General features: G+C 72.7%; 42 protein-coding genes (1 of these 42 running past the window's edge). 21 read left to right on the top strand and 21 right to left on the bottom strand.

The annotated features are described in order from the left end of the window. Positions 1 to 2,096, bottom strand: partial view of an Hsp70 family protein gene (locus tag BLA60_RS39045; RefSeq protein WP_154814905.1) — the 5' portion only. Its footprint begins 403 nt before the window's first position; only the first 2,096 of its 2,499 coding nucleotides appear in the window; it begins with the start codon at positions 2,094 to 2,096; its stop codon lies beyond the left edge, outside the window. 237 nt (positions 2,097 to 2,333) lie between these two features. On the opposite strand from BLA60_RS39045, the gene BLA60_RS46005 reads away from it, so the two are divergent. From BLA60_RS46005 to BLA60_RS39030, 3 genes are all read left to right on the top strand, one after another. Continuing rightward, on the top strand, positions 2,334 to 3,689 hold the full coding sequence (locus tag BLA60_RS46005; protein ID WP_075138135.1) for a glycosyl hydrolase family 18 protein: 1,356 nt from the start codon (positions 2,334 to 2,336) through the stop codon (positions 3,687 to 3,689). 188 nt (positions 3,690 to 3,877) lie between these two features. Beyond that, positions 3,878 to 5,038, top strand: a complete 1,161-nt coding sequence (locus BLA60_RS39035) for a hypothetical protein (RefSeq protein WP_154814904.1) — start codon at positions 3,878 to 3,880, stop codon at positions 5,036 to 5,038. A gap of 37 nt (positions 5,039 to 5,075) precedes the next feature. After that, entirely contained in the window at positions 5,076 to 5,606 is a 531-nt protein-coding gene (locus BLA60_RS39030; protein WP_075138133.1) for a pyridoxamine 5'-phosphate oxidase family protein, read from the top strand. Here the strand turns inward: BLA60_RS39030 and BLA60_RS39025 are convergent. The 3 genes from BLA60_RS39025 to BLA60_RS39015 all read right to left on the bottom strand — a co-directional run bounded on the left by BLA60_RS39025 (position 5,596) and on the right by BLA60_RS39015 (position 10,787). Beyond that, positions 5,596 to 7,326: an ABC transporter ATP-binding protein gene (locus tag BLA60_RS39025; RefSeq protein WP_075138132.1), complete on the bottom strand. Its 1,731-nt coding sequence runs from the start codon at positions 7,324 to 7,326 to the stop codon at positions 5,596 to 5,598. The two genes, BLA60_RS39030 and BLA60_RS39025, sit on opposite strands and share 11 nt — an antisense overlap. Beyond that, a complete protein-coding gene (locus BLA60_RS39020; protein ID WP_075138131.1) occupies positions 7,323 to 9,872 on the bottom strand; it encodes an ABC transporter ATP-binding protein/permease in 2,550 nt (849 codons plus the stop codon). The genes BLA60_RS39025 and BLA60_RS39020 overlap by 4 nt, the downstream gene beginning before the upstream one ends. A gap of 72 nt (positions 9,873 to 9,944) precedes the next feature. After that, the gene (locus tag BLA60_RS39015) at positions 9,945 to 10,787 is read right to left on the bottom strand and encodes a peptidoglycan-binding protein (RefSeq protein WP_245812470.1); all 843 of its coding nucleotides are present in this window, start codon (positions 10,785 to 10,787) and stop codon (positions 9,945 to 9,947) included. A 662-nt stretch (positions 10,788 to 11,449) separates the two neighbouring features. On the opposite strand from BLA60_RS39015, the gene BLA60_RS39010 reads away from it, so the two are divergent. Then, the gene (locus tag BLA60_RS39010; protein ID WP_162293079.1) at positions 11,450 to 13,582 is read left to right on the top strand and encodes a tetratricopeptide repeat protein; all 2,133 of its coding nucleotides are present in this window, start codon (positions 11,450 to 11,452) and stop codon (positions 13,580 to 13,582) included. On the opposite strand, the gene BLA60_RS39005 is transcribed toward BLA60_RS39010, so the two are convergent. Beyond that, the gene (locus BLA60_RS39005) at positions 13,556 to 14,686 is read right to left on the bottom strand and encodes a ThiF family adenylyltransferase (protein ID WP_075138128.1); all 1,131 of its coding nucleotides are present in this window, start codon (positions 14,684 to 14,686) and stop codon (positions 13,556 to 13,558) included. The two genes, BLA60_RS39010 and BLA60_RS39005, sit on opposite strands and share 27 nt — an antisense overlap. 545 nt (positions 14,687 to 15,231) lie before the next feature. On the opposite strand from BLA60_RS39005, the gene BLA60_RS39000 reads away from it, so the two are divergent. Continuing rightward, on the top strand, positions 15,232 to 18,066 hold the full coding sequence (locus BLA60_RS39000; RefSeq protein WP_154814903.1) for an ATP-binding protein: 2,835 nt from the start codon (positions 15,232 to 15,234) through the stop codon (positions 18,064 to 18,066). Positions 18,067 to 18,157: 91 nt separating this feature from the next. Next, entirely contained in the window at positions 18,158 to 21,454 is a 3,297-nt protein-coding gene (locus BLA60_RS38995) for a S8 family peptidase (protein WP_075138126.1), read from the top strand. On the opposite strand, the gene BLA60_RS38990 is transcribed toward BLA60_RS38995, so the two are convergent. The 3 genes from BLA60_RS38990 to BLA60_RS38980 form a co-directional block, all read right to left on the bottom strand. Continuing rightward, complete coding sequence (locus BLA60_RS38990; RefSeq protein WP_075138125.1) at positions 21,439 to 22,407, bottom strand: Acg family FMN-binding oxidoreductase; 969 nt, start codon at positions 22,405 to 22,407, stop codon at positions 21,439 to 21,441. The genes BLA60_RS38995 and BLA60_RS38990 overlap by 16 nt on opposite strands. Before the next feature lie 940 nt (positions 22,408 to 23,347). Then, positions 23,348 to 23,998 (bottom strand): class I SAM-dependent methyltransferase, encoded by a 651-nt coding sequence (locus tag BLA60_RS38985; RefSeq protein WP_075138124.1) that lies wholly within the window; start codon positions 23,996 to 23,998, stop codon positions 23,348 to 23,350. An 8-nt stretch (positions 23,999 to 24,006) separates the two neighbouring features. After that, positions 24,007 to 24,921 (bottom strand): NADP-dependent oxidoreductase, encoded by a 915-nt coding sequence (locus BLA60_RS38980; protein WP_075138123.1) that lies wholly within the window; start codon positions 24,919 to 24,921, stop codon positions 24,007 to 24,009. A gap of 87 nt (positions 24,922 to 25,008) precedes the next feature. Between BLA60_RS38980 and BLA60_RS38975 the strand changes: the two genes are divergently transcribed. After that, positions 25,009 to 25,947, top strand: a complete 939-nt coding sequence (locus BLA60_RS38975) for an AraC family transcriptional regulator (RefSeq protein ID WP_084736034.1) — start codon at positions 25,009 to 25,011, stop codon at positions 25,945 to 25,947. Here BLA60_RS38975 and BLA60_RS38970 read toward each other — a convergent pair. Then, positions 25,937 to 26,497, bottom strand: a complete 561-nt coding sequence (locus BLA60_RS38970; protein ID WP_075138121.1) for a TetR/AcrR family transcriptional regulator — start codon at positions 26,495 to 26,497, stop codon at positions 25,937 to 25,939. The two genes, BLA60_RS38975 and BLA60_RS38970, sit on opposite strands and share 11 nt — an antisense overlap. 83 nt (positions 26,498 to 26,580) lie before the next feature. Here BLA60_RS38970 and BLA60_RS38965 point away from each other — a divergent pair, with 83 nt between their 5' ends. Next, the gene (locus BLA60_RS38965; protein WP_075138120.1) at positions 26,581 to 27,498 is read left to right on the top strand and encodes an NmrA family NAD(P)-binding protein; all 918 of its coding nucleotides are present in this window, start codon (positions 26,581 to 26,583) and stop codon (positions 27,496 to 27,498) included. On the opposite strand, the gene BLA60_RS38960 is transcribed toward BLA60_RS38965, so the two are convergent. Continuing rightward, on the bottom strand, positions 27,484 to 28,065 hold the full coding sequence (locus BLA60_RS38960) for a TetR/AcrR family transcriptional regulator (protein WP_075138119.1): 582 nt from the start codon (positions 28,063 to 28,065) through the stop codon (positions 27,484 to 27,486). The two genes, BLA60_RS38965 and BLA60_RS38960, sit on opposite strands and share 15 nt — an antisense overlap. Before the next feature lie 72 nt (positions 28,066 to 28,137). Here BLA60_RS38960 and BLA60_RS38955 point away from each other — a divergent pair, with 72 nt between their 5' ends. From BLA60_RS38955 to arfA, 5 genes are all read left to right on the top strand, one after another. Then, on the top strand, positions 28,138 to 29,631 hold the full coding sequence (locus tag BLA60_RS38955; protein ID WP_075138118.1) for an FAD-dependent monooxygenase: 1,494 nt from the start codon (positions 28,138 to 28,140) through the stop codon (positions 29,629 to 29,631). A gap of 99 nt (positions 29,632 to 29,730) precedes the next feature. Beyond that, the gene (locus BLA60_RS38950; RefSeq protein ID WP_075138117.1) at positions 29,731 to 31,053 is read left to right on the top strand and encodes an extracellular solute-binding protein; all 1,323 of its coding nucleotides are present in this window, start codon (positions 29,731 to 29,733) and stop codon (positions 31,051 to 31,053) included. Positions 31,054 to 31,074: 21 nt separating this feature from the next. Further along, positions 31,075 to 31,962 carry a carbohydrate ABC transporter permease gene (locus tag BLA60_RS38945; RefSeq protein ID WP_211289003.1) on the top strand — a complete coding sequence of 296 codons (888 nt, stop codon included), beginning with the start codon at positions 31,075 to 31,077 and terminating at the stop codon, positions 31,960 to 31,962. Between the two features lies 1 nt (position 31,963). Continuing rightward, the gene (locus tag BLA60_RS38940; protein ID WP_075138115.1) at positions 31,964 to 32,797 is read left to right on the top strand and encodes a carbohydrate ABC transporter permease; all 834 of its coding nucleotides are present in this window, start codon (positions 31,964 to 31,966) and stop codon (positions 32,795 to 32,797) included. 3 nt (positions 32,798 to 32,800) lie between these two features. Further along, positions 32,801 to 34,300, top strand: a complete 1,500-nt coding sequence (arfA, locus tag BLA60_RS38935; RefSeq protein ID WP_075138114.1) for an arabinosylfuranosidase ArfA — start codon at positions 32,801 to 32,803, stop codon at positions 34,298 to 34,300. Here the strand turns inward: arfA and BLA60_RS38930 are convergent. Genes BLA60_RS38930 through BLA60_RS38920 form a run of 3 tightly spaced genes read right to left on the bottom strand, consistent with a single transcriptional unit; the run spans position 34,287 to position 37,373 of the window. Then, entirely contained in the window at positions 34,287 to 35,390 is a 1,104-nt protein-coding gene (locus BLA60_RS38930) for an NADAR family protein (RefSeq protein ID WP_075138113.1), read from the bottom strand. The two genes, arfA and BLA60_RS38930, sit on opposite strands and share 14 nt — an antisense overlap. A 27-nt stretch (positions 35,391 to 35,417) precedes the next feature. Then, positions 35,418 to 36,446: a mannonate dehydratase gene (locus BLA60_RS38925; protein WP_084736041.1), complete on the bottom strand. Its 1,029-nt coding sequence runs from the start codon at positions 36,444 to 36,446 to the stop codon at positions 35,418 to 35,420. Between the two features lie 33 nt (positions 36,447 to 36,479). Further along, positions 36,480 to 37,373 carry an EamA family transporter gene (locus BLA60_RS38920; RefSeq protein WP_084736032.1) on the bottom strand — a complete coding sequence of 298 codons (894 nt, stop codon included), beginning with the start codon at positions 37,371 to 37,373 and terminating at the stop codon, positions 36,480 to 36,482. A gap of 83 nt (positions 37,374 to 37,456) precedes the next feature. On the opposite strand from BLA60_RS38920, the gene BLA60_RS38915 reads away from it, so the two are divergent. Then, entirely contained in the window at positions 37,457 to 38,080 is a 624-nt protein-coding gene (locus tag BLA60_RS38915) for a hypothetical protein (RefSeq protein ID WP_075138110.1), read from the top strand. Here BLA60_RS38915 and BLA60_RS38910 read toward each other — a convergent pair. After that, positions 38,058 to 39,080, bottom strand: a complete 1,023-nt coding sequence (locus tag BLA60_RS38910) for a zinc-dependent alcohol dehydrogenase family protein (RefSeq protein WP_075138142.1) — start codon at positions 39,078 to 39,080, stop codon at positions 38,058 to 38,060. The two genes, BLA60_RS38915 and BLA60_RS38910, sit on opposite strands and share 23 nt — an antisense overlap. A 70-nt stretch (positions 39,081 to 39,150) precedes the next feature. Then, positions 39,151 to 41,115, bottom strand: a complete 1,965-nt coding sequence (locus tag BLA60_RS38905; RefSeq protein WP_075138109.1) for a glycine/sarcosine/betaine reductase component B subunit — start codon at positions 41,113 to 41,115, stop codon at positions 39,151 to 39,153. Between the two features lie 64 nt (positions 41,116 to 41,179). On the opposite strand from BLA60_RS38905, the gene BLA60_RS38900 reads away from it, so the two are divergent. Further along, positions 41,180 to 41,689 (top strand): CGNR zinc finger domain-containing protein, encoded by a 510-nt coding sequence (locus BLA60_RS38900; RefSeq protein ID WP_075138108.1) that lies wholly within the window; start codon positions 41,180 to 41,182, stop codon positions 41,687 to 41,689. A gap of 3 nt (positions 41,690 to 41,692) precedes the next feature. Here the strand turns inward: BLA60_RS38900 and BLA60_RS38895 are convergent, their stop codons facing one another. From BLA60_RS38895 to BLA60_RS38880, 4 genes are read right to left on the bottom strand one after another with little or no spacing between them, the layout of a single operon-like run. Then, positions 41,693 to 42,862: an AMP-binding protein gene (locus BLA60_RS38895; protein WP_075138107.1), complete on the bottom strand. Its 1,170-nt coding sequence runs from the start codon at positions 42,860 to 42,862 to the stop codon at positions 41,693 to 41,695. Beyond that, positions 42,859 to 45,078 (bottom strand): lantibiotic dehydratase, encoded by a 2,220-nt coding sequence (locus BLA60_RS38890; protein ID WP_075138106.1) that lies wholly within the window; start codon positions 45,076 to 45,078, stop codon positions 42,859 to 42,861. The genes BLA60_RS38895 and BLA60_RS38890 overlap by 4 nt, the downstream gene beginning before the upstream one ends. A 13-nt stretch (positions 45,079 to 45,091) precedes the next feature. Beyond that, positions 45,092 to 45,706, bottom strand: a complete 615-nt coding sequence (locus BLA60_RS38885) for a helix-turn-helix transcriptional regulator (RefSeq protein ID WP_084736029.1) — start codon at positions 45,704 to 45,706, stop codon at positions 45,092 to 45,094. Positions 45,707 to 45,761: 55 nt separating this feature from the next. After that, positions 45,762 to 46,370 (bottom strand): helix-turn-helix transcriptional regulator, encoded by a 609-nt coding sequence (locus BLA60_RS38880; protein WP_075138105.1) that lies wholly within the window; start codon positions 46,368 to 46,370, stop codon positions 45,762 to 45,764. A 240-nt stretch (positions 46,371 to 46,610) separates the two neighbouring features. Here BLA60_RS38880 and BLA60_RS38875 point away from each other — a divergent pair, with 240 nt between their 5' ends. The 4 genes from BLA60_RS38875 (at position 46,611) to BLA60_RS44040 (ending at position 53,737) form a co-directional block, all read left to right on the top strand. Next, the gene (locus BLA60_RS38875) at positions 46,611 to 49,670 is read left to right on the top strand and encodes a type 2 lanthipeptide synthetase LanM family protein (protein WP_084736027.1); all 3,060 of its coding nucleotides are present in this window, start codon (positions 46,611 to 46,613) and stop codon (positions 49,668 to 49,670) included. Between the two features lie 51 nt (positions 49,671 to 49,721). Beyond that, the gene (locus BLA60_RS38870; protein ID WP_075138104.1) at positions 49,722 to 49,937 is read left to right on the top strand and encodes a hypothetical protein; all 216 of its coding nucleotides are present in this window, start codon (positions 49,722 to 49,724) and stop codon (positions 49,935 to 49,937) included. Between the two features lie 122 nt (positions 49,938 to 50,059). Further along, positions 50,060 to 52,945 carry a helix-turn-helix transcriptional regulator gene (locus BLA60_RS38865; protein WP_075138103.1) on the top strand — a complete coding sequence of 962 codons (2,886 nt, stop codon included), beginning with the start codon at positions 50,060 to 50,062 and terminating at the stop codon, positions 52,943 to 52,945. 195 nt (positions 52,946 to 53,140) lie between these two features. Beyond that, positions 53,141 to 53,737: a hypothetical protein gene (locus BLA60_RS44040; RefSeq protein ID WP_154814902.1), complete on the top strand. Its 597-nt coding sequence runs from the start codon at positions 53,141 to 53,143 to the stop codon at positions 53,735 to 53,737. Here BLA60_RS44040 and BLA60_RS38855 read toward each other — a convergent pair. Then, the gene (locus BLA60_RS38855; protein WP_075138101.1) at positions 53,697 to 54,848 is read right to left on the bottom strand and encodes an NAD(P)/FAD-dependent oxidoreductase; all 1,152 of its coding nucleotides are present in this window, start codon (positions 54,846 to 54,848) and stop codon (positions 53,697 to 53,699) included. The two genes, BLA60_RS44040 and BLA60_RS38855, sit on opposite strands and share 41 nt — an antisense overlap. A gap of 132 nt (positions 54,849 to 54,980) precedes the next feature. On the opposite strand from BLA60_RS38855, the gene sigJ reads away from it, so the two are divergent. Then, complete coding sequence (sigJ, locus tag BLA60_RS38850; RefSeq protein ID WP_075138100.1) at positions 54,981 to 55,883, top strand: RNA polymerase sigma factor SigJ; 903 nt, start codon at positions 54,981 to 54,983, stop codon at positions 55,881 to 55,883. Positions 55,884 to 55,912: 29 nt separating this feature from the next. Then, positions 55,913 to 57,106, top strand: a complete 1,194-nt coding sequence (locus tag BLA60_RS38845) for a cytochrome P450 (protein WP_075138099.1) — start codon at positions 55,913 to 55,915, stop codon at positions 57,104 to 57,106. A gap of 1 nt (position 57,107) precedes the next feature. Here BLA60_RS38845 and BLA60_RS38840 read toward each other — a convergent pair. Continuing rightward, a partial coding sequence (locus BLA60_RS38840; protein WP_154814901.1) for a M56 family metallopeptidase occupies positions 57,108 to 57,671 on the bottom strand: 564 nt, incomplete at its 5' end.

Here is a 57,671-nt window from a genome sequence, read left to right as displayed (position 1 = left end):
CCCTCCATCGCCACGCCGTCCAGGCTGACCGCGCCGGTGTCGAACGAGTCGGTCACCGCGTACAGCCGCTGGAGCGACAGGCCGGTGTAGCAGCCGATCACCAGCTCGTCCTTGCCGGTCTGGCGCATGAACACGTTGTCGATGGTGTTGGACAGCTCCGGGCACCCGTCCAGCTCGGCGCCCAGCTCCCACGTCGGGTGGTCGATGCTCCACGACAGGATCCTCGGCGTGGCGACGTGGTCGCACTGGGACAGGGCGAGGATGGTGTCGCGCTGCACCTGGGCGTGGCCGGTGAGCCGGCAGAGGTGCAGCAGCGGCTCGGCGCCCGACTCGGTCGTCCCCAGCCGTTCACCGGTTCTGGTGTCCACCCAGGTCAGGTCGGTCGGGTGCTCGTCCTGGGAGTTGCTGGCGCCGTAGGCGGCGGTCACCAGGTCGCCGTTGATCGACAGCGACGTGCCGCCGATCTTGCCCAGCCAGCCGGTGTAGTCCTCGTCGACCAGGGAGACCGGCTCGGACCACTGCGCCTCACCGGTCTCGACCGAGATGGTCTGGAGGTGGTGGCAGTTCTCGCCGCCCTCCTCGCCCATCTCGCCGTAGGCGAACGCGCCGACGCCGGCCGGCGTGACGGTGGGGGTCATGTTGCACAGGAAGTTGTTGTCGGGCAGGTCGAAGGACCACAGCTGCTCGCCGGTGGCCGCGTCGAAGGCGATGAAACCCTGCCAGTGGCCCAGCACCACCGAGTCCGGCGCGGCCCACATGCCCTCGAACACGCCGACCTGGTCCATGGTCATCGACCAGTGGTACCCGTTCTGGCCGTTGGGCCCGGCCGGCTCGTCGCCGCCCGACGGGGACGGCGACGCGGTCGTGGACCGCCACGGGGCCAGCACCACGACCGCCACGATCGCCGCGACCAGCGCCACCGCCGCCGCGCCGATCAACGCGGCCCGGCGCGCCCCGGGACGGGCCGGCCCGGGCGCCGCGTACGGCAGGGGACCGGGCGGGACCGGGGGTGCGGGCGGCAGCGAACCAGGGGCCGGCGGCACAGGCGCTCCTCGGGGCGGCTGGACGGGGGCCGGGCCGGCGCACGCACCGAGCGCGGCGGCCGTCTCCGGCTGGCTCGGCACGACCGGTGTCACCCGCAGCCGCTCGGCGATCGTCGCGGCCACCAGCGGGATGCGGCTCGACCCGCCGACCAGGCACACCCCGGCGGCGCCGGTGACCGACCCGAGCAGTTCGACGACCCTGGCCACCTCCGGCTGGAGCAGTGTCTCCAGCTCGGCGCGGGTCACCGGCACCGGACCGAACGGCTCGGGCAGCGCCACCACCGTGCTCGGGTGCTCGGACAGCGCCTCCTTGGCGGCCCGGACCTCGTCCCGTACCGCCAGCGCGGCCCGCCGGTCCTCCGACGACCCGGGGGTGACCAGCCGCTCCCACGCCGGCTGGTCCCGGTCCCCGACCTGCCGGCCGAGGTGGTCGAGCAGGGCCTGGTCGATCTCCAGACCGCCCAGGCCGGGCGGGCCCGGTTCGGCCAGCACGGGCCCGGGGCCGGCCACGGCGATCTCCACCCGGCCCGCCCCCAGGTCGACGACCGCCAGCGGCTGACCGGTCCCCGGCGCGACGTGCGCCACCACCGCCGCCGGCGCGGCCACCAGCTGGATGGTCCCGCTGACACCGGCCAGCCGGGCCGCCTCCAGCAGTACCGCGCACCGCGCGGTGTCCCACCGGGCGGGGTGGGTCAGCCGGACCTGGTCGGGCGGAGCACCGCCGAGCTGGCGGCCGGCCTCGGTGAGGACCGTGCCCAGGACCGCGGCCAGCGCCGCCGCCACCGGCACCGCCACCGGTGTCGCCGTCGGTGTCGTGGCCTCGCCGAGCAGCAGGTTCGGCTCACCGACCCGGCTCAGCGGGTGCGGCTCGAACCGGTCCGGCGCGGTGCGGGCCAGCCGCAGCGCCTCCCGGCCGACGACCAGCCGGCCGTCCTCGGCGGCGAACACGCCCGAGGGCATGGCCGACGCGCCGTCGATCTCGATCACCCGTGGCGGGTGGTCGGGCGCGGCGAACGCAGCCACCGTGGTGGACGTCCCGAGGTCGACGGACAACACCCTGGACCCCGGCTGGTTCCGATCCGAGCCGGGAGTGGCACCCGGCCCACTGACACTCACGTTCCTCGATCCCCTTCACCCCGACACCTGCGGCTGCACATGCTGGGGGAGTGCCGCGCGGGGGAACAGGCCACGCACCGGCCATTCGTGGCCGGCCGCCTCTGGCGCGAATAGGTCTAGACAAATATTGTCAGAGGTCCGATCACTGCTCCCCCCTGCTACGGAAGGTGATCCATGAGAAGGACCCGTCTCCTGGCCGTGCTCACGACCGTGTTCGCCATGGTCGCCGGGCTCGTGGCGCTCGCGGCGGCCCCGGCCGCCGCCGCGCTGCCCAACGGCTTCCGCAGCGTCGGCTACCTGCCCTCCTGGTCGGGCAGCGTCAACGCCGTGCAGTACGGCAAGCTCACCCACATCAACTACGCGTTCGCCCTGCCCAACTCCAACGGCACCCTGCAGGCCATCCCCGACCCCGGCAAGCTCTCCTCGCTGGTCAGCCAGGGACACGCCAACGGCGTCAAGGTCCTGCTGGCCATCGGCGGCTGGAACGACGGCAACGACTCGGCGTTCGAGGCACTCGCCGCCAGCTCCGCTGGTCGGACCACCTTCGTCAACAGCGTGGTCAGCGTGGTCAACCAGTACGGCCTCGACGGCGTGGACATCGACTGGGAGTACCCCGACCCCGGCGCCTCCGGCAACAACTTCACCGCGTTGATGGGGCAGCTCAGCGACGCCATGCACAGCCGGGGCAAACTGCTCACGGCGGCCGTGGTCTCCGGCGGCGGAACCGCCGAGGGCGTGCAGCCGGCGGTGTTCGGCCACGTCGACTTCCTCAACATCATGGCCTACGACGGCGGCAGCCCCCACGCCAACTACGACTGGTCGATCGCCTCGGCCAACTACTGGAAGTCCCGGGGGCTGCCCGCGTCCAAGACCGTGCTCGGCGTGCCGTTCTACAGCCGCCCCAACTACTACACCTACTCCCAGCTGGTCTCGATGGACCCGGCCAACGCCAACCGGGACTGTGTCAGCGTCGGCGGCGCCCAGCAGTGCTACAACGGCATCCCCACCATCAAGCGCAAGACCCAGTGGGCGATGGCCAACGCCGGCGGCATCATGAACTGGGAGCTGTCCCAGGACACCAGCGGCGCGACCTCGCTGGTGAGCGCCATCTACGAGGTCGCCACCGGTGGCGGCGGCAACCCGCCCGGCGACGGTGGTCAGATCACCGGCATCGGCGGCAAGTGCGTCGACGTGGCCAGCGCCAGCAGCGCCAACGGGACCGCCGTGCAACTGTGGACGTGCAACGGCACCACCGCCCAGAGCTGGACGGCCGGCTCCGACGGCACGCTGCGCGCGCTGGGCAAGTGCATGGACGTCACCAGCGCCGGCACCGCCAACGGCACCCCGATCCAGCTGTGGGACTGCAACGGCACCGGCGCCCAGGTCTGGCAGGCCCAGTCCAACGGCACCCTGCGCAACCCGGCGTCCGGCCGCTGCCTGGACGCCACCGGTCCCAGCTCCGCCGACGGCACCCGGCTGCAGATCTGGGACTGCTTCGCGGGCAGCAACCAGGTCTGGAACCTGCCCTGACCTGCCCGAGGTGAGCTGACCGGCGGGACCCGGCACGGAAACAGGGGCCGTGCCGGGCCGCACGGTCCGGGCGCGCATCGGCGTGCGGGTTCGACAAAACCGTTGGCAACCCGGGGAAACTCCAGGCGTCCTGTGAACGTGGGAGGCCGGAGGGGCCGGCTTCCCGAGTTCAGAACTGAGGGGAATTCATGCGTTGTCGACTCATGGGTGCGTTGCTGGCCGGGCTGGTCGCCGTCACCCTGCCGACGGTCACCGCGACCACCGCGAACGCCCAACCGGAGCCGGGTTCGGCGTTCGTCGCGGCGGAGTCGTCGGTGCGGGTGCTCGACACCCGCACCGGTGACGGCGTGCCGGTCTGGACACGGAGTTCGGTCACCGTCGACGTGGCGGACCGGGTTCCGTTGGGTGCCACGGCCGTCGTGCTGAACGTCACGGGGGTGGCGTTGACCCAACCGACCTACGTCAGCGCCTGGCAGGCCGGCGAGCCAAGACCCGGGGTGTCGAGCCTGAACCTGGTGGTCGGCGAGACACGGTCCACCACCGTCACCGTGCCGGTCGGCTCGGACCGGCGGGTGAGCCTGTACAACCACAACGGCAACACCCACCTGATCGCCGACTTCGTCGGGCACTACGGTCAGGGCGGCACGTCCTGGTACAACTCCGTTACCCAGCAACGGTTCCTGGACACCCGGGGCGGTGAACCGTTCCACGGCGGTTCCGCCCGCACGGTCAGCCTCGCCGGTCTGGTGCCGCCGTCGACGACGTCGGTCGTGCTCAACGTGACTGCCGTCGACCCGACCAAGCACACCTTCCTGACCGTGTCGCGCACCATCACCGGACGCCCGACCACGTCCAGCCTCAACGCCTACCCGTACCGGATCACCCCCAACCTGGTGACCGTGCCGGTGAGCGACGAGCTGAACATCGCGGTGTGGAACAACTCCGGTGAGGTCGACGTGCTGCTCGACCTGTTCGGCTACTACTCGCCCGACGAGGGCGCCGGCTTCCACCCGATCACCCCGGTGCGCGGCTACGACTCCCGCACGACCGAGTGGGTGTGGCCGAACGCGCAGCGCAACGTGCCGCTGGGTGGTGTGGTGCCGGCGGAGGCCGAGACGGTGCTGTTCAACCTGACCGGTATCGGCTACTTCTACGGCACCAGCCTGACCGCCTGGCCGGCCGGCCAGCCCCGGCCGAACGTGTCGTCGGTGAACATCAACGGCTCGCAGACCGCCGCGAACCACGCCGTGGTCGACCTGGGCACCAGGCGCGCGGTGGACGTGTACAACGCCAGCGACCACACCCACATCGTGGTGGACGTGGCGGGATATTTCGCTCCGCGCGCCTGACGTGTCGATCCGGGGTCGTCGAGTTCGACGCACAGGTATGAACGAGAACTCGACGACCCCGGTGTCCACGCGCAACCTGTCCCAGTACGGCTCCCCGGAGCTGCCCTGGAGCAGGGTGCTCGACGTCCTGGTGGCCGACTCGCCCACCGAGGACCTGACGTTCTTCGTCTCCACCATCCGCCCCGACGGCCGGCCACACACCGCCGGCGTCGGGGCGGTGTGGGTGGACGGTGCCCTCTACTTCACCGGCGGCGCGGGCACCCGCCGCTCCCGCAACCTGGCGGCCAACCCGGTGTGCACCGTGGCGGTCCGCCTGCGCGGCACCGACGTGGTGCTGGACGGCGAGGCCCACCGGGTCACCGACCGGTCCACAGTGGAGCGAGTGGCCGAGGTGTTCCGCACCGGCGGCTGGCCGGCGCGGGCGGACGGCGACGCGCTCACCGCGCCGTTCAGCGCGCCGAGCGCCGGCCCGCCGCCGTGGCAGCTCTACCGCCTGACGCTGCACTCGGCCGTGGGCGTCGGCGCGGCCGAGCCGCACGGCGCGACCCGGTGGGACTTCAGGCGGTGACGTGCCAGGTGGCCGCTTCCTGTTGCTGACGCCAGAACTCGGCGAAGCGGCCGCCCGCGTCGCGCAGCCGCGCCGGGGTGCCGTCCTCCACGACGCGGCCGCCGTCGAGGAACAGCACCCGGTCGGCGTGGGCGATGCTGGTCAGCCGGTGGGCCACGATCACCCTGGTCCGCGCCACCGGATCGTCGGCGATGGCCTGGACGACGGCGGTCTCGTTCTCCGTGTCCAGCGCGCTGGTCGCCTCGTCGATGAGCAGCACCGGTGCGGGTTTGAGCAGCGCACGGGCGATGCTCACCCGCTGCCGCTCGCCGCCGGACAGCGCCGTGCCGGCCTCACCGGTGACCGTGCGGTCGCCCTCGGGCAGGCGGGCGGTGATCTCGTCGACCCGCGCCAGGCGCAGCGCCGTGGCGTACTCGTGCTCGCCGGCCGACGGGTGGCCGGCGAGCACGTTGTCCCGCACCGTCCCGTCGAACAGGTACGGGTGCTGGAACACGACGCTGGTCAGTGCCTGGCGGGCACCGGCGTCGAGCGTCGCCGCGTCCACCCCGTCGACCAGCACCCGCCCGCGCACCGGCTGGTGCAGGCCGGCGATCAGCGCGAGGACCGTGCTCTTGCCGGCGCCCGACGGGCCGACGATCGCGGTCGTCGTGCCGGGTTCCAGCCGCAGCGTGAGGTTCTCCAGCACCGGGTCGTCCTCGCCGTGGGCGAAGCTCACCCCGTCCAACTCGATGCGTGGCGCCGTGGCGGCGGCCCTGGGCGTGGTGCCCGAGCCGACGACCGGCGCGTCGAGCACCGCGCGGATGTTCTCGACGGTCGCGCGGATCGAGCCGAGCGCGGGCGCGAGCTCGCCGAGCGTGGTGATCGGCTCCAGGTACCGGGCGATCACCACGATCAGCGCGACCGCCTCGGCCGCCGGCAGCGTCCCGTCGACGGCCAGCAGCGCGGTCGTGCCGGCCAGGCCGATCAGCGCGACCTGGCTGACCACGCTGAACAGCAGCTGCCCCGGGATCTGCATGAGCACCAGGCGCAGCGTCGCGCTGTGCTGCACGGCCAGCGCCGCCCCGGCGCTGCTGCGGGTGGCCGCCACCCGGCGCGCGGCCCGCAACGCCTGCTGGGTCCTGGCGAACTCCACGATCCGTTCGGTCAGCGCGTTGTTGGCCCTGGCCGCCGCCTCGTCGGCGGTGCGCGCGACCCGCCCGGCCGCCCACAGCGCGCCCAGCAGCAGCGGCACCCCGGCCAGCGCCGCCAGCCCCAGCACCGGCGACACGAACAGCAGCGCCACCGCGATCGCCGCCGGCGCCAGCACCGCGCCGAACAGCGGGGTGAGCAGGTTGACCACCAGACCGACCAGGTCCGGGCCGGTCGCGGCCACCGCCTGCCGCGCGGTCGCGGTGTTGTCCGAGGTGAACCAGGTCAGCCGGACGCGGGTCAGGCGTGCCGCGAGGTCGCGCTGCACGGTGTCCAGCACGGCGAACCCGAGGTCGAACCCGATCCTGGCGGTGACCGCGTCGACCGCCCAGCCGGCGACGGTGACCCCGGTGAGCGCGCCCAGCCAGCCGAACGCGTCGCCCGGTGTCGCCCCGAACAGGGCGCCCACCAACGGGACCAGCAGCACCGCCCCGGCCGCCCGCAGCAGCACCGAGACCACCGTGAGCACGGTGTACGCGACGACCCGGCCGCGCCGGTCGGCGGGGATCAGCCGCAGGTAGGTGCGGATCATCGCAGGGCCCCTTCCGTGGGGGCGGCGGCCCGGGACTCCCACAGCCGGTGGTAGCGCCCGTTGGCGGCGAGCAGTTGTTCGTGCGTGCCGGTCTCGGCGATCCGCCCGTCGTCGAGCACCACGATCCGGTCGGCGCCGGTGATCGTGGTCAGCCGGTGCGCCACGACCAGCACCGTGCGGTCCCTGGCCAGCGTGCTCAGCGCCCGCTGCACCTGGTACTCCGACTCGGGGTCGGCGAAGGCGGTGGCCTCGTCGAGGATCAGCACCGGCGCGTCGGCCAGGATCGCCCTGGCGATCGTGAGGCGTTGCCGCTCGCCGCCGGACAGGCCGGTGCCGCCGTCGAGCACGGTGTCGTAGCCGGCCGGCATCCGCAGGATCCGCTGGTGCAGCTGGGCGGCCTGCGCGGCGGCCATCACCTCGGGCAGGGTCGCGTCCGGCACGGCCAGCGCGATGTTGTCCCGGACCGTGCCGTGCACGACCTGCGCGTCCTGGAAGACGAACCCGACCAGCGCGTACAGCTCGTCGGCGGTCAGCGAGGCGACGTCGTGCCCGCCGACGCGGATGGTGCCGGCGTCGACGTCGTGGAAGCGGGCGAGCAGTGCGGCCAGCGTTGACTTGCCCGACCCGGACGGCCCGACCAGCGCGGTCACCGTGCCCGGTTCGAGCGTCAGGTCGATGTCCCGCACGACCGGCGTGTTCGGCCGGTACCCGAAGGTCACGCCGGCGAACTCGACCCGCCCCGGCGGGCTGTCCTCGGGCGGCGACTCGCGTACCGCGAGCTCCCGTTCGCCGAGCGCGACGCTGAGGTGGCGGGCGGCCTGGACGCCGTCGCGGATGCCGCCCATGCCATAGCCGATGCCCAGCAGCCGCGCGCCGAACGTGGTGCCCAGCAGCAGGAACGGCAGCAGGTCCAGGGCCGGCATGGCGCCCGAGACGACCAGTGGCGTGCCGGCGGCGGCGATCAGCCACAGGAAGGTCATCGGCCGGGTGACGAGGTCCATGACGGTCTTCATGCCGGTGAACGGCCGTTGCCAGGCGGCGAGGAAGCCGACGTACTCGTCGAGGTCGCGCCGGAACGTCGAGGCCGCCGCGCCGCCGAACACGCGGATCACCGGCTGGCCCTCCAGGTAGGCGGCGGCCTCGCCGCTCATCCGCTCCGCCCAGCGGTGCGCCTGACCGATCTTCTGCCCGGACCGCACGACCATGACCGCCATGGTCACCAGGTGGACCAGCACCGGCACGAACAGCACCAGCGCCAGCCGCCAGTCCACGGCGAACAGGTACACCAGCACCGCCACCGGCGCGACGACCGCGCCGACCGCGTCCGGTACCGCGTGGGTGACCAGGTAGTGCAGCGACAGGGTGTCGTCGCGCACGAGCTTGGTGACCGAGCCGGAGCCCCGGCCGGTGAACCAGCCGAGCGGGACGCGGGCGAGCTTGTCCAGCAGCCGCACCCGCAGGTCGCGTTCGAACCGCGCGTCGACCACGTGCAGCCACAGCAGCAGCGCCGAGCCGAGCACCGCGCCCGCGCCGAGCAGGCCCAGCGCCCACCCGCCGACCGTCCACAGCCGGGCGGGTTGCGCGCCGGCCACCAGCAGCCGGGCCAGCTCGACCAGCAGCACGAACGGCGCGAGCTGGAGCAGGGTGACCAGCGCCTGACCCACCCCGGCGGCGACCAGCGTGCGCCTGAGCGGGGCCAGCAGCCGCCCGGCGGCCTGCGAGCGCCACGCCCCGGCCGCCTTCTCCTTGGGCTTGACGGGTTTGGGCACGGCCGCCGGTTTCCCGGCGGGGTCGTTGGTGTCGTCGCGCAGTTTGCCCATGGACCGGCCCTGGATCCAGTAGGCGCGGGCGTGCACCTCGGTCTTGGGGAAGCCGAACTCGTCGCGCAGGCGGGCGCGCACGTGTTTGAGCGTGGTCGACTCGGGGGCGGCCCAGGCGTGCCAGTCCGACCAGTCGCGGGTCTCGATGGCCGCCGCGAGCTCCCGCCCGTCACCGCGCGGCACCCAGTGCACGCGCAGCCGGGGGTGTGGGGTGAGCGGGAGCTGGCGGTCGGCCTCCTCGTGCAGTTCCAGGTACAGCTCGACGGGCAGGTCGGCGGGGACGACGTCGAGGATCGCGTTGATCGCCGGCGTCGACGCCGAGTCGCCGACCAGCAGGTAGCCGGCGGGCAGCTCCTCGGGCAGGGCGAAGCGGTCCGAGCCGAGGGAGGTCACGCTGACCGTGGCCCCCGACTGGACCTCGACCGCCCACTGCGACGCCGGGCCGGCGGGCTCGTGCAGCACGACGTCGATGGCGAAGCGCCTGGTGGGCGCGTCGTGCTCGCTGATGGTGTAGGCGCGCTGGAACTCGGTGTCGGTGCCGCCGGGGTCGGGGAACCAGAACCGCAGCCAGGCGGTCGGCTCCACGACGATCTCGGAGAACAGGGTCGCCGAGTGCAGCCGTACCCGTACCAGGTTCGGCGCGAGCCGCAGTGTCTCCACCACGGTCGCGTCGTGATCTCGTGCGCCGAAGCCCCGCAGGACCGCACCCTGGAACCCGCGCGCCATCACCACGTCCCTTCACCCTCGCCCCAGCACCGCTAACTTAGGTTAGCCTTGCCTGCGAGGGCAATGGGAGGCTCAGCCGCACTGGTACTTCTCCCACCAGGTGAGCGGCATCCGGTAGGCCTCCGGGGTGTTGTCCGCGGCGTTGTTGGCCAGCCCGTTGCGCCCGAAGTAGTAGTCGTTGACCTGGTCGCGGGCCGAACGGGACATGTCCGGGTCGGAGATCCCGTTGGCGTGGATGTGGTAGGCGAACCCGTCGGACGGGGTCCGCAACCACGCGGCGAAACCGACCGTTCGCAGGGCCTTGATCGTCTGCCACCGCTGGGTGGTGCTCAGCGAGCTGACGCTGATGTCGACCACGCCGCCGCCGTCGTGCGTACCGGCCGAGCCCGGGTTGGCGGAGGTGTAGGAGCCCTGGGTCAGCGTCAGGCTCCAGGACAGCATGCCGTCGGCCGCGCGCAGCATCGCGGCGGTGCGGGTGTTGACCCGCTTGCCGCCGTAGGAGTCCGTCCGCGACCCCGCCGTCACCGGCCGGCTCACGTCGAACCGCCCGGAGCCCAACTGGGTCAGCGAGGTGCGCCCCGGCACCCCGTTGGCGTCCAGCCCGCTGAACCCGAGACTGCGCTGGTAGGTCGCGTAGGCCGTCAGCGTCGAGGTCCCGTAGTGCCCGTCGGTCTGCGCGGCGGCCAGCAGTCCCTTGGCGCGCAACGCTTCCTCGACCGCGAGAACGTGCGCCTGGGCCCCGGGTGTGGTCCCCGTTCCCGACTTGGGCGGGTCCACCTGGCAGGCCAGCAGGACCATCTCCATGTCCACCGTGGCCAGCGCGCCGACCTCGTCCCCCGGCGCCGCGGCGGCCGGCAGTCCGACCAGGGCCGTTCCCGCCAGTGCCGCACCGGCGGCAACCCCACGAACGAGCAACCGGCGCCTCGAGTAGGCCGCGGGTATGTCCGGTGACTGAACCATCGCCAAGCTCTCCGTTCATCCGATCCGGCAAGCAAGATGAACCATTAACGCATAACCGCCCGTGTTTGTCAGTGACAAACTTACGGAGCGGTGACCGGTTCGGCGTCCCCGCGGCGGCGTCGGGGCAGGTCCTGGTGTCGACGGCGGCCCCGGGTCCGCGCTGCCGGCAATTCGGAGCCGAATTGAAGAAATGAGAGCAATCGTCGAAAGTGATCATACGATCAGTGATGGTCCCGAATGGCGGACGTGGTCCTGACCCGCTATTTTGGAAACGTTTGCCATGACCTCTCGATAAATGGTTCCAGAATATCGGGCAATGACGTCCCTGTGGGCATTCAGAGCTTCCCGAAACGCCTCGACGGGCGGTCACGACGACGGCGACGCGGCGGTGACCTGTCGACGATCAACCGTGGTGGGGCGGTGAAACGGGCACCGGAAGGCGGGTCGGTCAAGATCGTTCCTTGGACGATCGGCAATGGATCCGTCATCGGGAGAAGTCGGTGACCGCCGGGCTGTAGATCTTTGCCTGTGGTGGAAGACTCACCACGGTCGGGGGATTCCGGATGTTCCGCCGTTTGAATGTTGCGACCTTCATCGTACGGCAACAGACTGGATCGATGGAGCGGGAGCAGAGCAGGAATGCGATCAGTGGCCGGGTCACGGGAAATGTGATCCAGGCCGGGACGATCCAGCAGGTCGTCCTCCCCGCGCACGCGGGGCCGGACGTGCCGGTACCCCGGCAACTGCCACCGCCGCTCCCGGACTTCACCGGGCGCCAGCGCGAAATGACGGTGCTGGACGGCCTGTTGTCCGAGGTCGGAGACCCTCCGGCCAAGGTGATGGTCGCCGTGGTGCACGGTGTCGGCGGAGCAGGCAAGACCACTCTCGCCGTGCAGTGGGCGCACCGCGCGCAGCACCGGTTCCAGGGCGGAACGCTGTTCGTCAACCTGCGTGGCTCCGGGCCGAGCGAGCCCCTGGACCCCGCCGTGGTGCTCGCGCTGTTCTTACCGGCCCTGGGCACGACCGAGGCACAGGTGCCGATCGAGTTCGAGGCCCGGATCGGGCTGTACCGGTCGCTGCTCGCGCAACGCCGGGTGCTGGTGGTCCTGGACAACGCCGCGAACGCCGAGCAGGTTCGGCCGCTGCTGCCCAGTGCGCCGGGATGCATGGCCGTGGTCACCGGTCGCGGTGGCCTGACCAGTCTGGTGATCACGGAGGCGGCCCGTCGGGTGAGCCTGGACGTGTTCACCACCGAGGAGTCCGAGGACCTGCTGCGCGGAATCGTCGGAACGGAGCGGATCGACGACGAACTGCACGCCGTGGCCGAACTGCTCGCCCTCTGCGGCGGACTCCCGCTGGCCGTGCGGGTCGCGGCGACCCGGGCCGCCGCCCGGCCACACGTGGGAATCGGGGACGTGGTCGCCGAGATCAGCGACGACGGGGATCGACTGGAGGAGGACGACGGGGTGACCTTCGCGGTGCGGTCGGTGTTCGACTGGACCTATCGGCAGCTGACCGACCAGCAGGCGACGGTGTTCCGACGCTTCGGGCTGCACCCCGGTGGCGAACTCGACGTCGACGCCGCCGCCACGCTCGCCGGCCTGACCCCGTCCGAGGCCTACCGCTGTCTGGAGGTACTGGCGGACCTGCGCCTGGTCCAACCCGGCACCAGGCGGCGGTACCAGATGCACGACGTCATCCGGAACTATGCGGCCCACCGGGTGGAGATCGACGACACCCCGGACGTTCGCCGGGCCGCGACCGAACGGACGCTCGCCTGGTACGCCGGTGCCGCCCAGCGCGCGGACGGCATGCTCTTCCCCCCGTTGGCCGGCGTCTCCCCGGCCGCCGTACCACCGGTGGGAGTGGAGACCTCCTTCGCCGATCGCGACCAGGCTCAGGCCTGGCTGCGGACCGAACGCGCCAACCTGGTGGCCGTGACGCGGGCGGCGGCCACGGCCGGGCTGCACGAACTGGTGACGGCGCTCGCCGTGTCGTGCCGGTTCCTGACCACCGGCGGTAGGGCGTGGTCCGCGCTTCACCTGACGGCCACCGAGTTGGGTGCGCGGTCGGCGCGGGCACTCGACGACCAGGCGGTGGAAGCGCTTGTGCTGAGCATGCGGACAGACACCCTGTGCCGCCTGGGCAGCTGGGACGACGCCGAGGCGACCGCCACGCGGACCATCGCCCTCGCCGAACAACTGGACGACACCGCACGCCGGATCTCCGGACTGTCGGGCCTGGGCTGGGTTCGGCGCGGCCAGCGCAGACCGGAGGACGCCAGGACGGTGTACCAACGGGTGGCGGAGATCGCCCGAGGCGTGGGACAGCTACGGGCGGAGGCGGTGGCCCTGTGTCATCTCAGTGCCATCTCCGTGGAACTCGGCGAGTACGAGATCGCGTTGGGCCATGCCGTACGGGAACTGGACCTGCGGAGCCAGGCCGGAGACCAGATCGGTGAGGCCGGCGCGCTGTGTGACATCGCCCTTGCCCGGCAAGGGCTTGGCCAACACGAGGCCGCGATTTCCCTTCTCCGGCAGGCGATCGAATCCTACGAGACCATCGGGTACACGGGCGCCGATCGGGTGCAGGCGGTGCTGGCACTGGCGGTCTCACTGGAACACCAACAGGACCGGTCGTCGGAGTTGGCGGCGTTGCGTGCGGCGGAGGTCCTCCTCGTCGACCTGGAGGATCCGCGCCTGGACCAGGTACGGCGAAGACTCTCAGAGTTGGTGGCCGATGGTCGTTGACCCGCCGCAGGCCGGGCAGTCGGGCCGCGGCACGTCAAGGGCCAGCACGGTGCCGGCGTCGAGCGTGACCAGGTTCAGCGCGTACTCGCGGTTGGCCGGAAGCCGGGGACTTCCGGTGATCAGGCTCATGGCGGCGTGCGCGGTGAGGTGACCGGAGATTCCGGCGGACACGGCATTGCCCGCCTGGGTCAGCGGTCCGGTCGTGGCGGTGGCCGGCGTGCGCGGTGGCAGTGTGGCCAGGCGCTCGCGCTCCGCGGCGCACGCGCAGTCGTAGCAGGCGCCCCCGCCCGGACGGTACAGGCCGACGTTGATCTGGGGACCGTGGTAGCCGCCGTGCACCCACGCGGTGCCGGTCCCCAGGCAGGCCTGGTTCGTCCAGGACCGGATCTCGGGTGGCTGGTCGGCCGCGAGCACCACCACGTCGAAGCGGGCCGCGAGCGTCGCCAGATCACCTGGCCCCCGCACGGTTACCGCCTCACCGGTGACGACGACGTCGGAGTTGTGTTCGCGCAGCCGATGCAGCGCCACGTCGACCTTCCGCTGGCCGAGATCCCGCTCGGTGTAGAGCACCTGCCGGCTCAGGTTCGACAGTTCCACCACGTCGGGCTCGACGCAGTGCACGTGACCGACACCGGACAGGACCAGGCCCAGCGCGGCGGTGCTGCCGGTGCCGCCGATCCCGACCACGGCGATCCGTGCCTGCCGCAACGACAGCTGAGTGTCCCAGCTCGATCGCCGGGAATCGCGGGTCATCCATCGCCACATCGCGTGGGCGCGGCTGTACCGTTCCCGCTCCCGGCCGGACAGTGTCCGGGGAACGGGCTCGGCCGCGTCCTCGACGTAGCCCGCTCCCGCCAACAGTCCGAGGTCCCGGACGACCTCGGAGCGGACCTCGGTCTCGGACCTGTCGGGGAAACGGTGGACCAGCTCGGCGACGACCTGGTCCACCGTCCTCCTACCGTCGAGGGTTTCCACCAACGCCCACACCCATCCGGTCGGGTCCTCGATCCGGGCCCTGATCCCGGGCACGTTGCCGCCGATCTGAACCTGGTCCTCGCCCAGCCTCACCGGCCGGTGCTCCCACTTGATCCTCGGGCGAAACATGGAAACCTCCCCGCACCTCGTCACGCACTCATCGGGTTACGAGCTCTGTTCCTTGTCGGAGCAGAACATCATCCGCTGGTCGGAGTCATCGAAGTGGATCATTACCGGTCACCCCCTCCCGTTTCGCCGGCCCCCGCTGGCCGACGGTGTCCAGCGTCTCCCACCGAGCCGGACGAAATCCGGCGGATATCCCGACAGAATCCCGACAGTGTGTCCGGCGGGCGGCGGCGGTGGGTGGACATGAACAGGACACTTCCTGGACATCGCACGAGCATCTGCACGCGCATTGAGAAGATCGCTTTCTCGTCAACGATAACGGAACGATTTCGAAAGATGAGTGCGCTGGATCGGTCGACCGAAATGCCCGCACACTCTCATCTTGTCGGGGATGGTCTCCAGCGAAGGGCACGCTGGTGGGATACAGATTCTGCATTCTCGGTCCGACGTCGTTACGCGTTCGAGACAATTTCAACCTTGATTGGCAACGACCCAAACCACGAGGGCTCCTCGCGGTCCTGCTGCTGCACCCGGGGCAGGAGGTGTCGTTGGAGACGGTCATCCGGTGGGTGTGGCCCGGCATCGGGCGGGTGAACCCGGACACCGTCCAGCGGTATGCCCAACTCGCCAGGGAAGGCCTGGACCAGCTGGATCCGGTTCCCGACCTGCGCTGGCGCAACGGCATGCTGCGACTGGACGTCGAACGCGACGAGGTCGACTACTGGTGGCTGCAGGACGCCGTCAGGCGCGGTGAGGAACTGGTCCAGGCCGGGGAGTACGAGCAGGCCGGCGAACTGCTGGAGCGCGCCGTGCGGTTGTGGACGAGCCGTCCGTTCGCGGACCTGCTGGGACACCCGGCCGAACACCGCAGATCGATCGCCGACGCCGACCTGTGGGCACCGGCCTACGACGTGCTGCTGCGCGCGCTCGACGGTCTGGGCAGGAGTCAGGACGTCCTGCGCCGGCTGGACGATCTCCCGTTCGACCACCACCGGCACTACCGGCTCGCGGTGCACCGCATCAAGGCGCTCTACGTCGTCGGCCGGCAGCGCGACGCCATGGGCTACGTGCAGGCCGTGCGGCGCGCACTGCTCGACAACGACGAGATCGACGCCGCCGACGAACTGCTGCGCCAGCACGACCTGCTGCGCGGGAGCACCCTCCCGACCTCGCCGATCGTGGTGCGCCACAACGGTTCCCGACCGCCGGAACGGGTGGCGCCCGACCTGCTTCCACAGGACGTCGACTTCGTCGGCCAAGCCGAACCGCTCGAACGGCTGCACTCACTGACCACACCACGCACGGGCGAACCGGCCAGGGGAGTGGTGATCGTCGCCGGGCCGGCCGGTATCGGCAAGACCGCACTGGTGGTCCATTGGGGACACCGGGTCCGCGACCGGTTCCCTGGTGGTGTCCTCGTGGCGAATCTCAGTGGTTACTCGGACAGGACAATTGTCGATCCCGCTCAGGTCGTGGATGATTTCATCATCGCATGTGGACACCGGCCGGACGGGAGTCCTCAGGAGCGGACGTTTCTGTTGTCCCGGCTGCTGGGTGAACGAGATACTCTGGTGATTTTGGACAATGTGCGCGACAACGACCATGTCCGCGATCTCCTGCCGAGACTGGCGGGTGCTCTGGTCGTCATCACGAGCCGCCGGCGGTTGACCTCACTGGGAACCACCGTGGGCGCGCGCCGGATCACCGTCCGCGCGATGACACCGTCCGACGCGGACGAACTGCTCATCACCCAGCTTGGCCCCCACCGGGAACTCGACGCGGCCGACCGTGCCGGTCTGGTCGAGCGCTGTAGCGGCCTGCCGGTGGCGATCAGTGTCGCCACCGCCTTCGCGGCGACCTGTCCTGACGGGCCGATCGCCGAGGTCGCCGATCAGCTCACGCGACGGCGGCTGGTCGTCGACCTCGGTGACCAGGACGGCACCGTCAACGTCGGCGCGCTGTTCGCCCAGTCCTACGACTCGCTCGACGAGCCGGAACGCCGCCTGTTCCGGGTGATCGGACTGCATCCGGGTCCCGACATCAGTATCGAGGCGGCCGCCGCCGGTGACGGTCGGACCATGCTGGACACCAACCGAAGCCTGGCGAAACTGATCGAGGCGCACCTCGTCGAACAGCCGGTGGTTGGTCGCTACCGGCTGCACGACCTGCTGGCGGAGTTCGCCGTCTACTGCGCCGAGACCGACGAGCCGGCCGACCGGCACGCGACGGTCGAACGCATGCTGCGCTTCTACCTGGCGGCGGTGACCGACGCCGCGTGCCTCGCCTACTCGACCTATCTGCGGCCGCCGGGCTCGGCGGAGATCGATCAGCACCCGGTGGCGTTCGTGGACAACGTGCACGCCCGGGAGTGGTTCCTGCGCGAGCGGAACAACCTCCTCGCGGCCATCGTCTTCTCCGCGTCCGACGTCGACCTCCGCCGGTACACCTACCGGCTCGGCGACCCGGTGGCGACGTTCTGCGACCGGTTCGGCGCCCACGAGGACAGTCTTCGGATCAGGGACCTGACCGTGCGGGTCACGACGCTGACCGGGGATCACGAGGATCTGACCTCGTCGTTGCTCGGCTCCGCCATGACCAAGCTGACCCTGGGTGAGGTGGTCGACGCCCGACGGACACTGGAGGAAGCCCTGCGGCTGGCCATCGAACACGATGTCCCACGTGGACGGTCCGCCGCGCTCATCCATCTCGGCAAACTGGAGATGGTGCGGGGAGACACCGCGGCCGCGATGAACTGGTGGCGCCAGGGAATGGCTCTCGTGGAGGAGAATAACGACGATGAGGGAAGGTGTTGGTACCACTACAGAATCGCCACGGTGCTCGCGGCCAACGATCAGCACGACGAGGCGTTCGTCCGGCTGGACGAGGCCAGGAGAATCGCCCTGCGCATCCGGGAGCAGTCGGCGCATGCCGCGATTCTGATCGAGTTCGGGATCCTGCACACCGTGCGCGGCGACCACGCACTGGCCGCGTCGCACCTGGCCCGGGCGCGCGGTGTCGCGGAAGGAATCCCGGACCAGAGGGAAACGGCGCGCGCGTGTCTCGCCCTCGCCGAACTCGACATCGCCCAGGGCCGCACCGCTAATGCCCGCGGAACCATCCGGGTCGCGCTCGACATCTGCGAGCAGACCCGTGATCAGGTGGTCGAGGCACCCGCGCTGGTCGCGCTCGGCACCGTGTGCCACGCCGATGGCGAGATCGAGGACGCCATCTCGGCCTGGAAGCGGGCAGCCGACCTCTACCTCAGGATGGGCAACATCACCCGCGCGGCGGCCGTCCACGACCGGGTCCGTCACCTGCCGACCGGTGACGTCGCCATCCCGGTGAGTCGCCCCGCCGGCAGCCAGGTGACCGTCGACGAGTGACACCCGCCGGTGTCGTACTTCGGACATGGCGAGATGTTGCCACCGCGCGGGCGTTCCCCTGACCACCATGTCGCCGGTAGACGTTGGTGGCATGTCGTCCCGCAGATGTCCGCGCCCCCGGTCCGTCCTTCTCGTCGTGCTCGCGACCGCGGTGACGATGGCGGTGCCTCTCGGCCCGGCGTCGGCGGATCCGCCGCCAGCCGCCGCGCCGGCCGCCGCCGGTGAGGCGGTCACGCTGATCACCGGGGACCGGGTCACGGTGGACACCTCCGGCGGGCGTCCGGTGACGGTCGTCGAGCCGGCCGGGGGAGAGGACTCGGCGGCCTCGTTCACCACGTTCACCCGGGGCGAGGACGCCTACGTCATCCCGGACGGGGTGGCTCATCTCGTGCCGGACGTGCTGGAGATGGACCTGTTCAACGTCACCGCGCTGGTGGAGATGGGCTACGGCGACGCGCACACCGACGCCCTGCCGCTGATCGTGCGCGGTGCCCCCGGCGTCGGCACGTTGCGGGCGGCGAAGGAACTGCCCAGCATCGGTGCGACGGCCGTGGAGCTGCCCAAGCGCGGCGCCACCAGCTTCGCCCGCACGCTCGGTACCCGCTCCGCCGGGGTGAGCCGGGTGTGGCTCGACCGCCCGGTCACCACCGCCGCGCTGGACTGGAACCTCGACGCGGTCGGCGCGCCCGGCGCGTGGGACGGCGGGCTCACCGGTGCGGGCGTCGACGTCGCCGTGCTCGACACCGGCGTGGACACCGACCACCCGGACCTCGCCGGCCGGGTCGCCGAGGAGGTCAACTTCACCGACGAGGCCACCGCCGGCGACGGCCACGGGCACGGCACGCACGTCGCCTCGATCGTCGGCGGCAGCGGGGCCGCCGCGGACGGGGCCCGCCGGGGCGTCGCGTTCGACTCGCGGCTGATGTCGGCCAAGGTGCTCGACGACGAGGGCCGGGGCCAGCAGTCGTGGGTGATCAGCGGCATGGAGTGGGCCGCCGCGCAGGGCGCGGACGTGGTCAACCTCAGCCTCGGCGCCACCGCCGGCGAGGGCGACGACCCGGTCGTCGAGGCCCTGGAGAACCTCACCGAGAGCACCGGCGCGCTGTTCGTCGTCGCGGCCGGCAACTTCGGGCCGGGGCCGGGCACCGTCGACTCGCCCGGCGTCGCGGAAAGCGCGCTGACCGTCGGCAACGCCGGGCGCAACCTGCTGCCGATGTACGGCTCCGGCAACGGCCCCACCCGGGGCACCTACCGCGCCAAGCCCGACCTGACCGCGCCCGGCGTCGACATCCTCGGCGCCCGCGCCGGCGGCGGCGACCCGTACGTCGCGATGACCGGCACCTCGATGGCCACCCCGCACGTCGCCGGCGCCGCCGCCCTGCTGCTCCAGCGCCACCCGGACTGGACCTGGCGCGAGGTCAAGAACACCCTGATGACCACGGCCGACGCGCAGGTCGCCTTCCCCGCGCCCAACGCCGAGGGCGCCGGCGTCCTCGACCTGACCGACGCCGTCGGCGAGACCCTGAGCTACGACCGCGCGTCCGTCGACTTCCGGTTCCGCCGCTGGCCGGAGGGCCAGCAGTCGTCGAGCATCCCGGTGACGATCACCAACACCGGCGAGGGGACCGAGTCGCTCACCTTCACCGACTCGGCCAAGAACCACTGGAACGAGCAGGCCCCGGACGACATGTTCGTCGTCGAGCCGAGCGTGTTGACCCTCGAACCGGGCGCCACCGGGACCGTCACCGTCACCGTCGACCCGACGCTGGGCAACCCCGGCCTCTACGCCGGTCTGGTCACGATCGCCAGGCCCGGCAAGGAGAACACCACGCTGCCGCTCAACGCCGCCGTCGAGGCGCCGCGCCGCGACGTGCACCTGACGGTGCTGGACCGCCGGGGCCAGCCGTGGGCCGGCGGCACCGTCTGGCTGGGCAACGTCGACGACCTGACCCAGCGTTACGGCGGCGGCCTGATCACCACCCAGCTCGACGAGAACGGCCAGGTGACCGCGCGGGTCGCACCCGGGGCGTTCAGCATCGTCGCCCGGGTGGAGACCCCCGCCGACGGCGACGAGCCGGCGTCGATCTCGCTCGCCGGTGAGTCCGAGGTGCGGGTGGACTCCGACGTCACGCTCACCATCGACGCGCGCCGCGCGCTGCCGGTGCGGCCGGCGACCGTCGCCGGTGCGTCGACCACCACGCAACGCCTTGCCCTGCACTACGTCCACCGCGACGCCGTCGACGACGGCACGGTCGGCAGCATCATCTACGCGCCGGGCGCCGACGTCGAGAACGGCGGTGTGTTCGTCGAGCCGACCGACCCGGTGCGCACCGGCCGGTCGCTGTTCCAGACCCACTGGCGCCTGGTCGCCGGTGACCACCCGCGCCCCGGCCAGGCCGACGCCTACGAGCTGCTGCTGGACTCGCCGACCATCCCCGACCCGCCGCGGTTCCACCTCGACGCCAGGCAGGTGCGGCAGCTGGCCACCGAGGTCCACGACTACCGCACGGTGCGCCAGGACCAGGCCGACCTGCTCGAACTGCGCTACGCCGCGACACCGCTGGTCAGCGCCCCGCTCGGGTTCTGGCGCGAGCGGAGCGCCCCGGCGAAGGTGGTGGAGAAGCTGACCGCGCGCGAGGACGTGCTGTGGAGCCAACGGGTTCGCGGCCCGGTCGACCTCGGGACCTACCGCAACAGCTTCCGCCCCGGTGAGCGGATCACGCGCTCGTGGTTCTCCGGCGTGGCGCCGGCGGCGATCGGCGTGCAGCAGAGCCGCCGCTCGCTCAACGTGCCCATCGACCTGAGCGACGGCCAGCACACCGGCCAGGCACTCGACTCGTTGGGGCCGATCACGCTGCGCCTGTTCCGCGAGGGCGTCGAGGTGGCGCCGAGGGCGACGCGGTACTTCGACGTGCCGACGGAACGGGCGAACTACCGGCTGGAGCACAGCATCACGCCCGACCAGGACACGCTGCCCTTCGCGACCCGGGCGGACACGTCGTGGACGTTCACCTCGGAGGCGCCGCCGGAGTCGGGCCCGTTCAACAACCCGACGCAGCTGCTCAACGTCGGCTACGAACCGAACACCGACCAGACCGGCCAGCTGCGCGCCCGCCACCCCGTCACCATCCAGGTGCGACTGTCCACAACGGTCGGACAGTCCGGCCCGATCGTCGCTGAGCGCGGCACGTTGCGCTTCTGGACCTCCACCGACCACGGCGAACGCTGGGTGCCGTCGGTGGTGGTCCCGCTGCCCGACGGCACGTTCGGCGTGGTGTCGCTGTCGCTGCCCAGGGCGGGCGAGACGGTGTCGGTGCGGGCCAGCGCCACCGGCCAGGAAGGCAGGACCGTCACCCAGACACTCGTCGACGCCTACTCGGTGCGGTAGCTGGTCACCTCGGCCACCGGGCGGCGCGGAGTGGGCGCCCCCCGGTGGCCGTAGCCGATCCGCAGCACCGCCTGCGGGTGCGCCCCGGCGGTGAGGCCGGTGCGCAGCGCCGCCCGGAGGTCGGGCTGCTCGATCGGCTGGGAGAAGAACGACGCCCCGAGCCCGGCGGAGGTGGCGACCAGCAACGCGCGCTGCATCGCCTGCCCCGCACGGAGATGGTCGAGCGCGGTGTCGCCGGCGGTGGTCACCATCGCCACCAGCGGGTCCTGCTCGAACTCCCGCTCGGCGGTGCGCCGGCCCGGGTAGTCACGCAGCTTGAGCAGTGGCGTGCCGGCCGGCCGTGGCCCGCCGGCGGCGCTGGGCACACCGTCGTGCCGGGCCGGGTCGCCGGTCGTCCAGGCCCGGAGCTCGGCCTGGTAGTCCGGGTCGTCCTCCTGGCGCTGGTCGGCCCGGCGCAGCAACGTCGCGAACGTCTCCAACGCGCGCGGCGTGTCCAACAGGAGGAGATGCGCGCCCTCGGCGTCCGCCGCCGCGACCAGCGCGCTCCGTTCCGACCCCGGCACGATCCGGTCGACGAACGGCCGCCGGTTGGTCGTCCGGTTGCCGACGGCGTCGGCGAGATCGCGCTCGGCCGGCGTGGCCGGCCGGCGCCCCGCCACCCGGACGGTGGCGAGAAGCTCGGGGTGGGCGGGGTCGGGCAACGGGTCGACCACCACGGCCCGGCCGGCCGCCCGCAACGCGACCCGCAGGTTCAACAGGGCCGCCCCACAGGACAACCGCGCCTCCCGCCCGTCCGGATCGGCGACGGTCAGCACCCGGTCCCCGTCCAGGCACACCTCCACCACCGGCCCCCGCACCACGAACCGCCACGGCTGGGTGTTGTGCACCGACGGCGCCCTGACCGCCGCGTGCAGGGCGTGGTCGATCGCCTCACGAGGGTCGTCACTGTCCATGGCCTGTCACCTGCTCCCGAGTCCGCAGACTCCATGGCACCAGGATTCGCGGGCTCCCGCAGCGGGAGGACGTCCCGTGCTGGCGGGACCAAGGGCCGTGGCGCGAGGGCCTCAGGGTCTCATCGAGGAGGTACCACTCGTCGGTGAGAGACGCCGGGGGTGGTCGAGGAGTCTGTTCCTCGACCACCCCCAGTCTTCCGGAGACCGTGATGCGCGCGTGGGGACGGATTACCGGTGGGTAGCACTGTCCGAATCGGCCATGCGGCTCAGGTGTGACCGACTAGCGAAGGGCAGCGGCGTTGAGTATGTGCCACACCACTCGGCTCAGTAGCGACGGGCTGACGCCCGGGTCAGCGGACGAGATCCTCCCGTGAGTTCCGCTTCCCGGTCGCGGGGTACCGGCCTCGTGGGCCGATCGCGGTGCACCGTCCTCCCCGGTCTGTCCGGTCTCTGTGGAGAGAGCCGAGTCGTTGTGTGCCGCCACGAGTTGGGCTCGCGGTGAATTGTAGGGAAGGTGCAGCGGCGGTGCGGCCGAGGCGATGGTGCTGCCAGCCGCCAACAACACCAGAGTCAATGTCAGGACCACGGTCCTCCCGGCCCAACTTGCCACGAATTTCCTCACTTTCTGATCGACGATCATGTACCGGGCAAGTTATACCGCGTTGCGGTCTGGGCACAGCTCTTGACACCCCCCGTTGTGCAAGCCGTCGTCGTAGGTCGCAAAAGGATCGGTTCTGGCAGTCCTCTGTGGTCTTGGCCAGGGCTTTTGTTTGATCGGGCATGTAATTCCGTCAGGCATGCGCTTGCCCACGTGAGGCCAAGGCATGGCCAGAGTAGAACCCTGAACATCAGATCGAGCGATTACTGGCTGGTAGTTTGACCCAGTCCGTGGTGAGGTCACTCTCGGTGGAATGCAGAAATGAGGACTGCGTCCGGTGCCTCACGGGCTGACGATGAGATACCGCTCGTCGGTGATGGGGCCGCCCCAGTAGACGGGGTCGGTGAGGGGGTCGAGGTGGGCCTGCCGGCCGTGGGCGGCGATCAGGTCGGTGGTGTGGGCGGCGGTGAGGCCGGCGCCGGACGACCAGTGGCCCTCGACCAGGACCAGGCGACCCTGGGGACGCAGGAGCCCGATCCACCGGCCGAGGACGGCCAGCGGATCGGGCAGTGCCCACAGCACATGCCGGGCGAACACGACGTCGAACGTGCCCGGTTCCAGGGGCGGGGTCGCCGCGTCGCCCTGGTGAAAGGTCGGCCGGACGCCGGCCACGCCGGACACGGCCGCCTCGTCGGACGCGGCGGGTGCGGCGGACGCGGCGGGCGGGGCAAACGAGGCGGACAAGGCCTTGGCGGTGGCGGCGGCGACCATGGCGGCGGACAGGTCGACGCCGGTCACGGTGTGGCCCTCGGCCGCGAGCAGGACGCTGATGCTTCCGGTCCCGCACCCCAGATCGGCGATCGTCGACGGGGGTGGGGGGAGGACCGGGAGCAGCAGGTCGCGCCACGCCGCGCGGACCTCGGCGTCGCGCAGGCCGTGGTCGGGGGCCTCGTCGAAACGGTCGGCCTGGGCGTCCCAGAAGTGTGCCGTCATACAGTCGATTATCGTGGCAGGAGGACGATTTTTCCCCTGGTGTGGCGGCGCATCAGCTCGTGGAAGGCGGCGCGGACCTCGGTGAGCGGGTAGGTCGCCGCGATCGGCACCTCGAGGTCGCCGGACGCGATCAGCTTGAGCAACTCGGCCAGGACCTCGGCGTTCGCGGAGCCGGCCATGCCCTCGTTGCGCACGCCGGTCCTGGCGGCCCCGGCGAAGTCGATGATCGTGTTCACCCGGTCCTGGGGCACACCCAACTCCAGGGCCAGGTCGACGTAACCGCTGCCGAACGTGTCGACGAACGCCTGGACGCCCTGCGGCGCGGCGGCGCGGATCCGGTCGAGGACACCGTCGCCGTAGGGCACCGGGGTGACGTCGTGGGCGCGCAGCCAGTCGTGGTGGGTTTCGCTGGCCAGGCCGATGACCGTCGCGCCGGCGTGGCGGAGCAGTTGCACGGTCAGGGATCCGACGCCACCGGCGGCTCCGGCCACGACGATCGTGTCGCCCGGCGCGGCGGCGACGGCCCGGACGTTCGCGTGCGCGGTGGTGCCGGCGACGAACACCGCGCCGGCCGCCTCCCACGGCACGGCCGGGTCCCTGGCCACCAGGTGTTCGGCCGGCACGGCCACCAGCTCGGCGTGGCTGGAGCGGGTGTCCACCCAGCCGGCCACCTCGTCGCCGGCCGACCAGCCGGCGCCGGACCGTTCCACCACGCCGGCCAGGTCGCTGCCCTGGCCGGAGGGGAACGTGGCCGGCCACCGCTCGTGCAGCAGCCCGAGCCGGATCGAGTTCTCGCCCGGGTTGATCCCGGCGGCGCGCACCCGCACCAGTACCTCGCCGGCCGCCGGTCGCGGCACGGGCACCTCGCGAACGTCCAGGACGTCGACGTCGCCGTACTCGTCGAACCGCACTGCCTTGGGCATTCGGCCCCTCCTTCGGGTTCGGTGTTCCTGCCGACTACCCAACCCGGGTCCGGCGACACTTTCCATGCTGGAAACGAGCGGGGAAATATGCGAGCGTCTCAGGCTGTGGACGTTCTGACGGATCTGTTGCAGCGATCGCGGGCGCGTGGTGCCGCGTTCTCGCATTCGAGTGCCCGAGGTGAGTGGGGTGTGCGGTTCCCGGTCGGCGCCCGCCTCGCGATCCACGGCATCCTCGGCGGCGAGGCCTACGCCTGGGTCGGTGACCCGGGCGGTTCCCGGCACGTCCTTGGCGGCGACCTGCTGCTGGTGCGCTCGACGTCCACCCAGTTCATGGCGCACGCGCCCGGGGCGGCGTCGGTGCCGTTCGACGGTCAGCCGCCCGTCGCCCAGTCCTGCGGAACGCTGCGCCGCGAGTTCGGCGCCGGCACCGGCGACGCCACGACGTTCTTCTGCGGCGCCTACTCCTTCGACGGCGACCTGTGCGCCGGGCTTCTCGCCGCCCTGCCGGAGCTGACGGTGGTGCGCCCGGGCGCCGGGTCGAGCCTGCGGGCCACCGTCGACGTCTTCGCCGGTGAGCTCCTGCACGAGGGCCCCGGCCAGCAGGCCCTGCTCGACAGCCTTCTCGACGTGATCCTCGTCCAGGCCCTGCGCGAGCAGCTGTCCGCCGACCTGCGTGCCGCCCCGGCCTGGTTCCGCGCGATGGCCGACCCGGCGGTCGGTGTCGCGCTGCGGGCGGTGCACGCCGACCCGGCGCGGGCGTGGACGGTCGCCGACCTGGCCGCCGCCGCGTCCCTGTCGCGGGCGACGCTGGCGCGCCGGTTCACCGCCCTGCTCGGCGTGGCGCCGCTGGCGTACCTGACCGACTGGCGGATGGCCCTGGCTCGCGAGCAGTTGCGCTCGGGGGACGCGGGGCTCGCCGTGGTGGCCCGATCTCTGGGCTATGCCTCGGAGTTCTCGTTCGCGGCGGCGTTCAAGCGGCACCACGGTGTGCCGCCGGGGCGGTGGCGGGGCGCGGCTACCGCCTGACCGGGCTCAGTCCCGTCACGGCCAGGCCGAACAGGCGTTGGGCGGTGGCGGGCGGGTCCGGGTGGTGCTCGACGGCCAGGGCGATGCCGACGGCCAGGGTGATCAGGTCGCGGACGGTGACGCCGTCGGCGACCGCGCCGTCGGCGGCCGCCCGGTCCAGCAGCGGGCCGGCCGCCTCCTCCAGGGTCGCCGAGCAGGAGTTCTCGGGGACCAGGGCCTCGTCGTAGGACAGGGCGGTGGCCAGGCCCCGGGCGGTGACGCAGTAGGCGACGACCTCGTCGAGCCAGTCCAGCAGCGCTTGGCGGGGGTCGGTGTGGGTGGTCAGGTCGAGGGCGCGGCGGCGCAGGGCCTCGACGCGTTCGTGGGAGACGGCGGTCAGCAGGGCGTGGCGGGTGGGGAAGTGGCGGCGCACGGTCGCCGAGCCAACGCCGGCGGTGCGGGCGATCTGTTCCAGGGACGCCTCGCTGCCGTGGGCGGCGACCTCGCGTTCGGCCACGGCGAGGATGCGGGCGTGGTTGCGGCGGGCGTCGGCGCGTCGCTGATCTGGCATGGCACTTCCTAAACGGCGGGGTCCGCCGTATCGTAGCGGAGACAAAACGGCGGACCCCGCCGTTTATGATGTGAGGAGTGCCCATGGATCCCGTACTCGTGACCGGTGCCACCGGCCGGCAGGGTGGGGCGACCGCCCGCGCCCTGCTCGCCGACGGCGTTCCCGTCCGCGCGCTCGTGCGTGACCCGTCGACCGCGCGGGCCAGGGCGGTCGCGGCGCTGGGCGCCGAACTGGTCACCGGGGACCTGCGCGACCGCGACTCGATCGTGGCGGCGGCGACCGGCGCCGGTGCCGTGTTCTCGGTCCAGATGCCGGCAGCGACGGCCGACGGGTTCGACTTCGCCGGCGAGGTCGTCCAGGGCGTGAACCTCGTCGAGGGCGCGCTGGCGGCCGGGGTGACGCGGTTCGTGTACACGTCGGCCACCGGCGTCGGTCAGCACCGGTCGGTGCCAGGCTGGGCGGAGGGCCGGTGGTCGATGTTGGCGCCCGCGATGGAGGCCAAGACCGCGATCCAGGACCGGGTCCGGGCCGCCGGTTTCCCCAGCTGGACCCTGATCAAGCCGGGCTTCTTCATGGAGAACTTCCTGCCCTCCATGGCGTTCCTGTTCCCCCGGGGTGTCGACGGCGGGCTCGTCAGCGTGGTGCGCCCGGACACCCGCCTGTCCCTGGTCGCGGCGGCCGACATCGGCACGGCCGCCGCCGCCGCGATCACCGACCCGGGCCGTTTCCACGGCGTGGAACTGGAACTGGCCGGCGAGTACCTGTCGATGACCGAGATCGCCGAGGTGCTCACCCGCGTCCTCGGCCGGCCCGTCCCCGCCCCGGACATGACCGTGGACGAGGCGCTCGCGGCGGGTCTGCCGGCGATGGGCGTGGGCCACGAGTGGTTCAACGTCGCCAGTCAGCCCGGCCGCCCGGAGTACGCGCGCGACCTCGGCCTGCCGCTCACCCGCTTCGAGGACTGGGCCCGCGAGCACCTGGTGGCCTCACCGGCGCAGTAGGGGCAGCCAGATCTCGTCGACGATCTCGGTGAGCGAGTGCGCCGGGAGGGGGCGCAGGGTCATCAGCACGTCGTGGCGGAACAGGTCGAACGGGAGGTTGAGCAGGCGGCGTGAGCGGGGGACGTCGGGCAGGTCGCCACGGGCCACGGCGCGGGCGACGATGATCTCGCACGGGGTCGGGGTGGGGGAGCCGAGCGCGTCGCGCAGGGTGGTGAAGTTGGTGCCGGTGTCGCGGAAGTAGTCCATCAGTTGGACGCTGATCAGCGTGATCATGCCGGTGAGGCCGGCGTCGGCGTTGCGCAGGAAGCCGATGGCGTCCGCGCGCAGGTCGCCGGTGTCCGGGATCTCCACGGGTTGGGCGGCGCGGTACCGCGTGATGGTCGCCAGCAGCAGGTCGTCGCGGGTGGGCCAGCGGCGGTAGAGGACCGGGCGGCTGGTGTGCGCGCGGGCGGCGACGGCCTCGTAGGTGAGGCCGTGGTAGCCGTGCTCGACCAGGACGTCCCAGGCGGCGTCGAGGATCGCGTTCTCCAGGGCGGGGCCTCGGCGCCGCGTCCGCTGAGGATTCACTTGCGTATCTTATCCCGGCTCGCTACGTTGACCGCCCTAAGAAACATTCACGTATCTTGAGGCGGCATCCTGATGTTCGACGTCATCGTCGTCGGTGGTGGGCCGGTCGGCCTGTTCCTCGCCTGCGAGCTGCGGCTCGCGGGCGCCCGGCCGCTGGTGCTGGAGCGGCGGCCGGAGCCTGACCCGGCCGACAAGGCCCACGGTCTGGCCGGCCAGGTCGTGCGGCTGTTCGACCACCGTGGCCTGGTGGAACGCTGCGGCGGGCGAGGTGCGCCGCAGCCGGCCCCCGGCTTCTTCTTCGGCGGGCTGCCGCTGCCGCTGCACACCCTCGGCGAGGACAACCCGATGTACCTGCTGCCGGTCCCGCAGCGGGCACTCGAAGGGGTGCTCGCCGCGCGCGCCGCCGAACTGGGTGTCGAGGTCCGGCGTGGAACCGACGTGCGGTCCTTCGTCCAGCACGACGACCGGGTCGAAGTGTCCACAGTGGATGGAACGGAGGCCGCGCGGTACCTCGTCGGGTGTGACGGTGCCGCCAGCCTGGTACGTAAGTCCGCCGGGATCGGCTTTCCCGGGGTCACCGAGGACGACGTCGTCGAACGCTGGGCGCTGGTCGGGGCCAGCGACGCCGTGCGGTTCGGGCCGATGGGACGGGTCGAGATCGACGGCCTGGGCGAGATCCCCGCGCACTTCCACCGCACCGACCGGGGCGTGTTCACCATCCTCGCCCACGATCCCGCGCGACCACTGGTGAACACCGTCGAGTGGACGCCCGACCCCGGCGGCCCCCCGCTGACCCTGGCCGAGATGGAACACAGCGTCGAACGGGTCCTCGGCGTCCGCGTGCCGCTCACCCCGCCGCCCGAGGGCGCGCCGACCCTGTTGCGCCGCACCGCCGGGCGCAACACCCGACTCGCCGAGCGCTACCGCGACCGCCGGGTGTTCCTGGCCGGCGACGCCGCGCACGTCGGCAACGGCCCCACGCTCAACCTCGGACTCCAGGACGCGGCCAACCTGGCCTGGAAGCTCGGCGCGACCGTGCGCGGCCACGCCCCCGACGGCCTGCTCGACACCTACGAGTCCGAGCGCCGCCCCTGTGGCGAGCGGGTGTCGATGGCGACCCAGGCCGACCGGACCGCGCTGCTGGCCCCCGGTCCGGCGGTCACCGCGCTGCGCCAGCTGTTCGGCGAACTGCTCACCGACCGCGAGAACGTGCGCCGGCTGGCCGCGCTGATGGCCGGCGCCGACATCCGCTACGACATGGGCGAGGACCCCGGCCCGCTCGCCGGCGCCTTCGCGCCCTCCCTCGACCTGACGGTCGAGGGCGCCGCCCGCCGGCTGCCCGAACTGCTGCGCGAGGCCCAGCCCGTGCTGGTCGACCTGACCGGTACCGACGCCCTGGCCGACACCGTGGCCCCGCTGGCCGGACGGGTCCGGCACGCGCGGGCCGGCGCCGACGGTCGGACCGACGCGCTGCTGGTGCGCCCCGACGGCTACGTCGCCTGGTCGGGCACCGACCCCGACGGGCTCACGGCCGCGCTGGTCCGGTGGTTCACCCCGGCGCGCTAGCCATGTTTACGCTCACACGACACAGGTGATTGCCAGGGGCTCGCGGAACCAGGCATAGTTGTTAGCGCTCACTCCGGTGCACTCCCAAGGAGCCGGACCATGCGCCCGTCCGCGATCACCCGACGCACCCTGCTTCGCGCGAGCCTGCTCTCCGGCGCGGCCCTCACCGGCTGCTCCTCGGTCCGCGCCGGCCTGCTCAGCACACCGCCCGACCCGGCGGTCGTCTCCTACTGGAACCTGTTCGGCGGCGGCGACGGCGTCCGCATGCGGCAGATGGAGGACGCCTACCGCGCGGCCAATCCGCACCTCGACCTCCAGGCCGTGACCCTGGCCTGGGGAAACCCCTACTACACCAAGCTGGCGCTGGCCACCGTCGGCGACCTGCCGCCCGACGTCGCCGCCGCCCACTTGACCAGGATGAAAACCCTGGTCCAGGGCGACCTCCTGGAGGAACTGCTCCCCGAGGACCTCGAACGCCACGGCCTGACCGCCGACCGGTTCAACCGGCGCGCCTGGGACGCTGGCCTGGTCGACGGCCGGGTCTACGCCATCCCGATCGACACCCACCCGTTCGTCCTGTTCTACAACACCGAGATCTGCGACGAGGCCGGCCTGCTCGCCGCCGACGGCACGCTCGCACCGATCACCGGCCCCGACCAGTTCCAGGACGCGCTGACCAGAGCGCGGCAGGTCACCGGCCGCTACGGCGCCACCCACGGCATCAACTCCGACACCGCCTCCCCGTGGCGGCTGTTCCAGACCCTCTACGCCCAACTCGGCGGCGAGGTGCTGGCCGAGGACGGCACCCGGGTCGTGCTCGACGACACCAAAGCGGTCCAGGTGCTCGACTACCTGCGCACCCTGACCGTCGAGAAAGGACTGATGCCGGGCAGCGTCGACTACCAGGGCGCCATCGCCCTGTTCGCCAGCGGCGCGGCCGGGTTCCACCTCAACGGCGAGTGGGAGATCTCCACCCTCCAGACCGCGGGCCTGCCGTTCAGCATGGCGCTGGTCCCCCACGTGTTCGGCGACGAGTACGCGGTGCAGGCCGACTCGCACACCCTGGTCCTGCCGGTGCGCGCCGACCGCGACCGCGCCGGTCTGGACCGCGCGCTCGGGTTCGTCCGGTCGATGCTCGACCAGAGCCTCACCTGGGCCGAAGGCGGCCACGTGCCGACCTGGCAGCCGGTCGCCACCAGCGACCGCTACGCCGCCCTCACCCCGCAGTCGCACTACGCCTCGGCCGCCGACGCCGCCGTCTACGACCCGCCCGGCTGGTACTCCGGGTCCGGGTCGAACTTCGAGATCGTGATGGGCGCCGCCGTCGGCGCGGTGGAGGCCGGCGACCTGACCCCCACGGCCGCGGTCGCGCAGTTGCGCGCGAAGCTCGGCGAACTCGCGGCGACCCCACCCCCGGTGTGACCCTCGACGAGGAGGTTGGCCGTGGCCAGCACCGACACCGGCCGGCAGGGCCGGCCAGCGCTGTGGTTCCTCGCCCCGTTCCTCGTGCTGTACGTGCTGTTCATCGTCGGCCCGGCGATCTACGGGCTGGTGATGAGTTTCTTCCACACCAGCATGGTCAGCACCGGTCTCGGCGAGTTCGCCGGGCTGAGCAACTACGCCGAGGCCCTGAGCAGCGCCGACTTCTGGTCGGCGCTGTGGCACACCGTCTGGTTCACCATCCTCACCACGCCGCCGCTGATCGCGCTGGCGCTGCTGTTCGCGCTGCTGGCCGAGCGGACCACCCGGGGCCGCTGGTTCTTCCGGCTCGCGTTCTTCCTGCCCTACGTCCTGCCCTCGGCGGTCGTCGCGCTGATCTGGATCTGGATGTACACGCCGGAGTTGGGGTTGCTCAGCCGGGCGGTGAGCGCGATCGGCCTGGGGGAGCCGAACTGGCTGGGCGACCCGGACTTCGCCATGGTGTCGCTGGCGATCACCACCGTGTGGTGGACGCTGGGCTTCAACTTCGTGCTCTACCTCGCCGGGCTGGCCGAGATCCCGCGTGAGCTCCACGAGGCGTCGGCGATCGACGGTGCCGGTCCGTGGCAACAGATCCGGCTGGTCACCGTGCCGCTGCTGTCGCGCACGACGTCGCTGGTGGTGGTGCTGCAGGTGATCGCGTCGCTGAAGGTGTTCGACCAGATGTACGTGATGACCCAGGGCGGCCCGAACTTCGCCACCCGCTCGGCGCTGCAGTACGTGTTCGACGTCGGGTTCACCGACTTCCGCAGTGGTTACGCCGCCGCCGCGTCCACGTTGTTCTTCGTCGTGGTGCTCGCGGTGTCGGCGGTGTGGCTCGTGATGACCCGCCGCCAGGAACCGGAGCTGTGAGATGAACGCCTCGGTCGACCGCCGCACCCGCCTGTTCAACCGGACCTGTGTCGGGGTGCTCATCGCGTTCGCGATCCTGTGGCTGGTGCCGCTGGCGTGGGCGGTGGACACCGCGCTCAAACCCAACAGCGAGACCACCAACCCGACCTGGGCCATCGACAACCCGACGCTGGCCTCGTTCGGCGCGCTGCTCGCGCAGGGCGACATCCTCAACTGGTACGCCGCCTCGTTCATCACCTCGGCGCTGGCCTGCGCCGGCACGGTGGTGACCGCGAGCCTGGCCGCGTACGCGTTGTCCCGGCTGCGGTTCCGGTTCCGTTGGCTGGCGTTCTGGTTCATCCTGGTGGGGATCATGATCCCCAGCCAGGTGCTGGTCGTGCCCCGGTTCCGGGAGTTGGGCGCGGTGAACCTGCTGAACACGTACTGGGCGGTGATCCTGCCGCAGATCCCGATCGCCATCGCGGTGTTCGTGTTCAAGCAGTTCTTCGACGGCATCCCGAAGGATCTCGACGAGGCGGCGCGCATCGACGGCGCCGGGTTCCTGCGCACCTACGCCCAGATCGTGATGCCGCTGGCCAGGCCCGCGGTGTCGGCGGTGGCGATCTTCGCCTTCGTGTGGACCTGGAACGACCTGCTGTGGCCGTTGCTGGCGTTGAGCAACCCGGAGATCATGACCATCCCGGTGGGTCTGGCCACGGTCCAGGGCACCTACGGTATCCGGTACGCCGACACCATGGCCTCGGCGGTTCTCGGCGCGCTGCCGCTGGTGATGGTGTTCCTGTTGTTCCAACGGCGCATAGTGGAAGGTATCGCAGGCACCGGGTTGAAGGGATAGTCCATGCAGCACGCCGCACTGACAGTCGACCCCGCGTTCCGCATCGGGGAGGTGGACCCACGGCTCTACGGGTCCTTTGTGGAACACATGGGCCGGTGCGTCTACACCGGCATCTACGAGCCAGGCCACCCCAGCGCCGACGGCGAGGGATTCCGGGGCGACGTCTCCGAGCTGGTCACCGAGATCGCGCCGCCGGTGCTGCGTTACCCGGGCGGGAACTTCGTGTCGGGCTACCGGTGGGAGGACGGCATCGGGCCGAGGGAGAACCGGCCGACGCGCCTTGACCTGGCCTGGCGGTCGCTGGAGACCAACCAGGTCGGCGTGGACGAGTTCACGAAGTGGGCGCGGCGCACCGGCAGCGAGCCGATGATGGCCGTGAACCTGGGGACCAGGGGCATCGACGCCGCGCGCAACCTGCTGGAGTACACCAACCACCCCGGCGGGACGTACTGGTCGGACCTGCGGCGCGCCAACGGAACGCCGAAGCCGCACGACATCAAGCTGTGGTGCCTGGGCAACGAGCTGGACGGGCCGTGGCAGATCGGGCACAAGACGGCGCTGGAGTACGGGCGGCTGGCGGCCGAGACGGCCAAGGCGATGCGCCGGGTCGACCCGACGATCGAGCTGGTCGCCTGCGGCAGCTCCCACCAGAAGATGCCGACCTTCGGCACCTGGGAGGCGACCGTGCTGACCGAGACCTACGACCTGGTCGACCACATCTCGCTGCACAGCTACTACGACCCGCTGCCCGAGGACAGGGCGAGCTTCCTGGCCAGCGGGGTCAACCTGGAGCGGATGGTCGAGGCGGTCGTGGCGACCGCCGACCACGTGCGCGCGGTCGGGCGGCACCGCAAGCGGATCAACCTGTCGTTCGACGAGTGGAACGTCTGGTACCAGAGCAGGTTCGGCGGCGAGGCGAGCCTGGACTGGGCCGAGCACCCGCGCCTGATCGAGGACGAGTACTCGGTGGTCGACGCGGTCGTGGTCGGCAGCCTGCTGATCTCGTTGCTGCGCCACGCCGACCGGGTGCGGATCGCGTGCATGGCGCAGCTGGTGAACGTGATCGGGCCGATCCGTTCCGAGCCGGGCGGCCCGGCGTGGCGGCAGACGATCTTCCACCCGTACGCGCTGATGTCGCGCCACGGCCGGGGTCAGGTGCTGCGGATCGAACCGACCGGCCCGGTCGGGGACACCGAGGCCTTCGGCGACGTGCCGCTGCTGGACGCCACGGCCGTTCACGACGAGGAGTCCGGGGCGGTGACGGTGTTCGCGGTCAACCGTGACCAGCACGCGCCGCTGGTGCTGGACCTGGACCTGCGGGCGGTGCCGGACCTGGTGGCCGGCGAGCACACCGCGCTGTTCGACGAGGACCCGGAGGCGACGAACAACGCCGAGCGGCCCGACCGGGTCACGCCACGGACCCTGCCGCGGGTGCGGGTGGCCGACGGGCGGGTGAGCGTCGAGCTGCCGGCGTTGTCCTGGAACATGATCAGGTTGCGCTGACCGCCAGTTCGGCGCGGACCAGTTCCAGCAGCCGGCCCAGCCAGTTGTGGCCCCGGTCGCCGAGCTGGCCCCAGAACGGGTCGCCGGTCGCGTAGATCAGGCGGCTCGTTCCGGTGGCCAGCAGGGCGGTGGCGAGGTCGGGGTGCTGGGCGAACTTGTGGCGCAGCAGGTCGGCCATGACGGCCGTGCGCCGCTGGTTCCAGCCGGGGTGGGCCGGTGCCCGCTCGCCGGCGTGCGCGGCGGCGTAGCCGTTGGCGGCGGCCAGGACCTCCTGGCGGGCCGGCTCGCCGGCGACGGCCAGCGCCCAGTAGGCGTGGGCGACGGTCGGGTAGGTCCGGTCGCCGGCGGTGACCGGGGCGGGGAACTCGTTGCGCAGCACCAGGACGCCGGCGTCGGCCGGCCAGCCGCGCGGGAAGTGCGTCTCGCTGATCAGGACGCTGGTCTCGGCCGGTTCGGCGGGTGGGCGCTCCCGGCGGTCCAGATCGGCGGTGAGGTCGGCGATGTCGGCGAGGGCCTCGGCGTGCAGTTCCTCGGTGACGGTCTCGGGTTCCTCGCTGCCATCGGCGTCGGGGAGCACGGGGTTGCCGGGGCCGGCCGCGAGGATCCGCAGCGGCCGGTCGCGCAGGTCCATGTCGCCCAGGGCATAGCGGCGCCGGTGCTCGGGGATGGCCTCGAACGCCCGGCGCAGCGCCGCGCGGTTGGCCTCGGTCGGGTCGGCGCGGAACACGTCGAGCACGGCCAGACAGCGGGCGGTGGAGTCGGGGCGGTCGTTGAGCTGGTCGATCTCGTCGCGGACCTCGCCGAGCAGCCGCCGCGCGGTCAGCGTCGACCACGACCGGTCGAACCGCCACGCGCCGATCCCGTCGGCCGAGGCCAGGGCGCCCTCGGGCAGGTCGGTGGCGACCCAGCCCTCGGCCAGCTTCTCGGCCAGCTCGTCGACGGTCACCAGACCCCAGCAGTCGACCAGGCCGTCGGCGTAGACGACCAGGTCGGTCAGGTAGTAGGTGTCGATGTTGTGGATGAACGCGGGCCGCCAGGTCCCCTCGACGCGTTCACCGTCGACCACACGCCAGGTCCGCCGTCTCCCCATGGGCCGGCAGCCTAGCGACGGGACGTCTCAGTCGATGCCCAAAGCGTTGAACACGCCCTGCAGGTAGCCGATGGCGTGCGCCCGGCCGCGCGAGCAGTACGCCTCCGACGACGTGTCGCCCCACGTGCCGGCGTCGCCGACCATGGCCGGGACGTGGTCGTCGATGAGGAAGCCGTCGAAGCCGGTCTCGTGCAGCCGGCGGATGACCCTGGCCGGGTTGAGGTTGCCCTCGCCGAGGAAGGACTCGGTGAAGCGCGGCACGGTGCCGCGCACGTCGCGGAAGTGGACGTAGCAGATGCGCCCGGCCGCGCCGAGGGTGTCGATGACCTCGTTGACCGACTCCTCGCCGTTCATCTCCGAGACCGTGCCGACACAGAAGTTCAGGCCCCACGCCGGGCTGTCCCCGGCCCGGCGCGACGCCTCGACCAGGGCGGCCGGCGAGGTGAAGATGCGGGTGGCGCCGCCGAGCGGGGTGTCGACCGGCGGGTCGTCGGGGTGCAGCGCCAGCCGCACGCCCTCCTGCTCGGCGACCGGCAGGACGGCGTCGAGGAAGTACTGGTGGTTGGCCCACATCTGGTCGGCGGTGATCGGCTCGTCGATCGGCTCGGTGGGGGTGAGCTTGTAGGCGGCGAGCGCGTTGCCCCGGTCGGCGACGTCGAGGTCGAACCCGGTGACCGCGGCGCCGCCCCGGCCGAGACCGCCCATGTCGGTGCGCCACACGTAGGTGGTGAGGAAGTTGTAGCCGAGCAGCGTGATGCCGACCTTGGCGAGGTTGCGGATCGTGCGCTGGTAGTTCTCGATCTGCTCGTCGCGGCCGGGCAGTCCACGTTGGACCTTGACGAAGTGCTGGGCGGGGACGTTCTCCAGGCCCTCGATCACCAGCCCGTCGCGGTCGCAGCGGTCCCGCAGCTCGCGCAGCTCGGCCAGGCTCCAGTAGCCGTTCTCGCACGGCAGGTTGCTCGGCGTGTGCAGCTGCACGGAGCCGAGCCCGAGCTGGTGGGCGAACGCGGCGGTCCGGTCGTCGTAGGTGTCGATGTGACCGAGGCTGATGCGCACATCGGTCACGCTAACCGCCGAACCGGCGCGGGACTACACGCCGGTGGCCTCGACCACTCCGGCCAGCTGGACCAGGACCGCGCCGGCGAGCATCACCGCCGCCCCGGCCAGCTGGGCGGGGCCCAGCGCCTGGCCGAGCAGCACCCACGCCAGCGCGGCGGCGACCAGCGGTTCCACCACCGACAGCACGCTGGCCCGCGCCGGGGCCAGCTCACGCAGGGCCCGCAGTCCGGCCAGGTAGGGCAGCGCGGTGCCGGCCACGGCCAGCGTGAGCAACACCAGCCACACCGGCCCCAGCGGCGTCGCCGCGCCCAGCCGGTCCACCGGCAGTGTCCACGGTGGACAGAGCACGGCCAGCACGACCGCGCCGACGACCAGCCCGGCGGCGGTCGTGCCGAGGGCGTCGCGGCGGTGCGCGGCGCGCTCCCCGAGCAGGAAGTACCCGGCCGAGCACACCGCCGACCCCAACCCGGCCGCCACACCCAGCGCGTCCAGCCCGCCACCGTCCCAGATCCGCGCGACCACCGCCAGCCCGGCGACCGCCAGCCCGATGCCCAGCCACACCAGCCGGGGCAGCCGCACGCCGCGCACCACCCGCACCCACAGCGCGACCAGCGCGGGCGCCAGGTTCACCAGCACCATCGCCACCCCGACCGGGATCCGCGCCACGGCCACGAAGAACAGCAACTGCACCCCGGCGACCCCGAGCACGCCGTAACCCAGCAGCGGCCAGACGTCACCGGCCCGCCACCGCAACGCCCCCGGCCGCGCCAGCGCGACCAGCGCCACCAGCGGCACCGCCGCCAGCGCGACCCGCACCGAGGTGACCGCCGCCGCCGGCCAGCCGGCGGCCATCACGGCCTTGGCCAGCGGCCCGGAGGTCGCGAACAGCACCCAGGACACCAGGCCCAGTCCGGTTCCGGTCATGGTCGCTGTCATGGCCACGACCGCAGTGTGCTGGCCGGGAAATCCGGTTGAACACCGAATTTCCGGCCGGCCACACTGGGCGGATGATCGTGCTGGAACCGGTGCTGGAGGTCGTCCCGCCGGAGGGGTTCGCGCTGTGGCCGGTCGCCGGGATCGAGCGGTTCGGCCTGCTCGCCCTCGGTGGCGGGCTCACCGAGGACGAGATCGGCACGGCCGTCCTGGGCATCGCCGCGTACAACCACGACGCCGGCGACCCGCACCCGCCGACCGACCCGCTCGGTGCCTTCCTGCACGGGCTGATCACCGTCGACGAGCCGCTCGCCGCCGGTGGCCTGCGGGTCACCGACGCCACGGCGGGTGTCACGCTGGTTCCCGGCTGCTGCACCGGTCTGGAGGACCGGCGCGACTGGTACGGCGTCCTGGACGGCGGCTACGGCTTCTTCGGCCACGAACCCAGCCCGTCGGCCGAACGTCACGGCGACACGGTCCGGCTGACCGTCGACACCGACCTGCGCGACAGCCCGGTGATCGAGCTGCCGGCCGCCACGCTGCGGGAGCTGCTGGCCGGCGCCGAACGTGACCTCACCGCGTTTCTCGGGCTCGTGACCGCGTGGGCCGCCCGGCACCTGCCCGAGCACGCCGACCCGGTCGTCTCGGCCATCGCGCGGGCACTGGACCTGCCGGTCAGGGAACCAACAGCGCCTTGATCGCGCGGCGTTCGTCCATCGCCCGGTAACCCTCCGCCGCCTCGTCCAGCGGCAGGGTCAGGTCGAAGACCCGGCCGGGGTCGATCACCCGGTCCAGGATCAGGTCGATCAGCTGGGGCAGGAACCGGCGGACCGGCGCGGGGCCGCCGTGCAGGTGCACGTGGGAGTAGAACAGCTCCTCACCCGGCAACGTCACGCCGTGGGCCACGCCGACGTACCCGACGTGCCCGCCGGGGCGGGTGGAGCGGATGGCCTGCATCATCGACTCCTGGGTGCCGACCGCCTCGACGACCGAGTGCGCGCCCAGCCCGTCGGTCAACTCCCTGATCCGCGCCACGCCCTCGTCGCCGCGTTCGGTGACGATGTCGGTGGCGCCGAACTCGGTGGCCAGCCGCTGGCGGGGCTCGTGGCGGCTCATCGCGACGATCCGTTCCGCGCCCAGCTGCCGGGCGGCCAGCACGGCCAGCAGCCCGACCGCCCCGTCGCCGACGACCACGACCGTGCGGCCTGGCCCGGCGTGCGCGGCGAGCGCGCCGAACCAGCCGGTGCCCAGCACGTCGGAGGCCGCCAGCAGGCTCGGGACCAGGTCGTCGGGCGGCACGCGCGGCGTCGGCACCAGCGTGCCGTCGGCCAGCGGGACCCGCACCCACTCGGCCTGCGTGCCCAGCGAGCCCATCGGCACCCGGTGCCGGCAGGCGCTCTGGTAGCCGGCCCGGCAGTTCGCGCAGCAGTTGTCCGAGGCGAAGAACGACCCGACGACGAACTGGCCGGGGCTGATCGTGGTCACCTCGTCCCCGACCGCCTCGACGACTCCCACGTACTCGTGGCCCATCGGCGACGGGCCGTCGACGGTCTCGATCCCCCGGTAGGGCCACAGGTCCGACCCGCACACGCAGGTCGCGGACACGTGCAGCAGCGCGTCGGTCGGCTCGATGATCGTCGGGTCCTCGCGGTGGTCCACCCGGACGTCACCGGGAGCGTGCAACACGACGCCACGCACGAGGAACTCCTTCCACCGTCGGAGCTCCATCACAGACGTACTCCGGGGCGCCCGCAACTCCGAGGCCCGGTCACCCCCGGTAGGACTCGGCGAGCCGGACCGTCTGGCCGGGCGTGGTGGCGGTGGTCAGCAGCTCCAGCGCGCCGGTGAGCACCCGGCGCTGCTGGGCGGTGTCGTGCGGTGCGCCAAGGGCCGCGCCCATCGGGGTGTCGGCGGTGGCGATCCGGGGCGCGCCGAGCTGCGCGGCGACCGTCGGCAGCGACGCGATGATCACCGTGGGGATGCCGGCGCGCTCGACCAGCCGTTGCAGCACGACCGCCGACCGGTGACAGCTGCCGCACGCGCCGACCAGCACGACCGCCTCGGCGCCGCACTCCCGCAGCCGCCGGACGAGGTCGGGGCCGGTGATGGTGCGGACCCGTTCGATCTCGGCGCCGCCGCCCTGCATGGCGAAGTGCGTGCCGGTGACGCCGCCGATCACCCCGGCCTCGGCCAGCTCCCGCAGCCGGGCCAGTGGGAACAGGCAGTTGGGGTCGGCGTTGACGTCGCTGTTGTCGTAGCTGCCCGAGGCGAAGGTCAGCCGCTCGTCGGGCGTCGGCGCGGGAATCTCGCGCAGGGTGTAGTCGGCGTAGGGGCGGAACGGGGTGTCGCCGGCGGTGTGGGCGCCGGCCGAGGACACCAGCGCGACCCTGGTCGCGGCCAGCGGTCCGGCCAGGACCGCGAGCTCCGGCGGCGTGGTCGCGGCGACCGGGACCTCGCTGCGCAGGCCGTCGCCGGGCGTCGCGCCGGGCTCCCACACCGGGGGCGGCGGGGCGATGTCGGTGCCGAGCAGCATCGTTTCGAGCATGGTGACCGCGCGGCCGGCGTCGGCGGCGTCGGCGGTGTTCTCGCCAAGGACGTCGGTCTCCTGGCCGCTGGCCGCCTTGTTCACCTCGACCAGGGCGTAGAGGTACTCGTTGCCGGCGACCAGACCCCGGGCGGCCGACCAGCACACGCCGACGGTCGGCGTGCCGTACTTGGCGATCTCGGCGATGGCGGCGGCGAAGTCGATGTGGTTGTTGCCGAAGCCCTCGGTCGCCACCACCACACCGTCCACACCGGACGCCGCGACCAGGGCGCCGACCCGCCGGGCGACGAAGTGCTTGTCGGCCTCCTGCGCGGGGCTGCCGACGACGATGACCCCGGTCAGGCGCAGCCGGGGGTTCCCGGCGAGCGCCGTGACCAGCGGGTCGCGGTAGTAGTGCAGTGTCGTTTCCTTGCTGGACGGGCCGACGCAGCACAGCGAGTGCACGGCGCCGTCACGGATCTCGTTGACCCGCAGTTGTTGGGGCAGGTTGCCGAGGTCGATGAGCGAGGCCGCGCCGCGCACGCCGGCCGGTTCGGTGGGGAAGACCAGGTTCTCGTGCATGGCTCCCTGGCCCATGACCAGTTTCACCAGCGCGACGCGCGGCCCGCTGCCACCGGGTTCGGTGAGCGTTTCCCGGCCGGTGACCGGCGCGGCCAGCAGTGCGGCCCGCAGCCGGTCGGCGACCAGGTCGGCGGCGCGGTGGGCGGCGGCGGGGCCGGGGCGTTCCATCCGCCGGCCGGCCTCGATGGTGACGGCGACCCGGATGATCCAGTCGCCGGGGTCGGGGGTGCCGGCGGCGGCGTCGGCGAGCCGGTCGGCCAGGACGCCGGCGGAGTTGCCGGCCTCGCCCAGCTGGGTGCCTTGGGCGTCGACGCCGGTCACGACCAGCGCGAGTCCGGTGGCCAGCCGCGTGGTCCCGTGGCCGAGGCCGCCCTCGACCTTGGCGGCCAGAGGGGCGACGTCGAGGATCGTGTCGGTCGGCACGGCGCGCCCGTCCGGGGGGATGACGTCGACGGACACCGAGGTCACCAGGGGGACGGCGATGCCGTCGGCGAGGTCGGTGGCGACGGTGAGCGTGCCGTCCCGCCAGGCGGTCGTCGCGCCCCGGCGCACGGCGCTGACCGCGACGGTCTCGCGGACCAGGGTCGGGGGAGGCAGGATCTCGCAGTCGCACCGCACCTGGGTCACCTCGGCGTCAGTAGTGAAATTGGTTATGCTCCTGACGTTAGGGTGATCACGGCTCAGGAGTCAAATGAACTTTGGTGCTTACGCGAACCGGGCGGTGCTGACGGCCGTCGACCTGGTCAACAGCCCGGACCTGGACGAGGCCACGGCCGCGGCCCTGCTGACCAACCGGGGCTGGGCGCTGACCGAGCCACCGCCCCCGGCCGAGCTGGAACGCCTGCGCACCACCCTGCGCGCGGTGTTCGGCGCCGGCGACGAACGCGCGGTGGTCGCCGCGCTCAACGCCGTGCTCGCCGACCGCCACGCGCTGCCCCAGCTCACCGACCACGACGGCGCCTGGCACTGGCACTACGCCCCGGACGGCGCCGGTGTCGCCGACCGCGTCGCCGCGACCACCGCCGCCGCCCTGCTGACCGTCATCGCCGACGGCGGCGCCGACCGGCTGCGGGTGTGCGCGGCCGACGGCTGCCAGGACGTGTTCGTCGACCTGTCCCGCAACGGTTCCCGGCGTTTCTGCAGCTCCCGCTCCTGCGGCAACCGCACCCACGCGGCGGCCTACCGGGCGCGCCGCCGCTGACCGCTACCGCAGGGCGGCCAGCGGGCGCTCCTGGGGCTCCCGGGGCCGGGTGACCAGGTCGCCGAGGTGGACCAGGGTGCCGTCGGGCAGCCGCCGGGCCAGGTCGCCGGTGCGGAACATCCGCGCGCCGGGCGGGCCGAACGGGTCGGGGAGGAACCGGGTGGCGGTGTCGGCCGGCCGGCCGAGATAGCCGCGTGCCACCCCCGGCCCACCCAGGTACACCTCGCCGGGAGTGCCGTCGGGGACCGGCTCCAGGCGCTCGGACAGCAGGTGGACGGTGACGCCGTCGTGCGGGGTGCCGATCAGGTCGACCTCGGTCTCCGGGTGGGTCGGCACGTCCTGGCGGGTCGAGGGCAGGGTGACCTCCGGTGGGCCGTACTGGTTCAGCAGCCGCCCGCCCAGCAGGTTGCGCCCGCCCGAGGCCAGGAACGGGCGCAGCGACTCGCCGCCGGTCACCACCAACCGCACGGCCCGCAGCCACCGCGACGCCGACCGGTCCTCGGTCAGGTACCCCAGGCACGACGGGGTGACGCCGAGGATCGTGTTCACCCCGAAGACCTCCGCCGCGCGGCCGAGCCCGGCCGGGCGCGCCAGCGTCGCCCGGGGCAGCACGACCAGCCGGCCGCCGGCGACCAGCGTGCCGAAGATCTCCCGCACCGAGGCGTCGGTGCCCAGCGGGGCCAGCCGCACGGTCACCGTGTTCGGGCCCAGGTCGCAGTCCTCGACCAGCGCCACCAGCGAGCTGACCAGCCCGAGGTGCTCGACCAGCACGGCGTCGGGGCTGACGTAGGCCAGCGACCGCGGCCCCGGCGAGCGCGGGATGAACGCCGCGGCCGGCGCCGGGTCGTCGGCCAGCACCACCGGGACCCCGGCCGGGACGGTCGCGGCCAGCGCGCCGGTGGTCAGTACGCACGCCGTGCGGTCCACGTCCCAGGTGCGGAACGCGCCGCCGGCGCGCAGCACGGCGGCCAGGCCGACGACCGCGTCGACCCCGCTGTCCAGGGCCACCCCGCAGATCCGTTCCGGTCCGACGCCGGCCGCGACCAGTGACCCGGCGAGCCGGTCGATCCTGGCGAGCAGCTCGCCGTAGGTCAGCTCGGCGTCGTTGCCGACGACCGCCGGCTGGTGCGGTGTGCGTGCGGCGTGGGCGGCGATCGCGTCGAGCACCGTCATGTCCCGGCTCCCTGCTGGTCGACGGCGATGAGCCGCAGTTCGGACAGATACGCGTTGCCCGCGTCGTCGGTGAGCCACGCCTGGTCGGGGGTGGGCAGCATCTCGGTGATGGTCAGTCGCCCGTGCGGGACCTCGGCGGCGAGCCGGCGGGCGCAACCGGCCAGGATGTTCACCGACACCGGGCTGTCGAAGTCCACGGTGAACACCGGCTCGGCGGGGGAGTCGACGACCACGAACCGGGGCAGGCCGGTTCGCGCGCGCCACCGCCGGGCCAGCACGAACCGCCGGGCCTGCGATGGCTCCTCGGCGAAGGTCAGTCGGGTGGGGGCGATCCGCCAGGTCTCGCGGGCGACGGTCAGCCGGTCGATGGTGACCCTCGGCGTGTGGTCGTCGTCGCCGGTCACGCCGAACCGGTCGGCCACCCGGGCGCTCATGGCCTCGCCGAACACGTCCAGCAGGTCGAACACCGTGCCGTCGGGCAGGACCGCCGACAGCCGTCCGTCCTGTTCGGACACCGTGACGTCGGCGCCGAGGACGGTACGCGGCCGGCGCGGGTCGACGGTGTGGTCGGCGAGCGCGACCTGGTAGTCGCACGGCCGCACCAGTGCCGGCTGGTCGCGGTCGTACGGTCTGGCCGGCATCGGCAGCAGTCGCGGGCCCGGGAAGTCCACTGTGGTCTGGTCGAGCAGTTCGGCCGGGTCGGTGTGCTGGCGGAGGAACAGGGCCGTGCCGGCGGTGTTGGTCGCGACCGGCAGGGCGTCGAGCACCAGGCTGAACTCGCCCCGCTCGACCGCCTCGACGCTGGTGGCCGCCACCCGCAGCCGGGGGCTGGCGTAGCGCGCGCCCGGCCAGCCGGGACCCGGTTCGGCGAACGCGGCGCCGAGCTTCACCGCTATGTCCATACTGGACAGTTGAACGTGGCTGGCGCCCGGTGGCGCGGCGACGATCCCGGCCCAGCGTTCGCGCAGCTCGCCCTGGAGGCGTTCGACCTCGGTGACCGCCTCGCGGTGCGGCGCTGGCAGACACTCGAACCACAGCGACCCGAGGTCCACCGAGCCGTCACGGGCCAGCAGCCGCCGGTAGGCGTGCCGGACGTGCCCGGCGATGGCCGAGGCGAACCGGCCGGCCAGCCAGCGCGCCGCGTCCAGGCACAGCGCGAGCGGCGCCAGCTCACCCAGGACCGCCGTGCCGACCCTGGCCGTGGCCGAGCGGCGGCGGTCCAGGTGCACCAGCGGCCGGTCGGGCAGCCCCCGGGTACCGCTGGTGAGCCCTTCGAGGTCGGTCCGCAGCGCCGCGACCGCGACGGGCAGTGCCCCGGCGTCCCGGCCGGCGGCGACCACCCGGTCCAGCCCGCGCTCCACGACGTCCACAGTGGACAGTGCGGTGGCGCGGGTCGCCGGATCGCCGACCGCGTCCAGCGCGGCCCGCAGCGACCGGTACGCGTCCGGGCCGGCCGGCACCTCCAGCCGCCACACGATCCACCGCCGGGCCACCATCTCCGCCAGCGTCGTCACCACCGCCGGCGAACCGACCGGCCGGTCCCGGCGCGCGGACAGCGCCTCGGCCAGGTCGGCGACCGTGCGTGTCCCGTCGCACAGGGCGAGCAGCTCCCGCGTCGCCGGCGGCACCAGCCGCGTCGGCCGGCCCGCGACCGACACCGTGCTCCCACTGACCCGGACGAACGGCACCCGCCGTGGCGGGATCCACGCGCGCAGCGCCGGATCGGAGTCCACGGCCCGGGCGAGCACGTCGACCACCCAGCCCGCCACGGACACCTCCGAGGACGCCACCAGCCCCACGCCGTGGTCGACCTCGACCCCCTTGATCGACGGATCCCAACCGCCCCACCCGATCGGTCCACCCGCCGAACGCGTGGCGAGGCGCTGCCAGTGGTGGGCGGCCAGGTCCTCGCAGTCCTCCACCGGCGGCGTGAGCGCCGGATCCGACCAGGCCACCGCCGTGCGGAAGGCCGGCCGGTCGGCGATCTCCCGCACCGTCAGCGCGGTCGTCACCGAGGCGGTGTCGAACGACGCCACGAACGCGTCCCAGCGCGGGCCGCCCGCCAGCGGCGCCTCGGCGGGCAGCGCGTCGGCCGCGCCCGCCAGGCCGTCCGGGGCCAGCGACAGCACCCCCGAGGCGGGAAAACCCGGGCCACACACCGCGAACCGGGGCCACAGCCGCCACCGCCCGACCGTCAGCGGGTTCTCGGACTCCACGTCGTCCCTCCGGTCAGACCAGGCCGAGCCGGACGGCCTCGGCGACCGCGTGCGCCCGGTTGCGCGCGTTCAGCAGCACCAGCAGCTCGCGGACCACGTTCTTCACCGTGTGCACCGAGCAGGTCAGCGACCGGGCGACGGCCGCGTTGTCGAACCCCTCGGCCAGCAGCCACAACACCGACAGGTGCCGCCGGGTCAGGCGCGGTGCGCGCCCCGCCGCCCCGGACCCGCCCAGCAGCCGGACCAGCACGTCGTGCGGCATCTGCCCGCCGCCCTCGCGCGCGGTCAGCAGACCGGCGGCCAGGTGCCCGGGGCTGGTGGTGGCGAACCGGAGCAGCGTCGTCGCCCCGGCGCGCACGGCCTCGCGGACACCCTCACGGGAGAACGTGTCGGCCAGCACCACCACCCGCGCACCCGGCCACCCGGCCGGCCGCAGCGCGAACGCCTCCTCGACGGTCGTCCCGGCCACCAACAGAACGTCCACATCGGACTCCAGGTCGGCGGTGACGACCACGTCCCGGTGACGCAACAGCCGATCCACCTGCTCCCGGCTCGCCGGACACACCCGCGCACACACCCGCAACGGCGCGACAGCGGCCGCCGGCCGAACCAGAACCGGGACACTCACGACCGTCCCCCACCAGCTCGCTCGCCTGTGCCCATCGTTCGCTCGCCAACCTCACTCACAGCAACCCCGTCCGTAGCGCGTAGGCCACCGCGTGGGCGCGGTTGCGCAGCCGGAACCGGTTGGTGATGTCGTGGATGACGCTCACCACCGTGCGCGCCGAGTAGCACAGCTGGCGGGCGATCTCGGCGGTGTCGCACCCCTGCGCCACCAGCGTCAGCACCGCCCGCTCACGCTCGCTCAGCGACGAGGACGGCCCACCCGGCGGCGGCACCGTCGACGCTCTGGCCAGCAGGTGGTCCAGCAGGTCCGGCGGCACCGTCGAGTCACCGCTGGCGGCGGCCAGCGTCGCGCGCGCCAGCCGGCCGCCGGCCGTCTCCCGGCGGCGCAGCAGCCCACGCGCCCCGGCGGCCAGCGCGTGCAGCGCCGCCGTCGCCGCCAGGTCGGTGGCCACCAGCACCACCTCGGGCCGGGCGGCGGTGTCGCGCGTGCCGCGCACCAGGTCCAGCTCCCGCTCCCCGACCTCGTCCACCACGACGACCGTGACCGCCGGCGCCTCCCCCGGCAGCACGACCGTCACGTCCGGCGACGCGCTGAGCGCCACCGTCGCACCGGCCTCCAGCACGGGGTCGAGCGCCACCACGCCGACCGGAACCGGTTCACCCACGATGCCCTCCTCGGCGAGTCGAACGAGCTGGTCCCAGCATGTGCGCGCGGGCCCGCCCGCACATCGGGTCCCGGTACCTACATTTGTTCCCCGGCCCCGACCTGCTGGTCATCAGCGCCGCCAGCTGCTGTTTCGGGGTGCCGGCGGGCCCGGCGGGGCAGAACGTGGGGGTCGGTGACAGCGGAATGTCGGGGTCGGACCCCCATGACGGGGACCGGTCCGGCTGGCAGTGTCGCCGCCATGACCTCCAGCGGCGGGAACGTCACGATCGCCGGGCACACCGAGCCGCTGGCGGGTCAGGCCTGGTGGGCCCGCGCGCTCGCCACCCACGAACGTCTCCCCGCCGATCAGACCCGCCAGCCCGTGGAGCCGGCCGACCCCACCGACACCGCCGCCCTGCTGGCCGCCGACCTCGGACTCGACGCCGACGCCGTCCGCGCGCTGCGGGCCGAACCGCCGGCCACGCTCGCCGCCCGCGTCGCCAGACCCGGCTGGGTGGACACCACCGAGCGGGTGGTCTCCGCCGCCCGGCCCGCCACCGCCGGCGAGGTCGACGGCCCGTGGCGGGCGGCGTTCGGCCGGGTACTGGCGCCCTTCGCCGACGACGCCGTCCGCCGGATCACCTCGGCCGCCGGCACCGTGGACCCCGCGCTGCTCGACCTGGCCGGGATCACCGCCGGGATCCGCGACACCCTGCTGGCCGAGCTGGTCCGGCTGGCCGCCAGGGCGCTGGTGACCCTGCTGCACGAGTGGGGCGCCGAGGGCCGGCTGACCGGCCCCGACTCCCGCGCCCGCTTCGTCGGCTTCGCCGCCGCCGTGGCCTCCCGCGACGGGCTCGCCGAGCTGTTCACCCGCTACCCCGTGCTCGCCCGGCTCCTCGCCACCGCCACCGACGCCACCGTGACCACCACCGGCGAACTGCTCGACCGGCTGGTCGCCGACCGGGCGCTGGTGGTGGCCACACTGCTCGACGGCACCGATCCCGGGCCGGTGACCGCCGTGGTGACCGGACGCGGCGAGCGCCACCACGGCGGGCGCGCGGTCGCGTTCGTCGACTTCGCCGACGGGCGGCGGGTGGTCCACAAGCCGCGCGAGGTCACCACCGGGCTGCGGGCGGGGGAGTTCCTCGACCGGCTGGCCGCCCACCAGCCGTCGACCGGCCCGCGCACCGCGCGGACCGTCGCCGCGGCGGGGTACGGCTGGTCGGAGTACGTGCCCCGGCGTGAGCTGGCCGACCGCGCGGGGGCAGAACGTTTCTACCGTGGCCAGGGGGCGCTGCTGGCCGCCCTGCACGTGCTGCGCACCACCGACGTGCACTTCGAGAACGTCGTCGCGCACGGCGACACCCCGGTCCTGATCGACACCGAGACACTGTTCAACGCCGAACTGGACGTGGCCGGCAGCGGCGACCCGGCCAGCGACCTGCTCGCCTCCTCGGTGTACCGCACGTCGCTGCTGCCGAGGCTGGTCGTCGGCGAGCAGGGCATCGCCGACCTGTCCGGTCTCGGGGGCGACAGCGGCGCGGCCAGCCCGGCCAGCGTCGTGGACTGGCTCGACGCCGGCACCGACCGGATGCGCCTGACCCGGCGCGCCACCACGCTCACCGGCTCGGCCAACCGCCCGCGTCTGGACGGCGCCGACCTCGACCCCGGCGACCACGAGGACGCGATGGTCGCCGGGTTCCGCCAGGCCTACGACACGATCGTCGCCCACCGCGACGAGTTCGCCGAGCTGCTCGGCGCGTGCACGGGCCTGGAGGTCCGGGTGATCACCCGGCCGACCTGGCTGTACGCGACGCTGCTCGACGAGACCACCCACCCCGACGTGCTGCGCGACGCGCTGGACCGCGACGAGGCGCTGTCGGTGCTCTACGCCGGGCGCGCCGGCCACCCGCTGTTCGGCCAGCTGCTGCGCCACGAGATCGCCGCGCTGTGGAACGGTGACGTGCCGATGTTCCTGGCCGGCGCCGGCGCCGGCGACCTGCGCACCCCCGAGGGCGTGCGGCTGCCGCGACGGTTGCCCCGCCCCGGGGTCGGCGCCGCGCTGGCCGTGCTCGCCGGCCTCGACGAGGTCGACCGCCGGGAACAGGAGTGGATCATCGCGGCGGCCCTGGCGACCCGGCGCGGCGCGCCGGCCCACCCGGTCGCCACGACGGTCGCCGGCGCGCTGGGCAACGCCGTGGTGCATCCGGACGCCCTGGTGGCCGCGGCCCGCGCGGTCGCCGACCGGATCGTCGCGCACGCCGCCGGCGCCGAGGGGGAGCGGGTCAACTGGCTGGGCCTGGAGGCCGTCGACGAGCGGCAGTGGCTGGTGCTGCCGATGGGCGCCGGCCTGGGCAGCGGCTATCTCGGGGTCGCGCTGTTCCTGGCGCAGCTGGCCGGGGTCACCGGCATCGACCGCTACGCCGAGGTCGCCGCCCGGGCCGTCGACGACGTGCCGTCCCTGGTGCGGTCGCTGACCGCGAACCCGGCACTGGCCACGGCGGTCGGCTGGGGCGGGCTGTCCGGGCTCGGCGGCCTGGCCTACGGCCTGACCCGGCTCGGTCTGCTGCTCGACGACCCGGTGCTGTGCGAGTGCGCCGCCGACGTGGTGCTGCTGGCCGCGACCGCCGGCCCGCTGGGCCCCGACCCCGGCTGGACCGGGGGCCTGGCCGGCTGTCTGGCGGCGATGAGCGCCGTACACGTCGACCTCGGGCTGGCCGAGGCCGCCGCCGTGGCCACCGACTGCGCCGACCGGCTGACCGGCATCGCCGACGAGGACGTCGGTGGCCTGCCGCTGACCTTCGCCGCGGGCCTCGCGGGGATCGCCTGGGCGTTGGCCAACGACGGTCCGGCCCCGGCCCACCGCGAGGCCGGCCGGCGGGCGGCGGCCCAGGTCGCGGCGCTGGCCACCACCCGCGAGCCGACCGGCGGCTGGTGCGACGGCGGCGCCGGCCTGGCCCTGGCCAGTTCGTGTGTGCCGGGTCAGATCTCGCCGGCCGACGTCGCGGCGATGGCCGACGGTGCGGTGGGCGGAGACCTGAGCCTGTGCCACGGCCAGTTGGGGGTCACCGAGGTCCTGGCGGCGATCGCCGGGACCGGTGGGCCGGTGACCCCGGCGTCGGTCGCACTGCCCCGCCACGCCGGGCAGGCGCTGGACGTGCTGCACCGGCACGGGCCGCTGTGCGGGGTGCCCGGCGCGGTCCCCACCCCGGGGCTGCTCACCGGGCTCGCCGGCATCGGCCACGGCCTGCTGCGGCTGGCGGCACCCCACCAGGTGCCGTCGATCCTGTTGCTACGACCAGGAACCACCCGTTCCTGACCCCGGTTCCGCACACCCACGGGACCTGTTCCACCAGAAGGGAAACCCACCATGTCCGAGCACATCCCGACCGACGACCCGACCACGAACGCCGTTGGCCGGCTGCGCCTGCTGCCGTCGGTGACCTTCGGTCTGAACACGGCCGTGCTGACCCGCGCGGCGCTGCCGGTGGCGATGGTGGCCGCCGGTCTGCTGGCCGGCGGCCCGGCCGCCGGGGCGGAGAGCCTCGTCGTCCTGGACACCACCTGCTGCCCGCCGCAGGCGTGACCTGACGGCGCGCCGGAGGCCGTTTCCGCTGTTGGATACCGGCGAACAGCCTCCGGCGGGCTGGGCGCGGTTGGTCGGATCGGCGCAGCCGAACGGACAAAACGTCAGGTAATGTCGCGTTTATGCGGCATGGTTCAGCCGCCCTGACCGGTCGCGAACGCGAGCTGCGGGTCCTGGAGGACGCGCTCGCCGACGCCAGGATCGGCCGTGGCGGCGCGGTGTTCCTCATCGGCGAGCCGGGCATCGGGAAGTCCCGGCTGGCCGCGGCGGCCACCGAGTCGGCCTACGCGGCCGGAATGGCCCTGATGCGGGGGCGGGCCAGCGTCATCGGCCCGGCGACGCCGTTCCGCCCGCTCACCGAGGCGATCCTGTACCTGCTGCGGGTGAACACCATCGACCAGGCGGAACTCGGGCCCTTCGGCCCGATTCTCGGGCGGGTCGTGCCGGGCTGGGGGAACGCGGCCACGTGGGGCGGCGACGGTGACTCGCTGGTCGTGCTGGCCGAGGGGATCCTGCGGCTGACCGGTCTCGCCGGCCGGGACGACGGTTGCCTGCTGGCGTTGGACGATCTGCATGACGCCGACGCGGAAACCCTGGCGGTGCTGGAGTATCTGGTCGACAACCTGGATCTGTGGCCGACCCTGTTGATCGGCGGGATCCGCGACCACGAGAGCACCGCGGCGACCCTGGCCAGAACCGCCGCACAGCGCGGACGGTGCACGGTCATCGAACTGGACCGCCTGCCCCACGACGACCTCCGACGCCTCGCCATGTCCTGTTTGGACAGCGAGCTGCCGGCCGAGGCACTGCGCCTGCTGTGGGCGGGCAGCGCCGGAAACCCTTTCATGGCCGAGGAAATGCTCAAGGTCATGGTGGACGACGGCACCCTCACCCGCACCGGCGGCACCTGGACCTTCACCGGCGACCCGACGGCGACGTCGGCGGGCCTGGCCCGCCCGCTGGCCAGGCGGGTGGCCAACCTCGGTCAGCGCACCAGGGACGTGCTGGCCGTGGCGGCCACGTTCGGCTCCCGCTTCCCGCTGGCGGTCGTGCGACTGGCGACGGGCCTGTCGGACCATGTCCTGCTCAGCCTCCTGCAGGACGACCTCGCCGGCCAGCTGGTGGCGCCCGACGAGCAGACCGCCGACTGGTACACGTTCCACCACCAGCTCAGCCGGGACGCGGTTCTGGCCCAACTGGATCGCGAGGAGCAGGCGCGCCTGGCCGGCCGCGTGGCCGACGCGGTCGACACGGTTCACCCCGGCCACCCCGGCGAATGGTGCGAGGTGGTGGCCAGACTGCGCCTGGACGCCGGCGACCGCGAAACGGCCGGCCGCCTGTTCGCCGAGGCCGGTCGCCGCGCCCTCACCGCCGGCGGCGCCACCTCAGCGGTGTCCCTGCTGGACCGGGCGTTCGAACTCCTGGCCGGCGACCAGCAGACCAGGGCGTCCGTGCTCGAACAGCTGTTGCTGGCCCTGGTCGAGGCCGGCCAGGTGGAACGCGCCCTGACGTCGATGCGCATCCTCGACCAGGTCGGCGACCTGAGCGCGAAACGCAGGGCGAACCTGCACACCCAGGTGGCGTGGGCGGCGGCCGTCGCCGGTCGCGGTGAGGAGGCCCTGAGCCAGGTCGCCGCCGCCCGAGGCCTGCTCGGCCCGTCTCCCGACGCCGCCGACCTGGCACAGGTCGACGTGGTCGCCGCCCACCTGGCGTTGGACCAGGCGGGGGTCGGCCAGTTCGACCACGCCGAACGAACCGCCCGCCAGGCGGCGGCCGTGGCGGAATCCGTGCCGCTGCCGGCGGTGGCGTGCCAGGCCTGGCAGCTGCTGGGCGCGATCGTGCGCCACCGGGACCCGGCGGAGGCGACCCGCTGCCTGGAGCGGGCGAACTCGCTGGCGATCCAGTACGGCCTCCCGATCTGGGAGATCCACGCCCTGATCCGCCTGGGCAACGACGACGCGCTGCGCACCGGTGACATCCGCCGCCTGGAACAGGCGCGGGACAAAGCGGGCCAGGTCGGCGCCGTCACCGCCGGGTACCAGGCGGAATCCAGCATCGCCCTCCAGCTGATCCTGCGCGGCGACTGCGCCGGTGCGCGCGCGGTGATCGACCGCGTCCTGGGCTCCACGGTCCGCCTGAGACTGATGGAAACCACCCGGTACCTGCTGCTGCTGCGCGTGGTGTGCGCCGCGCACGAGGGCGACGAGTCAGCGATGACCGTCGCCCTGGCCGAGTTCGAACGCTGGGGCGGAAACCCCACCCTGCACGCCCCCCGGATCCACGGACTGGCCGGGGCCTTCCGCGCCCTGCTGGCCGAAAACCGTTCCCTGGCGTCGTCGCTGGTCGCCTCGGTGTCCACTCTGGACGGCGTCTACTACCTCAGCGGCAGACACGGTCTGGCCCTGCTCCTCACCGTCCTGTCCGGCGAGGCCGACCGCACCGAACACGCGGCAGTGGCCGCTGACCCGGCCAGCGCACTGCGCTGGGACCGCCAGTTCGTCCTGTTCGCCGACGCGGTCCTGTCCGGCCGCGAGGGCAACGGCCCAGCGGCCACCGAAGCGGTGACGCAGGCGCTGGCCGTGGCCGAACCGTTCACCATGACCCGCCACCTCGGACTACGACTGGTGGGCCAGGCGGCGCTGGAGGACGGCTGGGGCGAGCCCGCCGCGTGGCTACGCGCGGCCGAAAGCTACTTCCACGGCCGAGGCATCCGCCCGGTGGCCGACGCCTGCCGAGCCTTGCTGCGCAAAGCAGGAGCGAAGGTCCCCCAACGACGCTCAGGAGTGGACGGAATCCCACCAGAGCTGCGGTCGGCCGGGGTCACCGTGCGAGAGTACGAGGTACTGGGCCTGCTGGTGGGCCGGTTGGGCAACCAGGAGATCGCCGCCAAACTGCACGTGTCGCCGAGAACGGTGGAACGACACGTCTGCAACCTGATGACCAAAACCGGCCTCCCCAACAGAATCGCCCTGGGCCAGTTCGCCGCGGACTTCGTCCCCGCACGCTGACGACCGCTGGCGGTTGGACCATCAACCGTCTCTGACTCAAGAGGAAACGCTATCCAACACCCAGGCTACTTCCAAACCCTGTACCGCCTCCTCGCAAATCAAGAAGACACCCTGCTGGACCAACAACCCCAAGCGGCCAAGTGCCTGGCCGAACTGGCCGGCTTGAAACAACGCCAACCAGCCACCCCATCCCACTTGTACGAACTGTATGCCCTGAACCGGATCAGCGATTACCTGCTACCCCAACCTCAGCTGCGTGCGGGCTTCCTGACAAACATAGGTCTCACCCCCTTCGAACACACCACGAACTTCTCCCCCTTCCATCACGAAATCACCATGGTGACACCGGACGAAACCACCGACGAGATAACCCTGGAAGAAGTAACAAGTCCAGGATTCACCTTCGGCAACCTGCTGTTCAGTCGAGCGGAAGTGCACATCCGAGCCCCGCGCACACTGATCAACCCAGAAACCGCCACCACGTCAACCCTGTACTTCACCCACCGCCGTCCAACCCGCCGAACCGACGACCTCTCCCACGGCTGGGGATCACACTCCCAATGGGCCACCGCCTTCCCCCGCTTCTACCAGGACGACCAAGGCCTCCACTTCAACCACGACGGTGAGCACGACCTGACCACCGAATCCACCGACCCGGCAACGGAACAACGCCGGGAACTACTGCTGTACCGGTGTTTCGTCCGCGATCTCCCCGCCGACGAAGGCGACCGTTTCCCCTACTCCGACCGTCTCACACTCGCTGCGCCGCTGTCGCCCTCGTCCCGCCCTTGATCCACGGCAGCGATCCGGGCCTGCGTGCCTCCAGACGAATCTTGGCCAGCGCCACTTTGCAGGTGAACTCCTTGTACACCGCCGCCACCCGCCCGCCGAAGTACAGCTCCCTCGCCCGGTCGTCCTTGGTGGCGAACTGCCGCACACCGCCGCCGCGCCCCAGGCTCACGCACGACCCGACGAACGCCTGGTTGATCACCGCCGGTTCCTCGCCGGCGATCCGGCTGAGCACGGTGTCGGCCGCCTGCGCCCCCAGCGGTCCGGCCGCCTGGCAGCTCATCCGCAATGGCTGACCGGACGGCGCCGCCGCGTCCCCGGCGGCGACGATCCGCTCGTCGTCGACACTGGTCAGGGTTTCGTCGGTGAGCAGGCGTCCCAGGTCGTCGGTGCGCAGGCCGCTGGCCGCCGCGAGGCCGGGCACGCCGAAACCCGCCGCCCAGATGGTCAGCGCGCCGCGGTGGGTCGAACGGTCGGCGAGAACCACCGCGTCGGGCAGGACCTCGGCCACCTGACCGTCGACCAGCACGACTCCGTGGCGGGCGAGCCATCTCGTCGCCGATCGGCGCGCTCCGACGCTCAGCGAGGGCGCCAGGTCGCCGATCAACGTGACCGGCCGGCCCTGTTCGGCCAGTTCGGCGGCCACCTCGACGCCGGTCAGGCCGCCGCCGACGACGGTGACCCGGTCCGACGGCGCCAGCTCACCCAGCCGCGTACGCAGCCGCCGCGCGGACTCCAGTTCGGCGACCGACAGGGCGTGCACGGCCGCACCGGGCACCGACAGCGGGATCGCGCCGGTGCTGCCGACGGCGTAGACGACGTGGTCGTAGGGCAGCGTGCCGCCCGAGGCCAGGTGGAGGGTGCGGGTGGCCGGGTCGATGCGGGTGACGTCGTCGACCACCAGCCGCACGCCCTCGCCGAGCAGCGTGTCGTAGTCGACTTGGGCCTGGCCGGTGCCGGCGGTGAACTGGTGCAGGCGGATGCGGTCGACGAAAACCGGCCTCGGGTTGACGATGGTGACGGCGACGTCGTCGCGGGAGCGCAGCCGGTTGGCCGCGATCGTTCCGGCGTAGCCGCCGCCGACCACGACGACCTGGTGAGCTGGTGTTGACATGCGATGTCCCTTCGCTGTTCGGGTTCTCACCGCCTCCGACAAGGCGCCGCCGCGAAACGTGAGACGTCACGAAACGGCCGGCTGTCCCGTCGAAGGGGTGAGCGATCGCAGACACCGACGGAGCCGACGACGATGACCAACCCGCCAGAACCAGCCCTGAGCGTGATCATGGGCGAGCGCCGCCAGCTGATCAACCTGGCGTATCGCCTGCTGGGGACGTTGGCCGACGCGGAGGACGTCGTCCAGGAGACCTACGCCCGCTGGTACGCGATGCCCGTGCGGGCGCGGCTGGACATCCGCCGGCCGGGCGCCTGGCTGACCACGGTCGCCAGCCGGCTGTGCCTCAACATCCTGACCTCGGCCCGCGCCCGCCGGGAAACCTACGTCGGCGAGTGGATTCCCGAGCCGCTGCCCGAACCGGGGGAGTGGGCGGTCACGGACCCGGCCGACCAGGTCACCCTCGACGAGTCGGTGAACATGGCGTTCCTGGTCGTGCTGGACGCGATGACGCCCGCCGAGCGGGTCTCGTTCATCCTGCACGACGTGTTCGGCTACCCGTTCGCGGAGGTGGGCCGGATCGTCGGCCGCAGCGACGTCGCCTGCCGCCAGCTGGCGTCCTCGGCGCGCCGGCGGCTGCGCACCGCGCACACCCCGGCGCCGCTGCCCGACCAGGCCGGGGTCGTCCGCGAGTTCAAGGCGGCCTGGGAGGCCGGTGACATCACCGCGCTGATCGGCCTGCTCGACCCGGACGCCACCGCGACCGGTGACGGCGGCGGCCGGGCCCGCACCAGCCGCCACCCGATCCAGGGCGCCGAGTCGATCGTGCGCTCGCTGCACGCCCTGTTCCGCCGCCTCGGCCCGATGACGCTGCTGGAAAGCACGGTCAACGGCCAGCCGGGCCTGGTCGTCCAGCGCGACGGCGTCACCGTCACGGTGGCCGCGTTCCACGTCGTACGCGGCCGCATCCGGCACATCTGGGCGGTCCGCAACCCCGACAAGCTCCGGGCGTGGACTCCGGCCACCGCAGTGAAGTAGTTGTCCCGCAACAGAAATGGATGGATCTGATGACGCAAGCCCCGAACCTGCCGCTACCGATGCGCCGTGACGGCCTGTACCCGACCGACGAGCTGGCCAGGGCGCGCGAGGAGGAAGGCGTGGTGTCCATCACGACCCCGGCCGGCCGGCCGGCGTACGTGGTGTGCCGGCACGCGGACGTCCGCGAGGTGCTGGCCGACACCGACCGGTTCAGCAGCGCGGCGAGTCAGATCCCGGGTGCGGAGATGCTGGACAAGGAGGAGGCCGAGCGGCTGCGGGCCGGGCAGCTGATCAGTTTCGACCCGCCGGAGCACACCCGGCTGCGGCGGATGCTGACCGGCGAGTTCACGGTGCGGCGGATGCGCCGGCTGGAGCCGAGGATCACCGAGATCGTCGACGCCGCGCTGGACGAGCTGGAGGCTGCCGGGAAACCGGCCGATCTGGTGGCGCACTTCGCGTTGCCGGTGCCGTCGCTGGTGATCTGCGAACTCCTCGGCGTGCCGTACGCCGACCGCGACGGGTTCCAGGACCGCTCGATGCGGTTGCTGGACACGTCGTTGTCGCTGGAGGAGCGGATGGTCGCCCAGCGGGAGGGGCGCGCCTACATGGCCGACCTGGTCGCCCAGGCGCAGGCCAACCCCGGCGACGACCTGCTCGGCATGCTGATCCGCGACCACGGCGACGACCTGTCGACCGAGGAGCTGATCGGCAGCGCCGAGCTGCTGCTGATGGCCGGCCACGAGACGACCTCGAACATGCTCGGCCTTGGCACCCTGGCGCTGCTGCGCCACCCCGACCAGTTCGCGGCGTTGCGCGACGACCCGGAGCTGATCGACTCCGCCGTCGAGGAGCTGCTGCGCTGGCTGTCGGTGGTGAACTGGATGCCCCCACGCCGGGCGAAGACCGACGTCGAGATCGCCGGCCACACCATCCCCGAAGGGGCGCTGGTGATGACGTCGCTGGTGTCCGCCAACCGCGACACGTCCCTGGTCGAGGATCCCGACCGACTCGACCTGGCCCGCCCGCCGACCCGGCACGTCGCCCTCGGGCACGGCGTGCACCACTGCCTCGGCGCCCCGCTGGCCCGCACCGAGATGCGGATCGCGTTCGGCGCGCTGCTCCGCCGCTTCCCCACCCTGGCGCTCGCCCAGCCCTACGACACACTGGACTACCGCCGGTTCAGCGTCGTCTACGGCCTGCACGCCCTGCCCGTCACCTGGTGACCTAGCCGGGGCAGGTGACCAGCGACAGGCCGAGCAGCCCGACCGTGCCGACGGCGAACGGGAGGGCCGTGACGGTCAGCCCGGCCACCGCGCAGGTCACCGCGCGGCGCAGCCGGCCGGGAGTCGTCGTGCCGTGCCGTAGCCGGGCCAGCCGCAGGTCGACGGCGTCGCCGGTCATGGCCAGCGCCGAACGGGGGGTGTCGTGGTGGGACACGCACAGCAACGCCGAGCGGACCGCCGAGGTGCCGTGGTGGCGCACGGCGGCCGCGTCGGCGGCGAGTTCGACCAGGGCACGGATCGCGGCCGGGGCGCGGCCGAACAGCGGGACGAACGGCAGTGCCGCCCGCAGCGCCTCGGCCGTGGCGACCAGCAGGTGGTGGCGGCCGCGCAGGTGGGCCCGCTCGTGGGCCAGCACGGCCGCCGCCGCCGGCGCGCCAAGATGCCGGGTCAGGCCGTCGGTGGCGACGACGATGCGCCGCCGCCCGGCGAGGCTGAACGCCAGCGGCCGGTCGTGGGCCAGCCACAGGGTGTCCGGCGGCTCCCAGCGTCCGGCCAGGCGCAGCAC

The sequence above is a fragment of the Actinophytocola xinjiangensis genome (assembly GCF_001921215.1).
Taxonomy (GTDB): domain Bacteria; phylum Actinomycetota; class Actinomycetes; order Mycobacteriales; family Pseudonocardiaceae; genus Actinophytocola; species Actinophytocola xinjiangensis.
The sequence above is the reverse complement of the archived record's forward strand: the minus strand, read 5'-3'. Positions and strand labels throughout refer to the sequence as shown.

Bases quoted from the DNA above. Each gene is read 5' to 3' on its own strand.
- BLA60_RS38985 (WP_075138124.1), bottom strand. From the start codon at position 23,998: ATGACGGCACACTTCTGGGACGCCCAGGCCGACCGTTTCGACGAGGCC.
- BLA60_RS38865 (WP_075138103.1), top strand. From the start codon at position 50,060: ATGCGGCATGGTTCAGCCGCCCTGACCGGTCGCGAACGCGAGCTGCGG.
- BLA60_RS38955 (WP_075138118.1), top strand. From the start codon at position 28,138: ATGTTCGACGTCATCGTCGTCGGTGGTGGGCCGGTCGGCCTGTTCCTC.
- BLA60_RS39020 (WP_075138131.1), bottom strand. From the start codon at position 9,872: ATGGCGCGCGGGTTCCAGGGTGCGGTCCTGCGGGGCTTCGGCGCACGA.
- BLA60_RS38965 (WP_075138120.1), top strand. From the start codon at position 26,581: ATGGATCCCGTACTCGTGACCGGTGCCACCGGCCGGCAGGGTGGGGCG.
- BLA60_RS38990 (WP_075138125.1), bottom strand. From the start codon at position 22,407: ATGGACAGTGACGACCCTCGTGAGGCGATCGACCACGCCCTGCACGCG.
- BLA60_RS38895 (WP_075138107.1), bottom strand. From the start codon at position 42,862: ATGACGGTGCTCGACGCGATCGCCGCCCACGCCGCACGCACACCGCAC.
- BLA60_RS39035 (WP_154814904.1), top strand. From the start codon at position 3,878: ATGCGTTGTCGACTCATGGGTGCGTTGCTGGCCGGGCTGGTCGCCGTC.
- BLA60_RS39005 (WP_075138128.1), bottom strand. From the start codon at position 14,686: ATGTTTCGCCCGAGGATCAAGTGGGAGCACCGGCCGGTGAGGCTGGGC.
- BLA60_RS38980 (WP_075138123.1), bottom strand. From the start codon at position 24,921: ATGCCCAAGGCAGTGCGGTTCGACGAGTACGGCGACGTCGACGTCCTG.
- arfA (WP_075138114.1), top strand. From the start codon at position 32,801: ATGCAGCACGCCGCACTGACAGTCGACCCCGCGTTCCGCATCGGGGAG.
- BLA60_RS38855 (WP_075138101.1), bottom strand. From the start codon at position 54,848: ATGTCAACACCAGCTCACCAGGTCGTCGTGGTCGGCGGCGGCTACGCC.
- BLA60_RS38900 (WP_075138108.1), top strand. From the start codon at position 41,180: ATGAACTTTGGTGCTTACGCGAACCGGGCGGTGCTGACGGCCGTCGAC.
- BLA60_RS38930 (WP_075138113.1), bottom strand. From the start codon at position 35,390: ATGGGGAGACGGCGGACCTGGCGTGTGGTCGACGGTGAACGCGTCGAG.
- BLA60_RS38845 (WP_075138099.1), top strand. From the start codon at position 55,913: ATGACGCAAGCCCCGAACCTGCCGCTACCGATGCGCCGTGACGGCCTG.
- BLA60_RS39025 (WP_075138132.1), bottom strand. From the start codon at position 7,326: ATGATCCGCACCTACCTGCGGCTGATCCCCGCCGACCGGCGCGGCCGG.
- BLA60_RS38870 (WP_075138104.1), top strand. From the start codon at position 49,722: ATGTCCGAGCACATCCCGACCGACGACCCGACCACGAACGCCGTTGGC.
- BLA60_RS38970 (WP_075138121.1), bottom strand. From the start codon at position 26,497: ATGCCAGATCAGCGACGCGCCGACGCCCGCCGCAACCACGCCCGCATC.
- BLA60_RS38920 (WP_084736032.1), bottom strand. From the start codon at position 37,373: ATGACCGGAACCGGACTGGGCCTGGTGTCCTGGGTGCTGTTCGCGACC.
- BLA60_RS38875 (WP_084736027.1), top strand. From the start codon at position 46,611: ATGACCTCCAGCGGCGGGAACGTCACGATCGCCGGGCACACCGAGCCG.
- BLA60_RS38950 (WP_075138117.1), top strand. From the start codon at position 29,731: ATGCGCCCGTCCGCGATCACCCGACGCACCCTGCTTCGCGCGAGCCTG.
- BLA60_RS38940 (WP_075138115.1), top strand. From the start codon at position 31,964: ATGAACGCCTCGGTCGACCGCCGCACCCGCCTGTTCAACCGGACCTGT.
- BLA60_RS38915 (WP_075138110.1), top strand. From the start codon at position 37,457: ATGATCGTGCTGGAACCGGTGCTGGAGGTCGTCCCGCCGGAGGGGTTC.
- BLA60_RS46005 (WP_075138135.1), top strand. From the start codon at position 2,334: ATGAGAAGGACCCGTCTCCTGGCCGTGCTCACGACCGTGTTCGCCATG.
- sigJ (WP_075138100.1), top strand. From the start codon at position 54,981: ATGACCAACCCGCCAGAACCAGCCCTGAGCGTGATCATGGGCGAGCGC.
- BLA60_RS39010 (WP_162293079.1), top strand. From the start codon at position 11,450: ATGGAGCGGGAGCAGAGCAGGAATGCGATCAGTGGCCGGGTCACGGGA.
- BLA60_RS38975 (WP_084736034.1), top strand. From the start codon at position 25,009: ATGCGAGCGTCTCAGGCTGTGGACGTTCTGACGGATCTGTTGCAGCGA.
- BLA60_RS38995 (WP_075138126.1), top strand. From the start codon at position 18,158: ATGTCGTCCCGCAGATGTCCGCGCCCCCGGTCCGTCCTTCTCGTCGTG.
- BLA60_RS39030 (WP_075138133.1), top strand. From the start codon at position 5,076: ATGAACGAGAACTCGACGACCCCGGTGTCCACGCGCAACCTGTCCCAG.